Raw genomic sequence first — 55,070 nt, forward strand, 5'->3', positions numbered from 1 at the left:
GGCACCGGCCGGGTCATGATCCGGTTGGCGGAGCTCGGGTACGACTGCGTCGGGGTCGACCGCGACGCGTCCATGCTGGCCGTGGCGCGCAGACAGGCGCCGGAACTGCTCTGGGCCCAGGCCGATCTGGCCACGCTCGACCCGGCCGAGCTGCGGATCGCGGCGGACTTCGACCTCGTGGTCGCCGCCGGCAACATCTTCCCGCTCCTCGCGCCCGGCACCGAGGCGGAGGTTGTCAGGCGCTTGGCGGCGACCCTGCGTCCGGGCGGCCTCCTGGTCGCGGGCTTCGGCCTGGACGCGGCCCACCTGCCGGTGCCGCCCACCATCACCCTGCCCGAGTACGACGCCCACTGCGCCGCGGCCGGCCTGACCCTGGCCGACCGCTTCGCGACGTGGGACGCCGACCCCTACCACGGCGGCGGCTACGCCGTCAGCGTCCACCGGGCCCACTGAGACTCACCCGCCCCCGGTGAGCAACACCGCAAGCCGCGGCAGCGCGGTGGACCGCATTGCCACGAACTCCCGGAAGTCGTCATGACTTGAGGCCTCCATCGACCCTCCCCCCTCTTGCCGCCCCTCACGACGCGACGGGTCACCTGCGGCTGTCTCTCGGCGGGTATGAACGTGGGGGCGTCCGAGAGGGCCGCGGGAGGGAGGGGAGGAGGAGAAGGCTGGTGTCTCCGCACCTCGCCCGTGCTTCTACGTGCTCCGCCAGAATTCCCGCAGAGCGGTGACGAGCGCCTCGGGCGCCTCCTCGGCGATGTGGTGCCCGGAGGCGATCGGGCCGCCGGTCGGGCGGTCCACCGCCCAGTCACGCCACACGCTCAGCACGTCACCGTAGAGGTCGGCCATGTCGTCATCGGTCGCCCACAGCACCTGTAGCCGGCAGGTGACGCGTCGGCCGGCGTGCCGGTCGGCATCGTCGTGCTCCCGGTCGACACCGAGACCGGCCCGGTAGTCCTCGCACATGGCGTGCACGGTGGCAGGGTCATGGATCGCGCGTCGATAGTCCTCGTACGCCTCGGCTCCCATCTGCTCGGGTGTGGCCCGGTACCAGGCGTCGGGGTCGGCGTTGATGAGGCGTTCGGCGGGCTTCTCGGTCTGTCCGAGGAAGAACCAGTGCCACCAGCTCGCGGCGAAGGTCGCGTCGCAGCGGCGTAGCGCCTCTCCGAGAGGGACGGCGTCCAGGACGCTGAGGGCGGACACGGCTTCCGGGTGGTCCAGGGCGAGCCGCGTGGCCACGTACGCGCCCCGGTCGTGTCCGACGACGGCGAACCGCTCGTGCCCGAGGCGGCGCATGACGGCGAGGCAGTCACCGGCCATGGCACGCTTGGAGTACGGGCTGTGGCGCTCGTCGGTCGGGGGCTTGTCGGACTCGCCGTAGCCGCGCAGATCCGGGCAGACCACGGTGTGACCGGCCGCCGCCAGCAGCGGGGCGACGCGGTGCCAGGTCGCGTGCGTACGCGGATGGCCGTGCAGGAGGAGCACCGCGGGGCCGCGGCCGCCGTACCGCACTCGTAGACGAACGCCTTCTCCCTCACACCGCGTCAACTCGAAGCCGTCGAACACGCGATCCTCCTACGCCCTGGCCGTCGCGGCTCACCTGCCCCATAACGCCTCGCCCACGCACGACGCCCATGCGTCAGCACTCGTGCGGACGCATGGTGAGGGGCCCCCTCCTAGGGTTCCAGGCGCACAGCCGGAGCGGCGCCGACCAGAAATGGGGGCGCGCCGGTGCGGGCGTCAGAAGGCCGGGAACGCGGCGCCCGAGACATGGAACGGCTCCCGCCGGCCGCGGAACGCGACCGACGCCGCGGCCACCGCGCCGGGGCGCAGCTCCTCGACGCGGCCCGCCGCGGCGAGCGACGCGAGGGTGGGGCCGCCGAGGTAGACCGAGCCGAGTTCGGCGACCGAGAGGCGCAGGTCGGGGCGGACGCCGCGTACGCGTTCGCAGGTGACCGACTCCACGCCGTCCGTGCTGAGCCGGTAGCGGCCGGCGTTCCAGGGGCAGACGTCGTCCTCCACATCGAGGACGACGTCCAGGGCGGTGGCGTAACGGCGGGCGGTGAGTGCCCGGTCCACGTCCACCAGGCGGACCCAGAGGTTGTCGACCACTGTGGCCTGCGTGGGGCGCGGGTCGACCAGGAGGTGTCCGAGCGGCTCGTCGACGGCAGCGTCATAGGTGAGCCGGCTGTGGGCGTCGAGGTTGATCACGAAGTTCCACAGGGCCGCGTACGAGGTGGTGGTGAGGGCGGCCAGTTCGGTGAGCCGCACCGTGTCGCCCCGGGAGCGGTACAGGGCGTAGCCGGTCGCCGCGCCGTCGGGTTCGGTGTGCACCGCGAAGCGCAGAGCCGTGGCACCGTCGCGGAAGAGTTCGACGTCGTCACGCAGGCGGGCGTTCCAGTACTTCTCGGTGCGGTCGACCCAGCCGACGGTCTGCCGACGGGCCTGGTCGTAGACCTTCTCGAACAGCGGACGGGCCGCGGCGGGGGCGAGGAGGCGGATGCTGCCGGAGCCCAAGTCGGTGTCCGGGCGCAGGCGCATGGCCCGTTTGTCGGCGTCGACGGCCGCCAGGTGGCTGGCGACGCCGTAGCCGTAACGGCCGTAGATGGTGGCTTCGGCGGCGTTGAGCGCGGCGATCGGCTCGCCCTGCGAGGCGTGCAGGTCCGTGAGCTGCCGACGCATCATCGAGGTGAGGATGCCGCGGCGTCGGTGCGTGGGAAGGACGGCCACGAGCGTGATGCCCGCCACCGGGACGAGCGCGCCCGGAACCGTCAGCGTGCGGCCGTAGACGGAGACGCCGCCGACGATGTCCGGACCGTCGTACGCGGCGAGCGTCCGCTCCGGCTCGAAGGTGTGGGCGGCGTTGCGCAGGGCCCCGTCCCGCCAGTCCTGGCCGTACGTCGTCGTGACCATGGTCGCCCAGGCGTCGAACTCATGGGCCTCGATGGTGCGCAACGGATGCCGGGGGCGGGGGGAGCGGGGGGAGGCGTGGGGGCGTTCAGTCGTCGTCATGCGTCTACCGTCGCGGGGTAAACACCCCCGCCGCATCCGGCGGGTTCGGTATTTATGGACAGCGTTTATGCTGCTCGTCATGGTGGCGTTTCGGGTGGACCGTGTGGCCAGTCCGGTCTACATCGGCCGGGATGAGGCCCTTGAGACGCTGGCGGCCACGATGCGCACGGCGATCCGGGACGGACCTGCCGTGGCGCTGGTCGCCGGTGAGGCGGGGATCGGGAAGACACGGCTGCTCACCGAATTCACGCGCTCGCTCAACGAGCGGAACGAGCGGAACGAGCGGAACGAGCGGATCGAGCCGGGCCTGCTGAACGAGCCGGTACGTGTCGTCGAAGGCGCCTGCACGGAGTTCGCGAGCTCCGGGGGAGAAGGCTTCGCGTACGCCCCGTTCGTCGCGGTGCTGCGCCGGCTGGCCAAGGACGGAGCCGCCACGGCGAGCGCCCGTGAGTACCGGGAACTGACGCGCTGGTTCCCCGGGTTGGGCGAGCCGAGCGCGCCGGACGCCGGGGAGCGCCGTCCGCGTACGGACATCGGAAGACCTCACCCGCACACGGACCCCGGAGGACCTCACCCGCACACGGGCCCCGGAGGACCTCACCCGCACACGGGCCCCGGAGGACCTCACCCGCACACGGGCTCCGGAGGACCTCACCCGCACACGGACACCGGAAAGCACCGCCTGTACGAGGAAGTGCTCGCGCTCATCGAGGAGGCCGCCGCTCGGCGCCCGCTCATGGTGATCGTCGAGGATCTGCACTGGGCGGACGCGGCCTCCCGCGAACTGTTCGCCTTCCTCGCCCGTAACCTGACACAGCCGGGCATCCTGCTGGTCACCACCTACCGGCCGGACGCGACGCGGATCAATCACCTGGACCCGCTGCTGACCGAGTTGGTCCGCGGCCCGCGCACCACCACCCTGCGCCTGCCCCGACTCGGCCGTAACGACGTCGGACGGCAGCTCGCGGCGATCCTCGGCGCGGTGCCGGACGGCCCCACCCTCGACCACGTGTACCGGCGCAGCGACGGCAACCCCCTGTTCGTCGAGGCGCTCGCCCACGCGGAGGAGGGGACCCCGGACAGCCTGCGCGAGCTGCTCCTGCAAGCTCCGCGCGCACTGCCCGCCCCGGCCCGCCGCCTGCTCGGCCTGGCCTCCGCCGGAGGCAGCCGGATCGCGCACCGCCTGCTGGAGGAGCTGGCCGACGAGAGCGGCGACGGTCTGGACGCCCTGATCCGGGTCCTGGTCGACCACGGGCTGCTGGTCCCGGACGGCGACGGCTACACGTTCCGGCACGCGCTCATACGCCACGCCGTGTACGAGGACCTGCTGCCCGGTGAGCGCGCCCGGCTGCACGCCCGGTACGCCGAAGCCCTGAGCACCGGCGACGCCTACGCCGAACTGGCCGCGCACGCCGCAGCGGCCGGCGATCACGCGTCCACCCTCGTCGCCGCGTACCGGGCGGCGGGCCAGGCGCGGCGCTCCTACGCGTACCAGGACCAGGTCCAGATGCTGGAACGCGTCATCGACTGGTGGGATCGCACCCCCGACGCGGGCGCGCGGGCGGGCGTGGATCTGGGGGGCGTCCGCACCGAGGCGGCCGAAGCATGCATGTTCAGCGGGGACTACGAGCGCGGCGTCGAGCACGCCACCGCCGGTCTCGCCCTCCTCGACGAGCACCGCGCCCCCGAGCGTGTCGCTCTGCTCCTGGAACACCGGGGCAGGCTGCTGCACCGCTTGAACTCCATCGGCACCCCCGACTTCGAACGAGCCCTGCGTCTGCTGCCCGACGATCCCGACGACACCCAGCGCGGCAGGGTGCTCGGAGTACTGGCCATGGGGTTGCTCCCGGGTTCCGCCACGGGGCAGCGGGCGTTCGACGAGGCGCTGCGCGTCGGGCGGCGCACCGGCGACGCCACCGTCACCGTGCGCGGTCTGCTGGGCCGCGGCGCCCGCCACCGCGATCTCGACGCGCTGGTGGAGGCGAGCGCCCTCGCCGAACGGCTGGAGGGGTACGACCTCCTGTTGACCGTGCCGATGTACGAGGCCACGCTGCACACCCGCGACGGTGAGTACCGGCGCGCGATCGACACGGCACTCGCCGCCGCCCGGCGTGCCCGCAGGTTCGGCCTCGGCCTCAGCAGAGGCGCCGCGCTCACCTCCTACGCCGTACGCGCACTGATCCTGACCGGTGAGTGGGAGCGGGCGACCGCGCTCCTCGACGAGGCGCTGACCCAGAGCCCGCCTCCCGTACAGGACCAGGTCCTACGCTCCATGGCCGGTCAACTGGCCCTGATGCGCGGAGATCTGCGGGCGGCGGAGGCCGCGCTCGTCGAGACCGAGGACGCCCCGCACGACGTCTCCATGTACCACCAGTACCGGTGGCGGCCCCTGCTCGCCCTCGCCCAGGGCGACCCGGAACGCGCCGACCGACTGCTGGGGCGCGCCCTCGCCGACCCGGGCCTCGCCGAACTGCACGGCGTCGACTCCCTCCCCGTGCTGATCACCGGGGCGCTGGTGCAGCGGGCCCGCGGCGACGCGCACGGCCCCGCGGTCACCGCTCGGCGTACCGAACTGGCCGCCATGGGCCGCGTCTTCGGTGTCGGGGACGACGGGGCGTACGACCAGGCACTCCGCATGTGCCTGCACGCACTGCTCGACGACACCGGCTGGGACGAGGTGATCGCCGCGTGGCGGGAGCTGGGCCAGCCCTATGAACTGGCGCAGAGCCTGCTGTACGGCGGGCAGGCCGCGCTCCTGGGCGGAGACCGCGACGGTGGGCGGACCCTGCTGGACGAGGCGGCGAAACTGGCCGCCACGCTCGGCGCGGCCCCCCTCACCCGCGAGATCGCCCTGGCCGCGGGCCCCGCCCCGGGCACGGGCGGCCTCACCCCGCGCCAACACGATGTGCTCGCCCTCATCGCCGAGGGCCTGAGCAACCGCCGCATCGCCGAACGCCTCCACATCTCGCCCAGCACGGCAGGCGTCCACGTCTCCCACATCCTGGCGAAACTCGGCGCGACGACGCGCACGGAGGCGGCGGCCATCGCCCACCGCAACGGCCTCGCACGCTAGGGCGGTTCGCCACGAGCGCACGCGCCGCGTCGATCTGCCGCACATGGGTGTGCGTCAATGCCGGCGCAGAGACCGACCGGCAGTGTCTTCCCTTCGTACGACTTCCAGACGTACGAAGGGAATGTGCCGACCGGCTCGCCGGTAGGAGCCGAGGGTGCCGTCGTCCTCGAAGCCCATGAAGGCGCACAGACGGCGTGCCGTGCGGGGGTGGGCGCGGGCGTAGCGGGCCATGATCTCGCCGCCCTCGTCCGCGTCCAGGAAGTGGGCGGCGACGGCGTATCGGCGGTCGCGGAACTGGATGCGGGCCCGCGGCGTGGCGCGCAGGTTCTGGTACCAGGCGGCCTTGGGTCCGAAGCCGGAGGCCAGGATCCAGGTGCCCTGCTCCGCGTCGTGGGCGATGACCTCCAGGACCACCCGGCGGTCGAGGCCGCTGGTGCGGCCGGTGTGGTGCAGCAACAGCAGGCGTCCCCCGAGAACCGGGCCGAGGCCGACCCGGTAGAGGCCGATGGGCAGCCGTGCCAGAAGCCGCCGCCACCCACGCGGCAGAGGCGGACGCCGGGACCGGCCGTGCTGCGGTGCTGTCGTCACGTCGCCACCTCGGGGGCCTCGGGGACACTGCGGAGACGCTTCGGGTGCGCGCGGAACCGGACGTGCGGCGGTGGCCGGCCCGCCCCCGGGCCCGGCGATTTTCGCACAGTCGATGCCGAGAGGGCAGGCGGCGTCGGGGTGTCCGGGGCCTGCCCCGGCTCCGGAAGGCGAGCAGCGGCGAGGTCAGCTCGACATGGGCTGCGCCTTCGTGTCTGCGGCCGTTTCGGCGCGACCGCCGGAGCCGAGAACTCCCGCCAGCGCGGAAGCGACGACCAGCAGGGCGAGGACGACGGTCATCGTGAGGCGGAGCCCGATGTGGTCGGCGAGGAAGCCGAGGGCGGGCGGGCCGACGAGGAAGGCGACGTATCCCGCGGTGGCGACGGCGCCGACGCGCTCCGCCGCGTCGTGCGGGTGGTCGCCCGCCGCCGACAGGGTGACGGGGAAGCCGAGCGACGTGCCCAGCCCCCACAGCACCGTGGCGGCGCCCGCCATGAGCGGGCTGGGCGAGACGATCACCACCACCAGACCCAGGGAGGCGGTCACGGCGCTGATCCGGACGACCTGGGTCCGGCCGAAGCGCTCCAGGAGGGGACCGCCCGCGAATCGGCCCAGCGTCATTGAGGCGGCGAAGGCCAGGAAGGTCAGCGATCCCGCGGTGGCGCTGACGTGGTAGCCGTCGACCATGAGCAGCGGCAGCCAGTCGTTGGCGGCGCCTTCCCCGAAGGCCATGGCCAGCACGATCACCCCGATGAGGAGGAGCCGCCGGTCCCGCCACACGCGCAGGTGTCCTGGCCCGCCGCTCCGCCGGGGGGAGTCGTCGTCCCCGGCGGTCTTCTTGCCCGTACCGTGCGGGAGCGACAGGACGGCCCGTACGGCGACGGCGGCGATGAGGGCCGCGACGGCCGTCAGATGCCATCCGACCGGAAACGCGACGGCCGTCAGCGCCATGCCCAGCAGCGCCCCGACGACGGTGCCCAGGCTGAAGCAGCCGTGCAGCACCGGCAGGACGGGCCGGCCGATGATGCTCTCGACAGCCGCTCCCTCGATGTTGAACGCGACCTCGGCGATCCCCAAACCGCCGCCGAACAGGGCCAGTCCGCAGAAGACCCCGGCCGCCAGCGACAGACTCGCGCCGGCCGCGACGACCAGCAGCCCCGCGACGACCAGCGCCGCACCCGCGCTGATCGTCACCCGGCCCCCACAACGGCGTACGAGAGGGCCGGAGGCCGTGACGCCGGCCATCGAGCCGGTCGAAAGACCGAACAGCACCAGGCCCATCACGCCGGTGGACACGTCGAGACCGTCCCTGACCGCCGGGGTGCGTGCCACCCACGAGGCCATGCCGGTACCGGCGGCGAGCATGAAGAGGAAGAGAGCGGCACGCCAGCGGCGTATAGCGGCATCCATGACAGCGGGGCCTCAGCAGACGGATCGAGGACGGACACGAAGAGAAGCAAGAGCGATCGGGAGCAGACGGAGAGCGGACAGGGCAGAACGCAGTGGTCGGCCGAGACAAGGAGCGTACGACCGTACGCTCCGAGTGTACGATCGTACCCATGACCGACTACTTCGCGGGAGACCCCCGTACGAACCACGAGCGGATGCTCGCCGGAGACCTCTACATCGCCGACGACCCCGACATCGCGCAGGCCCAGCGGCGGGCCGTGCGCCTCGCCGCCCAGTACCTGGCCGCCTACGCCGAGGACCCCGACGCCGCCCGGCCGGTCGTCGCCGAACTGCTCGGCGGCCTCGGCGCCGGGGCCCACATCCGGCCGCCGCTGTTCGTGGACTACGGCTCGTACATCACGGTCGGCGAGGACACGTTCATCAACTACAACCTCACCGCCCTGGACGTGGCCCCCATCACCATCGGCCGCGACTGCCAGATCGGGCCGAACGTCCAGCTGCTCACCCCCACCCACCCGGTGGAGCCGGAGCCGCGCCGGGACAAGCTGGAGGCCGCAGGGCCGATCACGATCGGCGACAATGTCTGGCTGGGCGGTGGCGCGATCGTGCTGGCCGGGGTGACCATCGGGGACAACAGCGTCATCGGCGCCGGAGCCGTGGTCACCAAGGACGTACCCGCCCATGTGGTCGCGGTGGGCAACCCGGCCCGGGTGATCCGCTCGATCTAGCAGTTCCCTACAGAGAGAAGCAAGGAAGCACCGTGGCGACCGGACGGAACGACCCCGAGCGGCGGGAACGCATCATCACCGCCGCGCTCGACCTCATCGCGGAGGAGGGGGTCGCCGGGACCTCGCACCGCAAGGTCGCCGCCCGCGCCGGTGTGCCGCTCGGCTCGATGACGTACCACTTCGGCGGCATGGAGGAACTGCTGCGCGAGGCGTTCACCCGCTTCTCCAGCGGTATCGTCGCCGTGTTCGAGGAGCACCTCGGCGCCGCCTCCACCGCCGACGAGGCCCGGACGGCGGTGGCCGATCTGGTCCACCATCTGTCCGGCGGCAACCAGCGCGAACTCGTCCTCACCCACGAGCTGTACACGCTCGCCGCCCGCGAGCCCGCCTACCGCGAGCTGACCCGGGAGTGGATGCGCCGCAGCCGCGTCGCCCTGGAGCGTCACTTCGACCCGGCGACGGCCCGCCAGCTCGACGCGATGATCGAGGGCCTGTCCATCCACCGCGCCCTGGAAACCGAACCCCACGACCGGGCACTGACCGTCGAGGCGATCGCCCGCATCACCCGGAGGGACGGCGAGGGTTCCTGACGACCGGTGCCCCTGACGACGACTGCTGTGGTGCTGCGGGCACGCCTCGTCCGCGGGTTGGACCCTCCTGGAACCCTCCTACAGGCGTCGATTCAGGACGGCCGTGAGCCCCGACATCGCCACAGCGGCCAGGGCGAAACAGCCACAGATGAAGCTGACGGTGTGGACCCATGGGGCGGGCCTGCCGAGCAGCGAGGCGGAGAACGGCAACCCCGCGCCGAGCGCAGCCGACCCCGCGGCGAGCAACCACGTGCCGGGGGTGAACGCCGCCCAGGCGTCACCCGAGGCCGCGGACCGCGCGACACGAAGGAGGACCCGCCCGGCGAGCACGATGCAGACGACCGGCGCGACGGCGGCCACCCCCAACAAGAACACCACGGGCAGAACCCAGACACCGGCATCTTCGGACGAGAGGATCATGCCTGCATGACCGACTGAGCAGGGGGAAGGTTGCGCTGCTCGGGGCGGTGGAACGGTCACGTGACCGATGGGCCGTTGTCAGACCCGGCTGCTACGTTCCGCGCATGACCAAGGATGTGCCGTTCACCGGCAGCGAGAAGCAGAGCCTGCACGCCAGTCTCGACCGGCACCGCGACGCCGTGCTCTGGAAGCTCGATGGACTGGACGGCGATGCCTTGCGGCGGCCGATGACTCCGTCGGGGACGAACCTGCTGGGCCTGGTGAAACATCTGGCGGCCGTCGAGTACGGGTGGTTCTGCACGACGTTCGGGCGCGAGGCCGAGCCGTTCTGGTTCGATCCCTCCACCGAAGACATGCACGTGGCCGCGGAGGAGACCACGACCCAGATAGTGGAGTTCTACGGGCGGGCTCGGGCAGCCGCAGACGCGGCGATCGCCGAGCTGGACCTCGACGACCTGGGGACGTCCTGGAACGGCAAAACGGTGTCCTTACGCTGGGTCCTCATCCATATGCTAGAGGACACCGTCCGGCACGCGGGTCATATGGACATCGTGCGTGAACTCCTCGACGGCACCACGGGAGACCATCCGCGGACGTCTTGAGCGCGGTCACTCACCTCGTGGCGCACACCGGTACGCTCGCGGCATGATCAGCCCCAACCATTCGACCGGTACGGGCACTTGCCTGCCGCCGGACCGGAACTCCGCGCCACGTCGGTGGGAGTCCCGTCGTGGGTGAACCGCATCCGCTCCTCGCCTTCTTCCTGGACGCCGCCGACAACCGCTTCCCGCCGACCGACGGCCGCGTGACGGTGTTGCCGCCCCTGCCGGCGGGCCTCGAATGCTCGGTCGCCTTTACGGGGCACGCCGTCGTCGCCACGGCCCTGACCGACGAGGCCGTGCATGCCCAGAGCCCGGACGGATTCGGGGAGTCGCTGTCCGCGGACTTCCTGCGTCACCTCGCCGGGCCCACGGGCTGGATCGACGTCATCGACGCCACGCTCACGGCCCGCGGCGCCGGTGGTCCTCCGCGCTTGGCGCAGCTGACCGATGCCGACGACCATCCACGCGTCCGCCACGCCCGACGGCTGCGGAGCAACGTCCGGGTCCACGGTGACGAACGAGGCCTCATCACTCTGGCCGACGGCCTCGCGGGGCGGCGTGAGGTGAGCATCGAACTCCATCGCACCCAGGACAGCAGCCGAGGGTACGGACGGTCGCTCCTCTCCGACGCCCTCTCGCTGGTCCCGGAAGGCGAACCGGTCTTCGCCGCCGTCTCCCCGGGCAACGCCCGCTCCCTGCGCGCCTTCCTCGCCTGCGGTTTCACCCCCATCGGCAGCGAGGTTCTCCTGAGCCCGGAACGGCGGGGGTGACCAGCCTCGGCCTCGCGGGCTCGCCCGTGCCGGCTCTCCGGCTGGAACCAGTCTGAGACGATGGCGCCATGGACGAGGAAGTCATTCCCATTCTTCGCGTCGAGGACGCCGCGGCGGCTGTCGCGTGGTACGAGCGACTGGGCTTCGCCAAGCAGTGGGAACACCGCTTCGAACCGGGCCTTCCCGCGTTCGTCGAGGTCGCCCGGGGCGGGGTGCGGTTGTTCCTGTCGGAGCACGAGGGCGACGCCCGCCCCGACACTCTGGTCTACCTCCGCGTTCGTGATGTCGAGGCCGTCGCCTCCGAGTTCGGAGCGCAGGTCAATGACGCTCCCTGGGCGCGCGAGATCGAACTGCGCGACCCTGACGGCAACCGGCTTCGGATCGGCACACCGACGCCATGACCTTCCCCGGTGGCTCAGGGGTGGGCGCCCGCCCTGGCCCGGCAAGGCCTGGGCGGTGTCCGCGATCGTCGCGACGGCTGCCGCATGGATGGTGCGGGGACGCGGAAACAGGGACGGTTCGTCTTCGGGACGGCCGACTCCAGGCTGTGACGTCAGTGGGCGCGTGGGCGGCAGCGCCGTAGCTCGGGGGCCGGCCTGCCGGTCACCAGTTCGTCCGCGATGAGCCGTCCGGCCGTGGGCGCCAGGTTGATGGCGGAGTGCATGACCGCGAGATAGAGGGATCGGTCCGAGGTCGCGTACCCGATGACGGGTCCGTGCGCGGGCATGGGGCGTCTGCCGGTGTGATGGCCCAGCAGTCGGCACCGGCCGCTGCCCCGGAACGTCGTCGTCAGATGCTGGAATGCTTCCCGCACTGCCTGCTCGACCGATGTCGGAGCGCCTGCCCGGTGCGGCACGACCATCAAGAGTTCTCCGTCGCGGACCTCCCGGACCTCGAAGTGAGGGCTGTCCACGATGGTCTTGACCAGGCCGGGCGGTGCGGACACCCGCGCGAGGGTGGCGGGTGAGGCGGCAATGGCCAGGCCGGTCGCCAGCGGTTCGCACAGCTCGGGGACGTTGGTGCCGGCGGCGAGCACGACGGTGGCGGCGGCGTGGGGCCCGGTCGACGACAGCACTCCCTCGACGCGCCCGTCGGCCAGCCGCAAGGAGCTGACCTCGGTGTCGTACAGCACGGTGGCTCCATGCGCGGCCGCGGCGTCGACGAGTGCGCGGGTCAGGGCCGTGGGGTCGACCCCCGCGTCGCTCGGAGTGTGGACGGCCTGGGAGGGTGGGCGTCGGAGACCGGGCTCCAGAGCTGCGATCTCACTGCGGCCGACACGGAACCGGCCTGCCCCCGGCCGGGAGTTCTCGGTCGTCGCCCGGGTCCAGGACAGTGAGCCGGTCCGACGGACGGTGAGATGGGGCAGCTCGCTTTCGAGACGCCGGTAGTCCGCGAGGACGTACTCACGGAGGTCCTGGGCCCCGCCGGGCCAGTGACCTCCCGCGCTGCCGATCCAGGCGAAGGCGTCCGCGGTGGTTCCCGTGGCTGGTGCGGGGCCTTGCTCCAGCAGCGTGACCGGGACGCCCCGACGGGCCAGGTGGTAGGCCACGGAGGAGCCGACGATGCCCGCACCGACAACGACAACGGTTGACATGAGGTCCTTCGCGCTGGGTCGACGACCGTTCTGAACGTGGCTGCGGCCGCAGCCACGGAAACACCGTCGTGCCGCGGCCGGGACGGCGCAACGGGTTTTCCGCGACTCGGCGCGCTCTGCGGCCCCGACCGCGTTCGGCGGGCACCCCATGCCGGGCACCCCATGTCGGACACCTCATGCCAGACAGCGGACGCCGGATGCCGGTGTCCGCACGGTCAACAGGCGGTCTATGAGGCCCCGTCAAGTACCTGACGCAGTCGCTGCGCGAACTCGTCCGGCTTGCCCGGGTATCCGAAATCCCCGTCGCAGAACCCGCCGTGGTGGCTCGGGAACACGGATACCCGCTGTCCGAGCAGTTCGGCGGTCGCGACGGAGGTGCGTCCGGTCTGGAGGTTCTCGGACTCCTCGCCCACGGCGATCACGACGCGGGTCGGCGCGGCGGCGATCGCCTCGGCGTCCGGACGGTAGCTGCTGACGGCCCACGACCGGTCGGACAGCAGCGGATCGTCACGTGAGCCGTCGTCCTCCGTGGGCATCCCGAACGCGGCGGGGTCGGCCTCCGGCTGTGCGAAGTACGCGTCGGTGAACTCACCCTGCCACGAGGTCATGGCCACGAACGCCGCCATCCCGGCTCCCCACCCCCGCTTCTCGTAGGCGTCCCGGACGCCGGCCCGCGCCCGCACGGCCGCCGGGCCGTCCGGCGTGAGGGTGATGAGCGGCGGCTCGTGCGCGACCAGAGTGGTCACGTCCGCCGGGTACTTCGCCACGACCGCGAGCGCGGTGATCGCTCCACCACTGCTGGCGAACATCTCGACCGGCCCGACCCCGAGCGCCTCGACGACGGCGTGCACGTCGTCGGCCTGGGTCTGCGGCGTGTGGTCGACCCGTCCGTCCTTACGGGTGCTGCGGCCGAGCCCGCGCGGGTCATAGGTCACCACGGTCCGCTCGGGGAAGCGCGCGGCCAGCGCGGCGAAGCCGGAGGCGTCCATGGGCTGCCCGATCATGAACAACGGCGGGCGGCCATCTGCGGCCGGCAGCGGCCCACGAACGTCATGGACCAGGTCCGCGCCGGCTGTCTCAAGTGTGTGAGTCTTCATACCGGTGCAGACCGGCTCCGTCCCGGAAACTCATCGGTGCGGCGTGAGCCACTTTCCGCAATGGGCTGTTGCTCTCCTGCGTCGCTGTCGCTGACTACTCGTGCGGTGGCAGGTCGATCCGGGAGCGCAGGTACGACAGTCCGGAGGTTCCGCCGGTTCCGGGGCGGTCGCCGATCATCCGCTCGACGAGCAGCAGATGCCGTGTCCGCCAGCGGGTGACCGCCGCCCGCAGGGCCCACAGCGCATCGGCCACCTCCCGGTCTTCCGCCTCGTGCGCGCCACCCGCATCCACCTCCGCACCGGCACCCGCATCGGCCTCCGCAGAGTTCGCCTCGCGCGCCGGACGGCAGTCCAGCGCGGCGATGCGCCGGAACAGTTCCGCGAACTGGCTCGACTGCGCCGCGCTGGCGTTCTCGAGCAGCGGGCGGAAAGAGGCGAAGGCTCCGGGGTCGAGGCGTTCGAGGAGTGCGAGGTGTGCCTCGAGCATGTCCATGAGCGCCGTGACCCGGCGCAGGGAACCGGCCGCAGCCGCCGGCCTGCCGCAACGCGCGAGTCGCGAGACTTCCCGCAGATCCACCAGGGCCTGGCTCACCAGCACCTCGGCCGACTGGTGCACGGTGATGAAGAAGTGCTCGTCCGCCCACTGACCCGGCTGCCTGTCGGGCGTACGCGGCCGCTGGAGGCCGAGGAGATCGGGGAGTCGTAGATAGCAGGCGTAGGGCGTCTCCATGGGCTCGATCATGGACGCCGGCAGCGACCGCTACCGGTGTCGCGCCCCGTAGCGCGCCCGGATCACTCGATCGGCGCTCTTGCTTCCTCGGCCCGTGGGGGAGCCATAGCTGTGCGTCAGCGGCGGTTCCTGACCGAAGCCCTCGTAGGGAGCATGATGAGCGAGTTCAGCGACGGGCGGGAGCGCGTCCTCACGGTGGGGGTGGCCGTCGCCCGTTCGGGGCGGTTGGCGAACCTCGGGGATCCGTTGGACTTCGCCATGACCCTGATGGAAGAGAAACTGGCCGGAGCGGGCTCGGTCGGCCACCGGATCCGGCTGGCGAGCCGGGACACCCGCTCCAGCGCCGAGGGAGCCCGGCAGGCGGTGGACGAACTCGTCCGGGACGAGGACGCCAAGATCATTCTGACGCTGGCCGGCACACGAGTGCTGCCGGCGGTCGCGGACGCGTGCGAGGCGGTCGGGGTCCCCTGCCTGTCCAGCGCCTTCCCCTGGCAGGTCTACTACTACGGCCGCGGAGCGGACGACAACCGCCCCTTCGACTGGACGTACCACTTCTGCTGGGGCCTCGACGACATCGCGCACACCTTCGCCGACCTCTGGGAACGGGTGGACGGCCGCAAGCACACGGTCGGGTGCCTGTGGAACGACGGCCCGCAGGGCACCTGGTCCCGGCACCCGGAGCACGGCTTCGCACCCGCGGCCCGCGCCCGCGGACACGATCTCCTGCAACCGGAGCCGTACCGGGAACCGGCCACCGCGCTCGACGCACACGTCACGGCGTTCCGTGACGCCGAGGCCGACATCGTCACCAGCGCCGCCACCGGCCAGGACCTGGCACTGTTCCGAGCCCAGGCCGCCGAGAGCGGCTGGCGGCCCCGCCTGATCACCTGTTCACGCTGGCTGGCCTACCCGCCGTCGGTCACCAGCACCGGCGGGCAGCCGGCCCAGGCGGGCGTCGGAACGCTCGCCTACTGGACACCAGCCCACCCCTACGTCTCGTCCCTCGACGGCATGACCGCCGCCGAACTGGCCGAAGCGTACGAGCAGCGCACCGGACGCCAGTGGCTGCAGCCGCTCGGGCTGGCCTACGCCCTGTTCGAAGTGGCGGCGCACGCGCTGACCACCGCCGATGACCCGACCGACCGTCGTTCCCTCGCCGTCGCCCTGGGCAGCAGCCGACTGAGGACCATCGTCGGTGTGCTCGACTGGACCGCGGGTCCGGTGGCCAACGTCGCCACTGTTCCGCTGGCCGGCGGACAGTGGCAGGAGGGCACTCGCCATGACTACGAACTCGCCGTGGTGACCAGCGGCCAGGTCGACGGGCTCCCCGTCGGCGGCGACCTCATCTCCGGCTGAGGACAGCGTCCCGTTAGCCTGGTCGGCATGCCCCCACGGAGCCCGGGTCCCGCGACCGGACGACATGTCGGCGTGGTCGCCTCCTTCGATTTCCTGCGTGAGGAGGAGTTCCGGCGATGGTTGCCGCCGAGTGTGCGGTGCACGGTGACCCTCACCGGGGAGGTGCCCTACCGGGACAATCTGGAGCTCGTCTCCCGCCTCGGCAGGCCAGACGTGCTGGCAGAGCCTGTCCGCGAACTCGTGGGACGCGGGGCGGAGACGGTGGGGTATCTGTGCACCGCGTGCAGCTTCGCCGACGGGGTGGCCGGCGAGCGGGCGTTGCGGGATGCGATGACTGACTTCGGCGCGCGGCAGGCGCTGACGACCAGTGGCGCGGTCACCGAGGCCCTGCGCGCCGTGGGCGCCCGCCGACTGGCCGTGGTGCATCCCTACCAGGAACCGGTGGACCGTCTGCTCGCCGCCTACCTGGAGGCCTGCGGATTCGACGTCGTGGCCCTCACACCGCTGGGCCTCGACGCGGTCGAGGACGTCTACGCCGCGGACGAGCAGCGGGTAGCGGACACGGTCGTGCGCGGAGACCACGCCGAGGCGGACGCGCTGTTCATCAGCTGCACCGCCCTGCCCACCTACGACCTCCTTGCCCGCCTCGAAGAACGTCTCGGCAAAGCCGTCGTCAGCGCCAACCAAGCCACCGCCTGGGCGCTGCTGCGTGCCGTGGGGGAGCAGGCCTGCGGCCCACGGCAGCGGCTTCTGTGCCGAGGCGCCGCCGACTGAGGAGGGCGCCGCGGTGTCGCCGTCTACGGCACCAGGACGACCTTGCCGACGACCGTGCCGGATTCGGCGAGCCGTACCGCCTCGCCGACCTCGGTGAGCGGGACGCGCGCGGCGACCTGCGGGGCGAGGGCGCCCGCGGCGAGCAGCGCGAAGACCTCGGTCAGGTCGGCGCGCAGCCGGGTGCGGAAGGAGCCGCGCCTGCGGTGTCCTGCCCAGATGTTGTAGAAGTGGGCGCCCTTGCCGTTGGGCAGCGCGTTCCACAGCATCAGACGGGCGAACAGCTTGAGGACCGGAGCCTTGGACGAGCCCTGGACGTCACGGGTCGAGGCGGTCCCGTAGGAGACGAGGGTGCCTTTGGCGGCGAGCAGGTCGTACGAGGTGACGATGCTGTCGCCGCCCACGTGGTCGAAGACCGCGTCGTAACCCTGCGGGGCGTGGGTGCGCAACTGCTCGGCCAGGCCGGCGGCCCGGTAGTCGACGGGGGCGGCGCCCAGCGCCCGGACGGCGTCGTGGTGCTTGGCCGACGCGGTGCCGACGACCCGGGCGCCGGCGATGCGGGCGAGTTGTACGAGGGTGGAGCCGACGCCGCCGTTCGCGCCGTGCACGAGGACGGTGTGGCCGGGCCGGACCTTCGCGAGACGGTGGAGCATCTGCCAGGCCGTGATGCCGTTGACCACGAAGGTCTCCGCGTCGGCGGAGTCGACCGCGTCGGGCACCTCGGTCAGGTCGCCGGCCTCGACGGCGACGTGGCTGGCCCAGGCGCCGGTCTTGGTCAGAGCGGCGAAGCGACGCCCCAGCAGGTCGCCCGGCACGCCCGCGCCGACGTCGACGGCCCACCCGACGAGGTCGTAACCGGGGACGAAGGGGAAAGGCGGCTGGTCGAAGTACTTGCCGCGGCGCATCTGCTGCTCGGCGAAGGAGACACCGGCGGCCTCCATCGCGAGCACCACCTGCCCGGGTCCGGCCGGGCGGTGGGGCCGGGTGCGCACCTGGATGCCCTCCGGCTCGACGACGCCGGGCAGGACCGCCTCGGTGACAGTGGGGGTGTTGACCTGGGATTCGTGCATGGCGTTGCTCCTCGTCAGGTGTGGGTCGGGGTGTTCGGGTGGGGTCCGGGTCTGTCACAGGGCGGCGTCGGGAATCCACGAGCCGTGGATCATCGCGGGCACGCGCCGGGGGAGGTGGATGGTGGCGACCGGCGGCACGGTGAGATCGGAGGCGTCGAGGACGAGCATCTTCGAGGCGTCGGCGTTGAGGTCGCTCACGATGGTCAGGAGGTAGCCCTCGTCCTCCCCGGTGGCGCCGTCCGCCTGGACGAACACCGCCTCGCTGGGCAGTTGGCCGGTGCCGAAGGGCAGCAGCCGGCGGGCGCCGGTGGCGCGGTCGTACTTCACCAGGGCGTGATGGCCGACGCCGAGGTCGTCGGGGAACGACAGGGCGTACTGGAAGCGGTGCTCACTGCCGACGAAGTGGTCGTTGATGGTGGGGAACTCCACCGTCAGGTCGTCGGTCTGCTGCTCCCTGACACCCCCCGCGGCCAGGTCGACGGTCCAGCGGCGGCTGCGCGAACCGGAGTTGGGCTCGGCGCCGCGGTCCGGGGCCCCCACCCACCAGTTCCAGGAGCGCTGCCATCCCTCGCGGCCCACCGTGGGGCCCTCGACGACGATGTGCCCGGCGGCGTCCTCGTAGGCGTTGGCGACGTGCATGCCGTACCCCTGGCCGACCTCGAACCAGCGGATCTGCCGGGCACCGCCCGTCCCCCGCGGCATGACACCGATCCGCGAGGCCTGCGCGTCGCTCCAGCCGTACGGGATTCCGGAGTGCTCGCCGGGGTCGAAGGTGACGGAGCCCTCCAGGAAGACCACGTAGTGCTCGGTGACGGCGAAGTCGTGCTTCAGCGCGGCGCTCGCGCCCGGCACCTCCTGGCTGTCGAGCACCTGGCCGCCGGGGGAGGCCACGTGGTGGATCAGGTACGGCGGGAAGGGTGAGGAGGCGAAGAAGTGCAGCTCGCCGCTGACCGGGTCCTCCTTGGGGTGGGCGGTCATGGCGGAGGTGAGCCTGCCCCCGAAGTCGTACGCGCCCACCGTCTCCAGCTCGGCCGTCAGCTCGAAGGGCAGCGCCGCCTCCGACAGGGCCAGGAGCCGGCCACCGTACTCGATGACGTGCGTACCGGCCGTGCTGGCCGTCAGATCGGGGCCCTCGTCGGTCAGGTACGGAGCGCCGTCCAGGGCGGGGGTGTGGACCCAGCGGTTGCGGTACCACTCCGCGCGCCCCTGGTTCAGCCGGATGCCGTGCACCATGCCGCTGCCTTTGAACCAGTGGGTGGGGGTGATGCCCGGCTTGGGGTTGTGGCTGTTACGGATCAGGCGGCCCGTCAGCTCGGGCGGCAGGGCGCCGTCGACGGCCAGGTCCGTCGCGGTGATCTCGTCGGCGACGGGGGCGTAGTGGCCGGTCAGGTAGGGCTTGCGCGTCATCATGGCCTCGATTCCGAGAGGGGCGGGTGGGCACGGGCGGGTCGGGAGTGTGCGTGGCAGAGGTCCGTGCGGTTCTATGTGTGGTCAACCACTCACTCTTTGGGGCTGAAAAAGGGCGACCGCTGGTTCCGTGGACTGCGGTCGCCCGTTCAGAAGGTGTCAGTAGTGCGTGATCCCGGCGGACAGGGTGCGGGTCCAGGGTGCGGAGACCGCCTCGGCGTCGATGGAGACGAGCAGGTGGCAGAGCATGCCGGTGGCGAAGAACTGCTGCACCTGCTCCTCGTCGCCCCCCGAAGCGCTGCGGACGTACTCGACCGTGCGGGCGTACCCCGCGCGGACCGCCTCCCTGATCGTCGGCTCGGAGACCGCGGCGGCCTGGGCGTGCAGCTGGACCAGCATGAGGTCGTTGTCGCTGATCAGGCGGGCGTAGGCGTCGCCCATCGAGGCGAGCACCGCCTCGGGGGCGCTGCTCTTGGCCTTGGCCGCACCGCCTTCGAGGGCGGCGCGGACCCGGACGAAGCAGTGTTCCACGACCGCGCTGAACAGGACTTCCTTGTTCGGGAAGAGGCGGTAGACGTAGGCCTGCGAGATGCCGGCGGCCTTGGCGACCTCCGTCGTGGTGGTGCCGAAGTACCCACGCGCCGCGAAGGCTCCGATGGCGGTGCGCAATACCGTCTCGCGCCGCTCCTCGGCCGTGGACAGCTGCCGGTGTTCCGTCTTCATGTGAGTACTCAATCACTCACTCTTTTGTGCGTCAAGCGGTGACCGAGCGGTCCATGAGGGGGGCCCGGCGGCGAAGCTCATGGGTGGGCGACCAGCGGGGAGCGGAGCAGCGAGGCGCTCGGCTCCCCGGGGTCGGCCGGACCGCGGGCTCAGTGCTCGCAGAGGGAGAATGCGCGCTCGTAGATCTGCTCGTTGTGTTCGTCGACGAAGAACGTGCGCTCCTGCATGAGCTGCTCGCGGAAGTCCTTGGCCTGTGCAAGCGTCATGGTCGACGTGGGGGACCATGGCTGCTGCGGTGGCACGTCGGAGGTCGAGACGATCGTCTCCGACGGGTCGACCAGGAAGAACGCGAGGATCTTCCGATGTCCCGGGCGGGTGGGGTCCGCGAGGCGGAACGAGCCGACGCGGTGTTGCAGGACGTTCGGGAACGCCAGACAGCGGCCCGCCGGGGTGGATGCCGAGCCCAGCACCTGGTTCAGCGCGTCTTCGTCCTCCAGGCCGTAGACCTCGCGCAGACCGTCGTCGTCGTTCTGTTCGTAGTCCGGGTCATCCAGTGCCGCCCGGAAACCCAGCTCGCTCTCGGTGATGTTCTCGCTGTCCCAGTAGTAGATGCCGGTCGAGACGATGCGTTCGTTCAGCATCCCCTCGACATGCCAGGAACCGCCGGCGTACTCGGGCTTGTCCGGGGTGAGGTGGATGGTGGCGAGCTTGACGATGACCTGGAGACGGCGGCCGCGCAGGTCCACCCGGGCGGATTCCCCGGGCGGCTCGGGCGGGGTGAAGGCCGGCGCGTCGGGGACGGCCGGGCGGCGGGTCTCCCACCACTTCTCCAGGGCCTCATGCCACACACGGCGGGCTTCCGCGTAGGCCTCCTCGTCACTGAAGGCCGCCTTGTCCGGATACACCGGCTCCGCGTCATACCACCCGTAAGGATCGGCCACGATCCGCGGGGGCCGCGGATGGCGCAGATCGGTGAGCACATTCTCCAGCAGCGGAAGCATGCGCGTGAAGACGTCCGGCAGGACGGAGGCCAGTTCGCGATGGTTCTCGGGGTGGACGTTGTTGACGTGGGAACGGAAGGCGGCGACGCCGTCGTCACTGACGTCCACGTCCGTGGGCAACCACTGGAACCTCTCCGAGAATTCGTACTTCGCATAGCGGTTCGTCGGGTTCCGCCAAGCGCGCTCGGGCCCGCCACTCACCTCTCGCACGAGGCAGAACAGTGAGGGGTGCACCAGGTCCAGTACCTGACCGTCGGATCCGGGGTGCCAGTCCAGTTCCGCCGCGGGGACCTCCTCCAGGACCCGGACCGCCGCACGCAGGCGGGCTCTGAGGTCGTCGTCGACCAGGGTGTCCGACTGCCACACCCCGTCGACGGCGGACACCTCGATGCCGGTACGTCCGTCGCGGAGCGCGGCGTAATGCGTGAGTTCGGCGAGTACGTAACGCACTTGCGCTTCGGTGAGCCCCTGGGCGATCGCTTCTCGGGTCCACCGGGCGACGATGTCGTCCTCATGCATCTTGTCGAACCATCCGGGCTTCGCCCGTATGTGCGCGCTGCACTGCGTCATCTGCAGTTCCCGCAGCGTTCGGGGTGTCGCGAACGCCGCGGAACGAGAAGTGTGAAAAGGCAGCGGGAAAGCAGTCAAGCCGGTCAATTCGCCTGGTCCCCCCAGTCGGTGTGCGGTGGCCGGAAGACTACTTCAGCGGACCGACGATCCGACGCGTGGGACGACGTCCCGAGGCAGACGCATGGGCCCGGGATCCGATCCCGGGCCCCTCCACCTCAGCCCGTGCTCCTGCTGCGGCAGCCCGGCTCGATCCGCTGGCCCACCTCATCAACTCCCGCAGCGTCCAGATCCGGTGCACGGGCCTCGACCGCGTGCTCGCCGACGCCTGCGACCGCCGGCCGGGCGCCATCAGCCGGGCCAGTGCGCCCGCCACTTCCCCCGGCCTCGACCAACGCCCCGCCCCCTGCCCGCGCCGCAGGTGAGAGGCGGCGGATAGCGTTGCGGGCATGGTGGTGACGGGGAAGCGGCGCGTGCTGTACCGGCAGGGCACGGGGTTCTGGCGGATGACGGCGAAGTGGGTTCTTGTCTTCGGGGTCCTGTACCTGTTGGACGGTGCGCTGCTGCGCTCGTGGGGCGATGCTCTCGCCTGGCCGCTGATCGGGGTCCTGTTGTGGGGGCCGTTCGGCGTCGGGATGGTCTGGTATCCGAAGAAGGACCAGCGGGTCACGTTGACGACGCGTGAGCTGCGTGTGCGGCGCAAGCGGCTGCCGATGGAGCAGGTGAACCTGCTGCACGTGGCGCGGCTGTGGTTGGAGGGACGGTCGACCGCGGACGATCAGCCGGTGCTGGAGTGGATCAGGTTCGACCGGGTGGTGTGGGTGCCGCTGCACGACGGGCGCGCGGTCGGCGTCGAGTTCCGCGACCCGGCGGCCTTCGCCAAGATCTTCGGCGCCTTCGCGGTCGAGGCGTGCGGCGGGCCGGAGATCGTCCGCGCGAGGGTCGCGAGGGCGACCTACCCTGAGCCGTGCCCGGTGCGGCCCCGCCCCACCGGCGACAGCGGCACCTGGCTGGACGACCTGGACGTCTTCGGCTGAGATCCGGGAAGCCGCTGGGTGGGCAGCGTAGACCCGGGAAATCCCGTTGAACGGGTGCCGGGGGCACGTGGCAGGCTTGCGCGGTGATCGTTGAACTGGCCCCTCAGTTTCTGCACTGGGACGAGGTGGACCCCGCGCGTCATCCCTTCGACGAGGTGTCGGCAGCGCAGGTGGTGCACGCGCTCGGACCGGCCAGGTGTGTTCCGAGCCGCCCGGACATCCCGTTCGCCGACTCGGCGATGAGCGCCTGGAGCCACGGCGAGGCCCGGTTGTGGGCCGACGCCATGTCGCAGGCCCTCGTCGAGCGCTACGGGCGTTGGACACTGGGCTGGCGTTGGGCGCACGACGAAGGGGACTTCGACGGAGGTCCGGTGGGGAACTGGTGCTGCCCGCGCGACTCGATCACCACCCCGGAGGAGACGCTCCCCCGTGTCGTCGCCGCCCTGCGCGAGTGGCGCGGATGGCTGGAGAGCCTGGCCGGGTGGTTCGACGCGTACCCGCTGGAGTTGGCCGATGTGGGGGACCAGCGGATCCTGTGGGAACGCGCGGCCCGAAACCTGATCCTGCACGTGACCGACCGTACGGGCTGCGGCAGCGGCTGGTACGGGCACTGCCGCCAGGTGCTCACCTGGTTCCTCAGCCGATGGGGCATCGCACCCGGCACCGCGCGCGACCTGGTCGACCAGGCCATCGGGGGGCGGTTCCTGAGCTGGACCGGCCCGGACATCGTCCTGGTCGATGACGTCGCGGAGCGGCTCTCGCTGTCACTGCGGCCCGATGACGGCACAGCTTCCGCCGAACCCCTGGCGGACCATCTGGAGCGATGGCTCGCGGTGCGCGCGGCCGTGCCGTGGCAGGAGGCCCCAGGCAGCGGCGCGGACACACCCCTGCCCCCCTCCCGCGACGGCGCCGCGGAGGACATACGCGCCTTCGACGGCGCCGTGGACCCCGCCCGCGCCGAGGGCCTGCTCGCCGCTCTGGAACGGATGCGGTCCGACGCGGCGCGCGGCGCCCCGCTCGACTTCGAACTGCTCCGCGGCTGGCAGCGGCACGTCCTGGACACGCCGAGGCCGCCGCTGTTCCGTGCTTCGCCCGCCTTCGCGAAAGGCGGCCGCGAGCGCTACGGAATCGGCCCGGACACCCGCGCCCGCCTCGACGCCTGCCTGGCCGAGAGCGCGAAGGACGGTGAGCGGCCCCTTCCCCTGACCGCCCGGGCCGCCCGCGCCTACCTCGACATCTGCTTCTTCCACCCGTTCGACGACGGCAACGCCCGGTCGGCCTTCCTCGCCCTGCTCTTCGTCCTCGCCCGCGAGGGCGTCACACTCAGCGGAGTCACCCTCCTCCGCCGTGTCACCTTCGAAGCGGGAAACGCCCAGGACCCGCTGATCCTCGCCCGGTACATCGAGAGCCACCTCACCGAGACCCGGCGCACCGCCGCCTCGCCCGACGCGGTCAGTGAGTCCCGGAGAGCAGGGAGTTGAGTTCGGGGAAGGCGATGCCTTCGCCGAGGGAGTCGTAGCCGCCGGCGCCGAAGAGGTCCTGTGCGGCGCGGCGGGCGGCGGCGTAGGCGGCCTGCGCCACGCCCGAGCCGAGACTGACGCGAGCCACGCCGAGGGCACCGAGCTCGGTGACGCTCGGGGCGCCGGGGCCGGCCATGACGTTCAGCGGTACGGAGATGTCCGCGACCAGCGCGGTGATGGTGGCGGCGTCGGTGACACCGGGTACGAAGATGCCGTCCGCGCCCGCGTCGACGTACAGACGCGCTCGGGTCAGGGTCTCCTTCAGCCGGGTGTCCGGGTCGCCGAGACCGAAGAGGAAGGTGTCGATACGGGCGTTGAGGAACAGGTCCGCGCCCGCCCGGTCGGCACTCCGCCGGGCCGCGGCCAGCCGCGCAGCGAGCTCGGCCGGGGGACGGGCGCCGTCCTCGATGTTGACGCCGACGGCGCCCGCCGCGAGCACCCCGGTGACGGTCTCGGCGACGTCGGCGGCGTCCTCGCCGTATCCGCCCTCGATGTCAGCGGTGACCGGCACCGCGACGGCGGCGGCGATCCGGGCGATCAGCCTGAGTGCTCGGTCGCGGCTGAGGGCGTCACCGTCCGGAGACCCCAGCGACCAGGCGACACCGGCACTGGTGGTCGCGATCGCGGGAGCGCCCGCGGCCTCGATGACGCGGGCGCTCGCGACATCCCAGGCGTTGGCGAGCCCGAGAGGCGCGGCCGGGGTGTGCAGGGAGCGGAAGAGGCGGGCGTTGTCCGACTGCGTGGTGGTCATGGACGCAGTCAAACACCAGCCGACGCCCGGCTTCTGGCAGGAACCCGACACGGACGTCGACCCCGCGACGGGTGGCGACCGGCCGTCCGCCGGTGCTCCCCTGCTGGTCAGGCGACCCGAAGCGAGTGGCAAGGGCATCGCGCGCCGGGAAGCGATGCGGAAATCCGTACAACCGTTCCCCTGTGTCGTAGGTCTTGAAGGCGTATTTTCGATCACACCTATAGGGGGGAAACGGACGTGCGACGCCACATCCGTCACGCCATCGCGTTCGCCGCGGCGGCCACCACGCTCAGCGGAGGCATCGTGGCCTCCACCGGCACCCAGGCCGAGGCCGCCACCGCGGGCCCCGCGCCCACCCGGTACTCCGACGACTTCAACGGCGACGGATACCACGACCTGGCCGTCGGTTCCCCGAACGCCGACGTGGACGTCACCGGCGCGGACGGGGCCACCACGAAGGCGTGGGGCGCGGGCTATGTCACCGTCTCGTACGGCGGCAAGTACGGCGCCCAGAAGACCGGCCTGAAGGCCGTCACGCAGAACAGCCCCGGAGTGCCGGGCGACCCGACGCAGAGCGGGCGGTTCGGGCAGGTCCTCACCAACGGCGACTTCAACGCCGACGGCTACGCGGACCTCGCCGTGGGCGCACGGGGCCAGGTCAGTCTGCTCTGGGGCAGCCGCACCGGCCTCAAGGGCGGCACCCTGATGGACGACCCCATGAACTGGTCCGACATCGGCACGGTGCTGAAGGCCGGTGACTTCACCGGCGACGGGAAGACCGACCTGGTCGTCGGCTACTCCACGTCGCTCCGCCTCTTCAAGGGTCCCTTCAAGGCGGACGGCACGCCCGTCTCGACGCAGAAGGTGGACACCGGTCGCAACTACCCCGTCTTCACGGACGCACAGGACCGTATCGCCGTGGGCCGCGTCAACAAGGGGTCCATCGACGACCTCGTCGTCCTCGGCGAGGAGCGCAAGCGGGGCCGTGTACTCCTCGGCGGGGCCTCCGGGCTGCGCCAGACCCCGGCCACCATCCGGGGTGGCAACAGCGTCGCCATCGCGGACTTCGACAAGGACGGCTACGGCGACATCGCCGTGGGTGACGCGCAGTCCACGCTCGACACCGAATACGCCGCAGGCGTGGTCCGGGTCAACTACGGCTCGTCCAACGGAGCCGACGAGGACCGCAGCACGCGGGTGTTCACGGAGGACACCGCCGGCATCCCGGGCGGCGTGCAGCAGGGCGACCGCTTCGGCGCCTCCGTCGCTGCCGCCGACCTCAACCGCGACGGCTACGCCGAGCTGGTCGTGGGCGCCACCGGTGAGCGCAAGTCCACCTGCGAGCACTGCTACATCACCGGCGGCGGCTTCTACGTGCTGAAGAGCTCGTCCAGGGGCGTCACCGGCACCGGAGCCACGTTCTACGCCCACAACGCGTCCGGCCTGCCCCGCCCCACGGGCACGTACCGTATCCCCTCGCACCTCAAGACCACGGACCTGAACAACGACAAGCAGCCCGAGATCACCATCCCGGTCCGGTCCAGCGTGCCGGAGGTCTGGTCGGTCGGCACGAAGAGCGGCAAGGTCGCCGGTGCCTCGCCCACCCGTGTGGTGAAGCCGCCGGTCGACTCCCAGGTCAGCGCAGGCACCGAGTTCGGCGTCCTCGCCCACTGACGGTGTGCGCCGTCTCGCCCCCGGGGCCGCGCACCGCTGCGGCGGGACGCCGGCTCCCGGGGGCACAACCACCCCCGTGAGTACGGTGGTTGTTCCCCTAGGACGCGACGGCCGCCTCGGCGGCTCGTGCTGCCGGTGTGACCACACCGCCCTGCGGCGGGGTAGTTTCGCGATCATGGCTGACTGGAAGATGCGATCGGCATCGGTGGCGGACGTCGAGGCGGTGGCCGAGTTGCGGGCCTTGGTGCTGCGGGCGGATCTGGAGCGCCTCGGGCGGTATGACGAGCAGCGAGTGCGGCAGCGTCTGCGGGACGGGTTCGCGCCGGCCCACACCTGGGCGATCGAGGTGGACGGCGCGTTCGCCGGCTGTGTGTCGCTGCGACCGGCCGAGGACGGCCACTGGCTGGAGCACTTCTACCTGGCTCCGCACCTCCAGGGCGCCGGCATGGGCACGGCCGTGCTGCGCGAGCTGCTGGAGCGGTGCGACCGCGATGGCACCGTGGTCCGGCTGAATGTCCTGCGGGGCAGCCCGGCCCGGCGACTGTACGAGCGGCATGGATTCACACGCGAGACCGAGGGCCCGGTGGACGTGTTCATGGTCCGCGAGCCGGCGGCAGCCGTGCGCGACAGCTGATCGCCCGGCGCGACGTGAACTGGCCCCGGGGTAGATCAAACCGTCGGCGGGCACGTGTCCCTGGCCGTTCGCGGCATGCGAGGAGTGCAGAAAATCACCCCTCGGCCCAGTGGTCGGGGGCGAGGGGTGACTGGCCCGTGGACCGGGGCGGCACACCGGTCCGGGGGTGGGCTCAGTCCTGGTGGAGTTCGTTGCGGCCCGGGCCGCCCGAGAGTTTGTCGGCGCCTGTGCCGCCCCACAGGGCGTCGTCACCGCTGTTGCCCCACAGCGTGTCGTCGCCGGCCTCGCCGTACAGCTTGTCGTTGCCCTTGCCGCCGTAAAGGATGTCGGCGCCGCCCTTGCCGTGCAGGACGTCGTCGCCGTCCTCGCCGTGCAGGGTGTTGTTCTCGCCGGTGCCGGTCAGGGAGTCGTTGCCGGGGCCGCCGAAGCAGTCCTGGCTGCAGCGGGTGAGGGTGTCGTTCCCCGCGTCGCCCCACGGGCCGAAGCCGAGAGGACCGCCGCCGCCGTCGAGGCGGTCGTCGCCCTCGCCGCCGTGCAGCAGCGCGGACGCGGACGCCTTGATGACGTCGTCGCCCTTGCCGCCGTAGATCCCCGCCCAGGCCTGGCTGTCGGGCGCGAGCGTCGCGGTGTCGTCCTTGTCGCCGAGGTCGATGTCGTAGCTGTCGGAGTCGTCCGAGTTCTCCGGGATCTTGACCGCGCACCGTACGGACGTGCGGTCGCCCTCCTCCGGGTACACGCACTCGTCGTACGCCGCCGCGTCGGCGGAGATGGCGATGTCGTACCGGTCGTGGAAGGTGAGGACGTAGTACGAGTCGTGCTCGCCGCGGGTGTCGATCTCCTCGTCGACCGTCACCTTGTTCCGCTGGCCGGGTGCCGCCTTGTACCAGAGTTCGCCGTCCGCCACGACGACGGAGGCCGTGGCCCGGGCGGCGGACGGGGCGGCCTGGGCGGCCGACGCCGCTGAGCCGGCCGTACCGAGAGCCAGGGCGAGTGTGGCGGTGGCTGCGATGGTCCGGTTGATGCGCATACGGAAGTGACCCTTCAGGGTGTACGTGTGCGGTGGTGCTCTTGGTCACCCAGTGAGACAGGGTGCCCGAGAACGGAGTTGCCCGGCGGCTCATGAACAGCGGCGGACAGCGTGGTGACCGGCACGTGGACAGGTCGACGCCGCTGCGGGTTCGACATCGGGGCCCTGTGCACATCGGCGACAGCCTGTCGGGGTGGTGAACAGCGTCGGGGCGCGCCACGCGTCCCGGCGAGTGGTACGTCTATGGAAGAAAGCCGTCGATGTCGTCACCCGGCGGTCGGCCGCGGCGAGGGAGAAGGAGAACCCAGCATGGCGATTCAGCGGATGGACAACGTCGGCATCGTCGTCGAGGACCTGGACGCGGCCATCGCGTTCTTCGAGGCACTCGGCATGGAGCTGGAGGGCAGGACAGAGGTCAAGGGCCGCTTCGCCGACCAGTGCACCGGGCTCGACGGCGTCCACTGCGACATCGCGATGGTCCGGACGCCGGACGGCAACAGCCGGCTCGAACTGGCGAAGTACCGCAGCCCCGCGGCGGCCGGCCCCCAGCCGCGCAACCAGCCGCACAACGTTCTCGGCACGCACCGTGTCATGTTCGCCGTCGACGACATCGAGGACACCGTTGCCCGCCTGCGCCCGCACGGCGCCGAACTCGTCGGCGAGATCGCCCGGTTCGAGGACAGCTACCTGCTCTGCTACGTCCGCGGCCCCGAGGGCGTCATCGTCGGACTGGCCGAGCAGCTGCGCCGAGACTGAGCCCGCTTCACTGGCCCGGCTCGGCAACGTCGATCCGGGCCACGAACTCCTTCAGCGACTTCCGTAGGTCATCGGATATCCCTGTCACACCGACCATGGAAGCCCCGACGCACAGCCGTGGGCTGATGTTCGCGTACGTCGAGAAAGTCGCTCCGTCCAGACGTGCGCCGGCGAAAATGGTGAAGGACACGTCGGCCGTGCTCAAGTCCGCGCCACGCAAGTCGGCTCCGGAGAAGTCGGCCAGCGACACGTCCGCGCCGTGGAACTTCGCCCCCTGTGCTCGGGCCTCATGGAATTCCGCTTCCGCGCATTTCGCGTAGGAGAGGTCCGCGCCCGTCAGCTCGGCCTGCCGCAGGTCCGCTCGGTAGAGGAGCGCCTTCTCCAGGCGGATCCCCGCCAGCTCGGCGCGCCGCAGATCGAGCGGGACCAGAGGACGCCAGTCCGGGGCCTGTGTGAAGGCGACCAGGGAGTTCTCGTGCTGGTGGATGCCTTTGTCGGGCCTGCGGCCGATGACGTCGGCTGCCGCTTGGAGGTCGTCGGGCACGTGATCCTGGTGGGGGAGGAGCCCCTCACCCGTCGTCGCCCTGACGTGTGTCCTCATGAAGCCGGTCAGCACCTCGATCGCCGTCTCCCTGTCCTTCTCCGATTCGTACATGATCCGCTCCAGGGCGTAGATGCCCCCGAGCCTGGTCACGATGCTGTCGGGTGAGGCCAGCAGTTTCACCGCCTCCATATAGCGGTCGGTGGATTTCCCGTCGCGCGCCAGCTCGACTTCTTCCCGGTCCCTCCTCCTGGTGTGGAGGTAGGTGAGCACGGCGACCGCGCCACCGACTGCCGCGACGAGCGCGGCGCGGAAGCCCGTGATCACCACGCCGTCCGCGGCCTCCAACGTGCCGGGGGAGCGCAGGAATTCTCCGTCGAACCACCACGGTCCCTCGACCAGCACCCAGAGGAACGCAGTGGTGGAGGCGAGCAGGGAGAACCAGCGAAGGATCTTCAGCATGCGTCGTTCATACCAGCCCGTGGGCCGGGCCACGCCTTCCGGACAACCGGAGCGCCCAAGGCGTGCGGACCGGCGCTACCGCCGAGGCCGGCGACGCGGTGCGTCAGAGCACGGCGAGCCGGTCCACCAGCAGCTCCGTCCGCCGCTCGGTGTCCTGCGGCGGCAGCCGTCCCGCCCGGGCCAGGGTCGCCATCCCGTGCAGGGCCGCCCAGAACACCTCGGTGAACAGCCCCGGGTGGACGCCGTCCCCGGCCACCTCTTCGAGGCTTTCCAGCAAGGCGGAGAAGGCGTCCTTCAGTGGCTCCGGGGTGTCCTGAAGGCGAACGCCAGGCCGCCGTCGAGCCGGAACATCGCGTCGTGCACCGCCGGGTCGCGTGCGGCGAAGTCGAGGTAGGCGCGGGCGAGGGCGGTGACCCGGGCGACGGTTGACGACGAAGGCGACGGCGAACTCCACCCCCACCATCACGCCGACGACCACGGTGGTGAAGACCTGAACAAGACCTGGACCCCCGACAACCGGCCCGCCGACTGGAGGCGGCAGATGAACCGCTGGGGCCGCTGCCACTACGCCCGCGTCGCCGTCATCATCGCCGCCTGCGCCCTGCTGGCCGCGGCCCTCGCCTGAGCCCGCGGGCCCACGCGGGTCCACAGGTCATCGAGAAGCCCCGGCCGCCGTCGAGAAGCGCCTACCGCAGTCGACGCGCGCGGAGCACGACGTCGTCGGTGTGATGGGCGCCGGCGCCGCCATCCGGCGCCACGCGCGGCCGCTGCTCGTCCACCTCCACCTTCCAGTTCTCGTCCATGAGGGCGGAGACCATGGAGGGCCAGACGTAGTCGGCCGGGTCGAATCCGCTCTCGTGCTCCTGATGGGTGTCCATGCCCGCGTGGTGTACGAGCAGCAGCAGCCCGCCGGGCGCCACGGCCGCCAGCAGCGCGCGCTCGGCCGCGGCGTCAGGTGTGCGCGGCAAGGCCGGGTACTGGGCGGAGACCAGGTCGTAGGAAGCGGGGCGCAGGCCCGCCTCCGTCAGCCCGGCGTGGACCCAGTCGACGGTGACGCCGGCCTCCCGCGCGTGCCCGGCCGCCCGTTCCAGCGCCACCCCCGAGACTTCGAGCCCCGTCACGTCCCAACCGCGGGTCGCGAGCCAGATGGCGTCCGCGCCCTCGCCGCAGCCGACGTCGAGCGCTCGTGCGGGGGCGAGGTCGCCGACCTCGGCGACGAGTGCGCCATTGGGCGCGCCGCTCCACAACTGCTCCCGGTCGGCGTATCGGCTGTCCCATTCATCGCGTACCGCCGGATCTCCGAGGTACTCCCCGGCGGGCGAGGCGGTGGTGGGGGCGGGCGGCTGTCCTGCGTTCTCATCGGTCACGAACCCACCGTCCTCCAGCGCACCGCGGCCGTGCCACATTTGTTGCCGCTCCGGCAACACGGCGTCTGGCCGGGGGGAGGGCGTGACGCGCGCCTCCCCCGGGGCTCGGCCCTCTCCACCTGCCCTTCGACGCAATCGGATGATCTGGGTACGCGCCGCGTGGCGAAAGCCTTATTTGCTCCAATTGCGGACCTATGGTGCCTTCATGCCCGCGAGGCTCGGCCCCGCGGAGATTGCATGCGGCGTCTTGAAGGGAAAACGCAGATGATGGTTCGCTATGCCGTGAGCGGCTGTGCGGCGGTAGCCCTTGCTTCGGTGGCGACGACCAGCTTTGCCCAGGCCGATGCCGGCAGCGTGCAGACGCCGTCCGTCATGGCGCCGAGGGCTTCGCTCACCCCCGATTCGGTCAAGCAAGGGGGCAAAGCCACGGTGAGACTCGACGGCGCTCCCAGAGGGTGCCGTTCCGTGCAGGCCAGGTCCGACGCCTTCGTCAGGACGGTGACGCTGACCAAGAGGGGCAACCCCTCGGCGCACTTGGGCCGTGCCCTGGTGAAGGGGACGGCCGTCCCCGGTCGGCACCAGGTCACGGTGAGCGGGACGGGATGCGGCCGATGGGTGGCCGGTGCCACTCTCACGGTCGTCAGCCCCGCCAAGACGGTCAAGGGCAAGGTCATCGCGAGGACCGGGCTCAAGGTGCGCCAGCAGCCGAACTCGGACTCGGCGGTCACCGGGTTCTTCCGCAGCGGAGAGGTCATCGACCTGACCTGCCGCAAGATGGGGCAGCCCGTCGGCGGCAACCGCACCTGGTACCAGGTCTCGATGCCCAAGGGCTATGTCGCCGCCCGCTACGTCAAGCCCGCCGGCCCGGTTCCTCAGTGCCGGTGACCTGCCGGGCCGGAGCCTGACTCGCTCCGCAGGAAGGCGGCGGAGCCGAACGCGACCTGCGTCTGGCTCCGCCGCCTTCCTGTCTCCGGGTGCGTACTCGGTTCGTGTCCCGTCGATCTGACGGGCCGTGCGAAGAAAACCGGGTGCGGCCGGTCGCCGCGTTGGTGTGGGATCGGGACATGACGATCGTGGTGAATGAGCCCGGCGTGGACGGGCTGATGGGGGTCGTGGACGCGCTCCGCGCATGGCAGGACGACCGTACGCCGCTGCAACTCCACCCGGGAGACCTCGGCTGGGCCTGGGCGCTGGGCGCGGAGAGGCTGGCCGCCGACGTCCGCACCTGGAACGCGGACGGGCGGATCATCGCCGTCGGCTACCTGGACGGTCCCGATGTGCTTCGCCTGACGACCGCGCCGGACCTGCGACAGGACGAGACTCTGGCCCGTCAGTTGCAGGCGGACCTCGACGATCCGGAGCGCGGGGTCCTGCCGGCCGGGCCGGCCGGAGTCGAAATCCCGAACGGCGCTCTGCTCCGCGAGGTCCTTCTGGAGGCGGGCTGGAATCCGGACGAGCCGTGGACGCCGCTGCGCCGCGACCTCTCCGAGCCGGTGCGCGACTGCGGCCTGCGGATCGAGGTGGCCGGTCCGCGGACGGCGGGGACGCGGGCCGCGGTGCACCGCTCGGCGTTCGGCAGCCCGAAGTTCACCGAGGAGGTCTGGCACGTCCTGGCGGCCGGGCCGGTCTACTCCGACGCCCGCTGCCTGATCGGCTACGACGACCAGGACAACGCGGTGGCCGCGGCGACGGTCTGGTCGGCCGGGCCCGGCAAGCCAGGCCTGCTGGAGCCGATGGGCGTCCACGCCGACCATCGTGGTCGCGGCCACGGGACGGCGATCAGCGTCGCCGCTGCGGCGGCGCTGCGCGAGATGGGTGCGTCGAGCGCACTCGTCAGCACCCCGAGCTCGAACACCGCCGCCGTCGCCACCTACAGGGCGGCTGGTTACGAGCCGTCGCCCGAACGGCTGGACGTCGGCCGAGCCGCCTGAGAACGATCCAGCGGCGGCGCCGGCCACCGCGACACGGCCGGGAGGACATCGGTTCCGGCCGAGTTGCCCGGCACCCGCAGCGGCTCCGGCCGCCGGGTGCGGTCCGCCTACCGGCGGGCGAGGTGATCGGATCAAGAAACCGTGCCGGCGGCCGGCTGGCGTGAATGCGGTGGCTCATATCGCCGGCGCAGTAGGAGGGTTGACACAAATCTTGGGCCGATCCTAGAGTCGCAAACATTCTGTGCATGCTAAACGAGGTGCCTTTTTGTTATTGCGGGCAGATCGATGCACGACCATGCCCGCGACAGGCCGAATATAGGCAGCGCATTTTCGTGGCGATAGGGGTCGGCAGATGAAGCGAGTACTCCTCACGACCGCTCCGAAGGAGGCTCTGGTCGAACCCGACGGAATCGGCGGGAACTGGTACGACCGGACCGACACTTATATGGCTTGGACCTGCGCGGTGGATCTGGAGGACCGGCTCTCCGTCACCTGCCCGCCCACCGGCCTCCGCTTCATCAAGCACAATGTGCCGGACGTGGAAATCCTCGAATACCCGACCTGGGCCGAATATCTCAGCGCTCTGGAGTCCGAGACCTGGGACATGGTCGGCATCAGCTTCTACACCTGGTCGACGCCCGTCGCGATCGAGATGGCCAAGGTTGCGCGCGAGGCGGGTGTGCCCGAGATATGGGCCGGAAACTACGGCGTCCTCTCCCCGGGAATCGACCCCTACTTCACCAAGAAGGTGAAGGGCGCGGGCGAGGCGCCGATCCACCAGTACGTCTACGGCACACCGTTGCCGCGCGTACGGCACCCCGCCATGCTCGGCGAGAGCGGCTTTCGCGGACTGAAGTCCCCGGTGGGCTATCTGTATTCGAAACGCGGGTGCAACATCGGCTGCACCTTCTGCTCGACGCCGATCTTCAACCCCAAAGAAGAAGCCATCTTCATGGAGGACACGTACGCGGCGCTCGACGAGTACCGGGACTCCGACGTCGCCCACGTCATCATCTACGACGAGAGCTTCTTCCTCACCAACAAGCTCGCCGAACAGGTCGTGGACGCACTGGCGGAGCGCGAACTCCCATGGATCTGCCTGACCCGGGCCGACCTCATCCGGGGAAGGATTCCCGAGCTGACCGACCGGTACATGGACGGCGCCATCGTCGGCATCGAGTCGTACCGGGACAAGAACATGGCGGACGTGAAGAAGCGCGACGACGTCTACAACGTCCGGCAGACCGTCCGCGAGCTGATCGACAACGGCCGCCGCGCGCTCGGCACCTTCATGGTCGGTTTCGCGGAGGACAGCATCGAGGACATGCAGTACGACATCGAGCAGCTCTGCGAGGAAGAGTTGTTCGCCTGCCAGCTGACGCTGCTCACCCCGTTCCACGGCACTCGTCTCTACCGGCAGATGGAACACCTGGTCGACGAGCCGGACCTCAGCAAGCACGACCTGTACAACCTGGTGTGGAAGCACCCGAAGATGAACCGCACCGAGGCGCGTGACCTGCTCGCCTGGGCGCAGCGCAAAGTCAACGACCCGGAGCGCATCGCCCGCAAGCTCAAGCAGGAGATGAAGGAGAAGGTGCGGAAGGAGTTCGCGCGCCGCAGCGGCACGACATCGCTGAGCCCCTCGGGATCGGCGTCATGAGGCGCCTCAACATCCTCTGCGTGCAGCTCGGATTCCATGAGGCCTATCCCGACGCGTCGACCCTGGCGACCACGTACAACGACGGCATCTATTACGTCGCGTCGTTCGTCCAGCAGGAATACCCGGACGCACGGGTCGAGATGTGCCAGATGTTCTGGGGGGAGAAGCCGGAGGACTTCCCCCTGGCCGACTACGACTACATCCTGATCTCGGCGCTGGCCACTCACTTCTGGTCCAACATCGAGACGATCGAATTGATCCAGCGCGCCAAACGGCCCGGCTGCGTGGTCATCATGGGCGGCCCGCATGCCGCGTTCGCCCCCTACGAAGTATTGCGTTACGCCGACTACGCGGTGATCGCCGAAGGAGAGATCCCCGCCGTCCAGCTGATCAAAGCGCTGGAGGAGGGCGAGCCGCTCACCCAGGTCGACAACCTGGCCTACATCGGGGCCGACGGCGAACTGGTCCTCAACACGGTCGCCCGGTACGGGAACATCGCCACCGCGATCAACCCCAAGTTCCTGGCGCGCGCGCCGAAGCTGCACTGGGCGACGGTCTCCATGTCACGCGGCTGCCCGTTCGCCTGCTCCTTCTGCTATGCGATCCGTCTGCTCGGCAGGCGATTCCGCACCAAGACGGCGGCGGACGTCCGCGATGAACTCGACGCCATCTACGAGCAGACCGGATGCAACCGCTTCTACGTCACCGACCTGAACTTCACGACCCGCAAGGACTACTGCCGGGAGATCGCCGAGACCTTCCGGGACCGCGGCTACAAATTCATCGCCATGAGCCGGGTCAACCACGCCGACGACATCGACCTGGTTCTCGACCTCAAGCGGTCGGGATTCGACGAATACTGCCTCGGCGTGGAATCGGAGGACCCGAGTGTCCTCCAGGCCTTCAACAAGCGCGTCGACCCTTCCGAGCAGACGCGGCGCCTGCTGCGGTTCGCCGAGAACGACATCGCCATCCATTCCGCGATCATCTTCGGACTCGACGTCCAGGACCGGCAGGCGATCGAGGCCACCGCCCGCTGGTGCGCCGAGGCCCGCATCATGCACCCGGTGTTCGTGTGCCTCGCGGAGTACCCCTTCCAGAATCTGCTGTACGGGGCGCGTCAGGACGTCGAGGACCACCGGATCATCATGGAAGTGCCGACGTACCAGCATTACTCGTTCGTCGGCATCTTCCCCCGCGAGATGCGCCCGAGTGCCTTGCAGCGCGGCATTCTCGACAGCTACGACATCTTCTTCAAGCGGGCCTTCGAGATCGAGACGCGGCCCCAACGCCGGGCCCGCCTCAAGGCGTACGCGCGCAGTGTCGACCGGGGCCGGGCCGGCATGCAGCAGCACATCACGTTCCTCGAAGAGCTGGAGAAGCCGTACTACACCTCCGGCGGAACCCTGCGGGAGCACGTGCTGAAGGCGGACTTCGACGCCCGCCACGGAGAACTCCGCGCATGGCTGAGCCGCTCGGCCAAGTCCACCGACGTGGAATTCGTGAAGAAGTACGCCCGATGACGGCTCCGACCCCGGCGGACACCGTCATCGGCGCGCTGCTCGACAGCGCCGCCCGCACCCCGGACCGGTCGGCGTTCCACGTGATCGAGCGGTCCGAGGAGGAGCACGCGCTCAGCTACGCCGACGTGTGCCGGCTCGTCGGCCGGACCGTGGCGGGCCTCGACGCGCACGGGATCGGGGAGGGTGAGCGCGTCCTCGTCGTCCTGCCCACCTCGCGGGACTTCCTCGCGGTCTACCTGGGCTGCCTCTACGCGGGCGTCGTCCCCGTCATCGCGGCGGAACCGGTCGGCGACAACCCCCGGCACACGGCGGGCCTGCGAGGCCTCGCCGAGCAGGCACGGGTCAGCGCGGTCATCACGGCCCCGGAAGCAGCGGACTCCCTCGCGTCGCTCCTGCCCGCCCCGGTCGCCACCCCCGACGCGCTGCGCGGCGCACCCCGCACGCTCGACGCCCCGCGGGCCACCCCGTCGTCGCTCGCCCATCTCCAGGCGACCTCCGGCTCTACCGGAGCACCCAAGCTGGCCATGGTCCGGCACGGCAACATCACCGCCAACGTCCGGGCGATCGCCGAGGCGATACGCGCCAGACCCACCGACTCCCTGGTGAGCTGGCTCCCGCTCTTCCACGACATGGGCCTCATCGGGATCTCGTACGCCCTGCACGCCCAGATCCCGATGGTGCTGTCGGACCCCGTCAACTTCCTGCGGAACCCGTTGTCATGGCTGCGGTGGATCAGCCGCCACCGGGGCACGCTCTCGCCCGCCCCCAGTTCCGCGTTCCACATCTGCGCGCGGGTGGCCAAGCGCCGGACCCCCGCCGACCTCGACCTGTCCTCCTGGCGTGTGGCCCTGTGCGGCGCGGAACCGGTGCACGAGACCACCCTGCGCGAATTCCAGTCGGCGTTCGCCCCCTACGGCCTGTCGGAGACGACGCTGAGGCCCGTGTACGGCCTCGCGGAGGCGACACTGGCGGCCACGATCCCCGACGTCGGCCGCCCCTACGCGGTCGACCGGGTCGACGCCGAGGCCGTCGCCGCCAAGGGGCATGCCGAGCCCCGCCCGGACGGCGACCTCCGCAGCCTGGGCATGATGTGCGTGGGTCCCGCCATACCGGGCCACCGGCTGAGGGTGGTGGACGAGGACGGAACGCCCCTGCCCGACCGCGCCATCGGTGAGATAGAGGTGGCGGGCCCCAGCGTCATCGACGGTTACCTTCCGGAGCGGGACGCCACGGACTCCGGTGCGGGGGAGCAGGATGCCACGGGCGCCGCCGTGGACGAACGGATCAAGCGCCCCGACGGCCATCTCCGCACGGGCGACCTGGGTTACCTGCTCGACGGTGAGCTGTATGTCACCGGCCGCCGCAAGGAGATCGTGATCATCTCCGGGCGCAACTACATCCCCGACCAGATCGAGCGGTTCGTCGAAGCCGTCGCCCAGAGCCCGCGCACCCCCGCGGTCGTGGCGCTCGGCGTACCCGACCCCATGCTGCTCACCGAGCAGCTCCATCTCCTTCTCGACGAGCGGATCGGCGAGGGCCGCGACCGGCGGGCCATCACCGACCAGGTGCGCGACGCCCTGACCGAGGCGTTCGGCATCAGCGGCGTCACCTTCCACTGGATCCGGCGGGCACAGCTCCCCAGGACCACCAGCGGCAAGATCCAGCGCCATCTCTGCCGGGAGATCATCGAGCAACGCCCGCCGTTCCGCCGTACCGACGAGCCGACACGCGTGACATCTGGAGGGGCACCTGATGCAGGCTGAGAAGCAGGAGCACAAGCGGGACCAGGAACTTTTCGACAAGATCGTCAAGCACATCGGGGAGTTCGTCGAAGCCGACGTGTCCCACCTGACGCCGCAGTCGAACATCGGCAACTCCATCGAGGGCATGAGTTCACTCAAGATGGTCGAACTGCTGCTCTTCCTGGAGGACTGCTTCGGTGTCGACTTCGACGAGTCCGTGATGGACGACCTGCAGACCATGGGGGACCTGGAGCAGTACATCCGGCGGACACTGGACGCGTCCGAGCAGCGGGCCTGACGATCCGGACCGACGTGGCGCGACACGGCGTGGTGGTCACCGGGATGGGTGTGGTCTGCCCTCTCGGCGCGACGGCCGACGAGCTGTGGCAGGGCCTGACCACCGGACGTTCCGGCATCGCGCCGGTGACACGCTTCGACCCCGGCCGGTTCCACAGCCGCCTCGCCGGTGAGATCGACGACTCCGTGATCACGTTCGCCCCGGGCCCGCTCCAGTTCGAGACCCCCCGCATGAGCGCCTTCGTGCGGTACGCGCTGTTCGCCGCCGAACGGGCGCTGGAGGACAGCGGTCTGAAGCCTGCGGCGGGGCGTCAGGCAGGGGCGGAGGCAGCGAACCGCCCGTGCCCGCCGGGGGGCGGTGTGTACCTCGGGGTGTCCATGGGTGGACTGCCCAGCATCGAGGCGGGCGTGCTGAGACAGGAGCAGCAGGGTGTGCGCAGGACCAGCCCGTTCCTGATCCCCTCGCTCATCCCCAACATGGCGGCGAGCGTGATCGCGCTGCGTCAGGGCATCGAGGGTGAGCAGGTCACGGTCGCCGGCGCCTGCGCGAGCGGCGTCCAGGCGATGGGGCAGGCGGTGCGCGCGATCCGGTCGGGCGCCCGTACCTGGGCGATCGCCGGCGGCTCCGAGGCGGTCATCACCCCGATCACCTACTCCGGCTTCCAGGCCATGAGGGTGCTGAGCCGGCATCAGGACCCGGAGACCACCCCGCGTCCCTTCGACCGCTCGCGGGACGGGATCGTCGTCGGTGAGGGGGCCGCCGTCTTCGTCCTGGAGGAGCGGGCGCACGCCGAGGCGCGCGGTGCGGTGATCCACGGCGAGCTGACCGGCTTCGACGCCAACAGCGGGGGCGACAATCTCACGGGTCTCTCGGCCCGCCACGTCACGCGGTGCATGGCCGGGGCCGTCGCCGACGCGGGTCTCGTGCCGGACGCGGTTGACTGCGTCTTCGCCCAGGCCTCGGGCATGGTGCATGGTGACGCCGCCGAACTGGAGGCACTGCGCGCGCTCACGGCGGACACCGGCCACCGGCCGGTCGTCACGTCGGTGAAGGGGCACATGGGGTACTCGTTCGCCGCGAACGGTCCGCTGAATCTCGCCGGCGCCCTCATGTCACTCCGCCACCAGGCCGTTCCTCCGACACTGCACCTGGACGAGACCGACCCGGAGTTCGACAAGGCCGACATCGCCCGCGAGGTCCGCGGGACGACATTGCGCCACTGTCTGATCAACGCGTTCGGGTTCGGCGGGATCAATGCGAGCCTCGTCGTGTCCCTCGTATAGTCGTGCCGCCGCCCATGGAGGAGTACCGTGTCGACGCACTTCGAGAAGCTCACCCGTTGCTGCATGCAGTGCAAGATCTCCCGGTTCCTCGACAAGACCATCGAGATCGAGGAGGCCGGGCGCGCACGGGTGGCCATCCCGTTCCACGCCGACCTCACCCAGAACGCGGACTTCCTGCACGCCGCCATGATGTTCGAGGTGGGGGACACGGCCGGGTTCGTGGCGGCCAACTCGATGGAGGAGACCTTCAGCGTCCTGACGGTCGATTACCACATCAACCTGATCAGGCCGGTGCAGAAGGAAGGCATCCACGCCATCGGCACGGTGGTGACCGCGGGGAAGACCCTCTATGTGGCCCGCAGCGACATCTACAGTGACAGCGGCAAACTGGTGGCGGCCGGACAGGGCACGTACACGGTGTCGAAGATCCCTCTCACCGACCTCGACGGCTACGCGGACTGACCCGGCCGGCTGCACCGGCCGGACCTGGCGCGCGTGCCCTGCCACACCGGCCCCGGGCTCCGGGCAGGCGGCGGTCAGCCCAAGAGGTTGTCCAGGTGGTAGTCCAGCACCTTGAGCGCGTCCTCGGGAGAACGCTGGCCCAGGGCGGCGTCGACCCCCAGACTCGTGGCGAGATTCCAGCAGATGTCGGCGTCGATGAGGCCGTTGCCCCGCGCCGGCGTGCCCCGCTCCTGCCGGGCCGCGGCGATGAGCCCCGCGGTGAAGTCCAGAAGCTCGCCGCTCCCCGGAGCCAGCACGTCGGCCATGGCCGGATCCGCGATCGCCCTGCCGAGGACCGCCACCGACAGCTGGAGCAGCCGCAGGCTCTCCGGGTCCCGGGCGAGCACGGCACGCAGGCACTCGCGGAGCATCGTCTCCGCGCTCGCCGGGTCGGCCGCCTTGATGGATGCCTCGATACGGGCGTTCAGTGCCCGCACGGCGCGGTCGATCGCGTCGCGGACCAGGTCCTCCCGGGTGGCGTAGTAATGCTGCACCTGCCCCATGGACACCCCGGCCTCCACCGCGACCTTGCGGAGCGTCACGCCCTCCAGGCCGTCGCGGAGCGTCAGCGTCCAGACGGCTTCGGCCAGGCGGAGTCGGCGCTCCTCATGGTCAACGATCTTCGGCATGCGTCCTCCATGGCGATCAACGAGCCAATGCGTTCGCATTGCGTCGCCATGGACATTCTATTACAATGCAAACGCATTGCTAAAACGGCTGAAGGGGCATCATGAAGTTCGTCGTTCTGCTGATCGCCGGGGTGGCTTTAGTGGTCTTCAGCGGTCAAGGGTTGATCCGGCTGCTCGTCGATCACGACAACCGTGGTGTGCTCGGCGGACTGCCGTTCGCGGGCGCCCTGTGCGCGTACGTCGCCGCGCTCGCCGTCGGGACCCTCCTCGCCGGCTGGGCGAAGGGCCGCGCCAAGGCGCTCGGACACGTCAAGTAGCTCCGCCTGCCGGGGGTGGGCCCCGGTGTCGGGCGGGTGGGCGAGTGGGTGGACGGGGTGGGCCGGAGCCTCGACTCAACAGCACGGACCGGTCGCGCAACCACCGTACGCGATGCGGAAGTTGGCCGATATGCGCGTGCGGCAGAACGGGTCCCGACGGTCCGTCACCCTATGCTGATGTCCTCTGAACGGGTCTCGTCACGTCGCGTTCCTGTGCCGAGGAATTCCTGAGCGCGGAGGAGCCTCATGAGTACCGCCCACGTGCCGGCGCAGCCCCCGCCGCCGACCCCACCGCCACAGGTCGCCGCCCCGCACGCGAGCGAGGCCACCCGCCTGCTCTGTGCGGGCACGTATCTGGACGCGTCGTACAGGGATTGCGTCATCGACGAGCTCTACCTCATGGAACACCGGGTCGCGGCGCCTTCCCTCGGGTACGACGCCGCGCGGGTCCTGGCCCACGCCCTGCGGGCCCGACGGGTGGAACTGGCCTGGGCCTGGGGCGTGCTCGGCCTGCTGGCGCTCGGCATCGTGGCGGCGGGTTGGTGGCTGGTGGTCCTGGTGCTCCCCGGGCTGCTGCTGACCCTCGGACGCCGGGTCCGGGGCGCGGCCGACGACCCGCCGACACGTCGTCGCCTGCCCGCCTTCGCGCTCCGCTGGTTCGGGCGCTTCCTCCTGGCCTACCTCGTGTTGGTGACTCTGGTCATCGGCCTGGGGGCGACCGGCGAAGGCGACACGTTCGGGCTCGTGTTGCAGGGTCTCCGTGACGGGCTGCCCTCCTCTCTGCGGTTCCTGCTGCCGGAGGCCGGGCCGGGCGGGGTCACCGCCCTGGACGCCTGGCTCGCGCTGGCCACGCTGCTCGCGATGGCGGGGTGCGTCGCCGGGCAGCAGGCGCACTTCACGCGCGTGCTGCGGGGCGAGTTGTCCCCACGGCACTTCCCGGACGCGGCCAACGACCCCGCCGAACGGGTCGGCGGGCGCCCGTTCCAGCTGCTCAAGCACCGCATCCGGATCGAGCAGCACGCTCCCCTGGTCATGTACCACGAGGCGCACCCGTTCTGTGGCGCCGGTACCGCGCACGACACCTGGGTCCTCGCGGTCGAGCTGCGGCCGCATCCGGTGCGGGAGAGGCGGCCGATCGGGAACGGCACGGTCCTCGCCGCGGTGCGCCCGTTCCTCGAGCAGTTGCGGGAAGTGGCCGAACCGGCCGAGCAGGACGGCCGGGTCGTACGGGACCGGCTGCGCCATCTGCAGATCGACGAGTGCGTGTTCCTCCCGGCGGAGGGCCTGCTGCACCGCGGGGACGCGCCGTACGACCAGTACTCGTTTAACATGCACCGGACGCGTTCGCTGGAGGAGGGCGGCGAGAAGCGCCGGCACTTCCTGCGGATCAGGGTGGGCGGCTGGGAGGAGGAGCTGGTCGTCACCGTCTTCGTCCGAGTCCACACGCAGGGCCGGATGCTGATGCTGGAGGTGGCCCCGCATGTTCTGTTCCCCGTGCGTGCGGACTTCAAGGACGCCGACCACGAGGCCTACCGGTTCGCCGACCAGAACGCCTTCGGCAAGACGGTCCAGATCCTCACCCGTATGGCCAGTGCCCCGGGGCAGGCCCTGGCCGCGCTGAGTCGGCGCGCCGTCCGGGGCTGGCGCCGGATGACCGGCGAGTTCACCGGCGGACAGCCCGAAGGCCCGGCGGTGTCGATCCGCGAACTCGCCGCGGAGCCGGGCGGGTCGCTCTTCCAGTCCATGGACGTCGACCGCTACCTCCGGAGCGTGCAGGACCGCATCGCGTACGGCGTGAAGACGGCGCTCGCGGACGCCGGTTACCAGACGGACGAGTTCGCCCAGAAGGTCGTCAACATCAGCAACGGCGGTGTCAACATCGAGTCGGTGCAGGACAGTACGTTCGCCATCGGCAACCACGCCCGCGCCGCCACGCGCATGCGGACCACCACGACAGGCGGCGGACAGGCCCCGCCGCAGAGGGGACTTGCCCGAGATGGCCGGTGAAACGCCGCAGCCCCACGTCAGCATCGGCGATGTGTCCCAAAGCACGTTCGCCATCGGCAGCCACGCGAACGCCAGGAGCTACCACGGGACCACTCCGTCGTACGACGAGGGGACCGAACGGCTGCTCGCCGCCTTCCGTGAGCTGAGGGCCGACCTCGCAAGGACCCGGACGACGGAACTGACCGCGGAGCTCGATGAGGCCCTGGCCGACGCGGAGAATGAGGTGACCCGTACGGGAAGCGCGGACGAGAGCCGTCTGCGGCGCCTGCGTGAACTCCTCACGGACGCGGCCTCGTTGACCACGGTGCTGGCCTCGGCGGGGACCCTCGCCGGTCTTCTCGGCATGTGACGAAGGGGTGCGATGAGCGAGCGACGACGCTACTGGAACGAGGACGCCCAGCGCTGGGAGGACGTCTCCGACCGCGGCAGGCCTCCCACGGTCACCCCACCGCCCCCGCTCCCACCGCCGTCCGGGAGCGTCCCGCGGCGCGCGGGCCCGAAACCGCAGAGGACGAGGCGGCCGCGCTGACGCCTCCAGTACCTAGTGCTACCGTGTAGTGGTACTCGGTACTACGTAGTACCACCTGGGTCGAGGGGGCTTCGCGTTGGACGACCTGACGGAGATGCTGAAAGGCACGCTCGAAGGGTGCGTGCTCGAGATCATCGCCGGCGAGGAGACCTACGGGTACGCCATCACCCGTCAGCTGAACGACCTCGGCTTCACCGACGTCGTCGAGGGGACGGTGTACACCATCTTGCTGCGCCTGGAGAGGAACAAGCTCGTCCAGGTGACGAAGCGGCCCTCCGGAGTCGGACCGCCGCGCAAGTTCTACGCGCTCAACGACGCGGGATGCGAAGAGCTCGCGAAGTTCTGGACGAAGTGGCAGTACGTCTCATCGCGCATCGACAGGCTCAGGGAGGGCGGGAGATGAACTTCTGGGAGACCGTCACAGGCGGCGACCTGACCCGGGATTGGAAGGCGTTCGAGGCCCGGGCCGAGGCCCTGCCGGACGACTGCCGGGTGGCGTGGGGCCAGATCAAGGTGCACCTCCTGCCCCATGGGGACTTCACCGGCCGCAACCTGACACCGATCCTCGACGCCGCCCTGGGGCTGCTGGAGGAGGCGGCGGCGGAGGGGCAGAGCGCCCACGAGGTGCTCGGCGACGACATCCCCGGCTTCTGCGTGGCGCTGGTCGGCGGTGGAGGGGCCCGAACCCATCGCGACCGGTGGCGCGAGCAGTTGAACAGGAACGTCGCGAGGAAATTGAGCCGGCTGGGAGGCTGACGTGGGCATCCAGGACGTCATCGAGGGCAAGAAGCAGTGGCGGGCGCACCTGGCGCGGGTCAAGGCGCTTCCGCCGGACTACCGGATCGTCTACAAGGAGATGCAGAAGTATCTGTTCAGGGTCGGACCGGTCGGCCTGCTCGACGGTCCTCTGCTCCCCGGGATCGTCGACTTCTTCGAGGAAGGCGTCGCCGCGGGCAAGGGGGTCCTGGAGCTCATCGGCAGTGATGTCGCCGCGTTCTGCGACGGCCTGGTCAAGGACTCGCCCACCTATGCGGACGCCTATCAGGAGTCCCTCGGCGGGAAGTCCCGTACGACCGGAAAGTAGTGCCCCCGCCTCGTGCCGCCGCCGAATCCGCAGGAATCGGCGCACCGGGACGCGGACTCCCGGGCGCCGAGGCGATCACTCGGCTGATCCGGGATCTCTGCGCTGATTGGCATGGAAGCGTGCCTTCTTCTGGCGATTCCCGCACGTGTTCATGTCGCACCATTTGCGGGTGCGGCTTCGGCTGGTGTCGAAGAAGGCGGCTCGGCAGGTCGGTGACGCGCACAAGGCGAGTTTTCCGTCCCGTTCGCCCGAGAGGACGCTGACCGCGTCGGCGGCGATCACGCTGAGCGCGTCTTCCACGCGGGAAGCCGAGCCGAGCCGCCACCGCCGCTTGCCGTCGGGCGTCAGGACGGCCGCGGCCCGGCCCTGGGTGCTGCGGTCGTTGATGACGCGGACGGCGGATACGGGGAGGGCGTCGTGGACGGCGGCCGCCGTCGCGGCGGCGTGGATCGACTCCCGCAATGCCCGTGCGAGATCGAGCTGGGCAGGGGTGCAGGAGTCCACGGCGAGGCCGTTCACCGCAAGCCAGTCGACGAGTCGCTGCGGGGTGGGGATGCGCTCCACGGGGGTGCCATGACGCTCCGACAGAGTCCCCGTGAAGCTGGTCGCCAGCACATTGCCGAGACGGAAGTCAGGGAACTCGATACGCATGGAACCACCATAGCTGGTTGCGGCTTGACTCAGAAGACTGCTAGAACCGTCATAGCCGGTTCGCTTCGGGTCGCAGCCGGTTCCGCGATGGCCAGGAGGTCCCATGCCCCGCCCGACCAGCGACGTACAAGCCTTCGAAGCCCACGCGACGGATGCCGAACTCGACGATCTGCGCGCGCGACTGGCCGCGGCGCGACTGCCGGAGGCCGAGACGGTCCGGGGCGCCGCGCCCGGGCCTCGCCGATGGGCGCAGGGTGTTCCGCTCGACGACCTCGTGGACGTCGTGCACTACTGGCGCACCGCGTACGACTGGCGGGCGTTCGAGGCGCGCCTCGACCGGATCGGCCAGTTCCGCACGACGATCGACGGTCTGGGAATCCACTTCCTGCACCGCCGGTCCGCGCGCGCGGACGCCACCCCGCTGATCCTGACGCACGGGTGGCCGGGCAGCATCGCCGAGTTCGTCGACGTGGTGGACGAGCTGGCAGATCCGGACGACGCGGACGCGCCGGCGTTCCACGTCGTGGTCCCGTCGCTGCCGGGCTTCGGCTACAGCGACAAGCCGGACGCCACCGGGTGGGGGACCGAGAAGATCGCGGCCGCCTGGGTCGAACTGATGGGACGGCTCGGCTACGACAAGTTCGCCGCCCACGGGGGTGACTGGGGAGGCAACATCACCACGGTTCTCGGCGGCAGGTTCCCGGCGCACGTGCTTGGCATCCACTCCACGTTCGCGGAGGGGCTGCCCGGGGCGCCGACGGACGGTCTGACGGCGGTCGAACGCAGGTGGACCGAGGAAACCCGCGACTTCTGGCGCCACCGCGCGGCGTACGCGAAGCAGCAGGCGACCCGGCCGCAGACCATCGGCTACGCGCTCGTCGACTCACCGGTCGGGCTTCTCGCCTGGATCCTCGACAAGTTCGCCGAGTGGTCGGACACCGAGGACAGCCCGTTCGAGACGATGTCCCGGGACCGCGTCCTCGACGACGTCACCCTGTACTGGCTGACGCGGACCGGCGCGTCGGCGGCCCGCATCTACTACGAGAGCCACGACTCGCTCGACCCCGGACTCCGGGTCGACGTCCCGTCGGCGATCACCATGTATCCCCGCGACGTCGAGAAGTACCCGCGCGCCTGGGCACAGGAGCGGTACCGCCGGATCGTCCGGTGGAGGGAACCGGAGTCCGGGGGACATTTCCCGTCGCTGGAGATGCCCGAGTACTTCGTCAGGGATCTGCGGGAGGGCCTTGCGGCGGTGCTGGCGGCTCCCGCTCCGCGAGCGGAGTGACCGTCTGCTCCGTGCGCAGCCCCTCGGCCCGCGTCGAGCGCCACAACGCGGGCATGCTCGGCAGGGTCACCGCCATGACGGCCGCGGCGTCGACGCCCGCCAGGGGCAGGAAGACGAGCCGGTCGGTCGCCGACTCACCGGCCATGCGCAGCATCAGCCACCCGAGCGTGAGCCGGCCGGTGACGGCGACGGCCACGCCCAGGACGACGGGAACCGCTGTCTGCCACAGCGCCGACCAGGCCGGCGTCGAGCGGCGCGTGCCGTAGGCCGGCGGGGTGCGGACACACGGGGCGGCGCGTGCGGGCGCCAACTGCTGGTGCGAGTGACGTACCGACCCCATGTGCCGCACCGCCATCGATCATCGCGGCGGTGATCCTCACTCCGGCGGCATGCCGGACCGCCCGCGACGATCGTCGGCCCGGACCGGTCCTAGCCGCAGGGGATCACGTAGCGGACGGGGTTCCAGTCGCCGTGGGGGTCCGAGCTGAACGCCCGCGGCGTCTTGTAGATCATGGTGCCGTTGGGGTTGTACATCCGGGCCCGGCGGCTCTCCACGTTGCGGGTCTGGTCGTTGATCCAGGAACCGCCCCTGCCCCAAGTGGACACGTAGTACTTCGTGTTGCACTGGCGCATCTTGATGATGGATCCGCTGTAGTTGTCGCGCTGGTAGGCGCAGAAGTTCCCCGACACCCCCGGAACGTCCAGGCACGGGTCGGCGGCGGCGCGTGTCCCGTCGCCCGAGGCGAAGTCGCGCGGGCGGGCCTCGCCCGGCAGGGCGACGAGGATTTCGCCCTTGCCCTTGAGGTCGATCTTGTTGAGCGCGACCTGGGTCCCGCCCATCTTCTTCAGGTAGCGGTCCACGTCCGCCTGCAGCGCCGTGGTCTGCGCACTGGTCAGGTGCGCGGACTCGGCCTGCTGGACGAAGCGCGAGGCCGCCGACGCCCCCGATCCCGCCTCGGCCGTGCTCACGCCCGTGGCGAGCATGAGCAAACCGCCTGCCGCCGCGATGGCGACGCGCCCCTTCGTGACTGCCATGTCTTTCCCCCTGCTTCTTCGCGGTTCCCCGCTTGAAGCGCCGCCCTTCGCGGCGCCGAGAGGAGGTTCCCATCGGGGGGAAAGTCGCTGCGTCCACCCTGGAGTTGAGCCTGGGTAAACCTTGGCGGTAAGCGCTGCGAGTGACGGCGGTTTCGGCCAACAGCGGTCCGGGCGCGTCGCGCCGCCTCCCTCCTCGCTCGTCAGGCCGCGGTCGGCAGGGTCAGCAGCTTGCCCATCGCGGCGAGTACGGACGGCTCCACCCGGTAGTACACCCAGGTGCCACGCCGCTCGGAGGTGAGCAGCCCGGCCTCCTTCAGCTTCTTCAGGTGGTGGGAGACGGTCGGCTGGGAGACGCCGACGTCGGAGATGTCGCACACGCACGCCTCCCCGCCCTCGTGCGAGGCCACCGCCGAGAAGAGACGGAGCCTGACCGGGTCGCCGAGCGCCTTGAACATCCGCGCGGCGGTCTCGGCCTCCTGGGCGGTCATCGGCCGCTCGGTCAGCGGCGGGCAGCACGGCGCCACGCCCTGGCCGTCGGCGGGTTCGAGGAGCGGCAGCGCCTTCACATTCGACATACGTCTATGTTGACACACGTCGAACCAGTGAGGGGAGGGCGCTTCGCCGGCGCCCGAGGCGGGCGGCCGGACGCCCGGCCATCCGCTTCGCGCGCGGCCCATGACGCGCAGCGAGTGTGACAACGGGCTGTGCCGCTACTCAAGGCCGGCGTACGCGAGCCCCGGGGCCCCGGAGGCGAGGCCCTCGCGGCGCCGGGGACTCCCGACGGCATCCGGGCGCGTGGAGGGCGACCACCCGTACTTCGATAGTTGTCTATGTTGACGCTCATCAATACAGGTGCCATGCTGGGTCGTGCAAGCCATCGACAGATGCCGAAACAAGTGAGGAGTCGCCGTGAACGCGCCCGCCACCACCGAGCTGCCCGTCGTCGTGATCGGAGCCGGACCCACCGGCCTGGCCGCCGCCGCCCACCTGCTCGACCAGGGCATCGAACCCCTGGTCCTGGAAGCCGGACCCACCGCCGGCGCCGCGGTGCGCGCGTGGTCGCACGTGCGGCTGTTCTCCCCGTGGGGCGAGGTCGTCGACCCCGCCGCCGAGAAGCTCCTGGCCCCCACCGGCTGGGTGCGGCCCGACCCGGCCGCGTACCCCTCCGGCGGTGACTGGGTCGACCGCTACCTGGGGCCGCTCGCCGACGTCCTCGGCGACCGCGTCCGCCTCCACGCCACCGTCACCGGCGTCTCCCGGGCGGGCAGGGACCGGATCGTGGACGCCGACCGCGAACAGCAGCCGTTCGTCGTGCACGTCACCCACGCCGACGGGCGCGAGGAGCGCCACTTCGCCCGCGCGGTCATCGACGCCTCCGGCACCTGGGCCACGCCCTCCCCGGCAGGCGGCAGCGGTCTGCCCGCCCTCGGCGAGCAGACCGCCGCGGACCGGATCAGCTACCGCGTCCCTGACCTGAAGGACCCGGCCGTCCGCGCCCGGTACGCGGGCAGGCGCACCGCCGTGATCGGCTCCGGCGCCTCGGCCTTCACCGCCCTCGCCCACCTGGCCGGCCTCGCCACGTCCGGCGACGGCGCGGGGACGAAGGGGGTGTGGATCCTTCGCCGGGGCATCTCCGGCTCCACCTTCGGCGGCGGCGAGGCCGACCAGCTCCCGGCGCGCGGCGCCCTGGGCCTGGCGGCGAAGGCCGCCGTCGACGAGGGCCACGCGGACGCGGTCACCGGCTTCCGCACCGAAGCGGTCGAGCGCGACGCCGACGGCCGGCTGATCCTGGTCGGCGAGGACGGGCGACGCCTGGACGCGGTCGACGAGGTGATCGTCCTGACCGGCTTCCGCCCCGACCTGTCCTTCCTCGACGAACTGCGCCTCGGCCTCGACGAGCGCCTCCAGGCGCCCGTCGAACTGGCACCGCTGATCGACCCCAACCAGCACTCCTGCGGCACCGTCTACCCTCACGGCCACCGCGAACTCTCCCACCCCGAGCAGGGCCTCTACCTCGTCGGCATGAAGTCCTACGGCCGCGCCCCGACCTTCCTCGCCATGACCGGCTACGAACAGGTCCGCTCCGTCGCCGCCGCCATCGCCGGTGACCTCGACGCGGCCGACCGCGTCGAACTCACCCTCCCCGAGACCGGAGTCTGCGGCGGCGCCGGTCTCTTCGACGCCCCCGACACCGCGCAGACCGACGGCTGCTGCGCGCCGACGCCGCAACTCGTCCAGCTGAGCGCCCCCGCCACGGTCGGTGCGACTGCCGAACAGGCCCCGGCGGGCGGCTGCTGCGGCTCGTGACCGGCCTGGGCACCCCCATGCGCGGCGTCGCGACCGGAACGGGGGACCGGTCGCGGCCCCGCGCCGCCCTGCCCGCGCTCTGCGCCACGCACATCGTGAGCCGGGGCATCGCCTACTGCGCCTTCCCCGTCCGCAACCCGCGGATCACCACCGCGACCGGCCGGCCCGCCGGGGCCACCACCGCGGCGTTCTCCCTCGGCCTCGCCGTCTCCGCCCGCGCCGGGATCCGCGTCCGGCGCACCCTCGACCGGCGCGGCCCGCGCGCGGTCATGACCACGGGTCCGTCATCGGGGCGGTCAGTCCGCTCGTCACCGTGGCGGTCGTGGCCGGCACGGTCCGGGGCAACCTCACCCTCCTCCAGGCCACCGCCATCACCGACCGCTGGGGCGCCACCCACTATGGCCGCCTCTCCGGACTCCTCGCGACACCGACCACGACCGCCACGGCCCTCGCGCCGTTCGCCGGCGTCGCCCTGGCCGTCCCCCTCGGCGGCTACGGCCCCCTCTTCGTCCTCCTCGCCGCCCTCTCGATGGCCGCCGTACTCGTCGTCCCCTGGACGGTTCCGGCTGACGGACCCGGCCGACGCGTCCGTGCTCACGGCAGCCGGTGATGTCGGGAGGGTCACCCTTTTCCGCTCCGCCCGTCCCCGCGGCCCGCACGACGTAACGTCGAGTGCATGATCGTATGGCTCAACGGCACCCACGGCGCGGGCAAGACGACGACCGGCGCGCTCGTGCGGCAGCTGATCCCGGACTCACGGGTGTTCGACGCCGAGAAGGTCGGCGAGACGCTCATGGACATCACGCCGGGGCTGCCCTGGACGGGCAACTTCCAGGACTGGCCGCCGTGGCGGCCGCTCGTGGTCGAGACCGCCCGGCACGTCCTCGACTACACCGGCGGCACGCTGGTGATTCCCATGACCGTCCTGGTCGAGCAGTACTGGCGCGAGATCAGCTCGGGCCTCGCCCAGCACGCCATTCCGGTCCGGCACTTCGTCCTCCACGCCGACCAGGACACCCTCCGCGGGCGCATCGCGGGTGACACCGTCCTCGGCCCCGACTCCCCGTTCCGGCTCCAGTACCTCGAACCCTACGCCGAGGCGGCCGCCACGTGGCTGCACGCCGAGGCCGAGGTCGTCGACACCACCCACCTCACACCCGGCCAGACCGCCCAGCGGATCGCGGAGGCCGTGCAGAACCGAGCGAACGGCCCTTCGGGGGGCCCGCCGGACCAGGGCGTCGGCAGCACATGAGCCGAGAGGGGACGTGGCATGGCGCGAGGGGTTCCAGGGGCCGAAGTGTGATGAACGGTTCATGATCGGGCACGTGAAGGACATGCCCGACGTATCTGCCCCCGTGATCAAACTGGTGCGGCGGACCACCGAACCCGTTGCGGCGCAGACGCTGCGTTCCACGGCCGCCGCCGTCATCTCCTTCGGCGTCGCCCTGATGGTCCTGCCCCCGCGACCCGCTCCCCTGACGGCTCCGCTGACCGCGCTCCTGGTCGTCCAGGTCACTCTGTACGCGACCCTCACCACCGGTATCCGGCGCGTGAACGCCGTCGTCGTCGGCGTCCTCATCGCCATCGGCTTCACCACCCTGGTCGGTCTGACCTGGTGGAGTCTCGGTCTGACGATCTTCACTTCGCTGATCATCGGCCGCTTCGTACGGGTGAACGAATTCGTGCCCGAGGTGGCGATCAGCGCGATGCTGGTCCTCGGCGTCTCCCAGGCTACGTCGGCGGCCTGGCACCGCGTCCTGGAAACACTGATCGGAGCCGGGGTGGGCCTGCTGTTCAACCTGCTGTTCGCCCCTCCGGTGTGGACGCAGTCGGCGGGGGCGTCCATCGACGGGCTCGCGCGCGCGATGGGCCGTATGTTCCGCACGATGGGAGCGGAGATCGCCGAGGGTCCCATCCCCTTCCCGCGCGCGGCCGCCCGACTTCACGAGGCGCGGCGCCTCGACCACGACATCGTGGAGGTCGACGCCTCGTTGCGCCAGGCGGAGGAGAGCCTCCGGATGAACCCGCGCGTACGGGAAGGGCTGCTGTCCCGGGTGGTCCTCCGGACGGGCCTCGACACCCTGGAGATCTGCGCGGTGGTGCTGCGGGTGCTGACCCGGAGCCTGACCGACCTGGCCAAGTTCCGCAGGCGGGAAGCGCTCTTCCCGCCGGACGTGTCGGCCGGCCTCCATGAGCTGTTCGAGCAGATGGCCGAAGCCATCGAGAATTTCGCCCGGCTGATCACCAGCCAGGTGACTGCCAACGCCGAGCAGGCCGAGGAGCGGCTGACCGCCACCCTGGCCGCGAGCCGGATCACCCGCGACCGGGTCGCCGAGATGCTTCTGCGCGATGTGCAGGAGTACCCCCGGCAGTGGCAGCTGCACGGTGCGCTGCTCGCCGAGATCGACCGCATCCTCGACGAGCTGGACCTCGACAAGCGCACCGAGCGCCTCATGCAGGAACTGGACCGCCACTCGGCGGAGCTCAGCGAGCGCCACCCCCGGCTCGCCGCGCTGCGCCGCCGGCTGCGCGGGCAGAGCGGCACCGAGCGGCGGCCGGTCGTGGAGGCGTGAAAGCGCCCTACCGTGTGACGATCGGGAAGCGGGTGTCGGGCCGGTCGGTGAGCGAACCGAAGGTGAGCAGGGTCCGTACGTCGCCCTCCACCGTGGCGTCGCCGCGGGCGATCGCGTCGGCGAAGGTGGTGGCCCTGCTCATCACGGCGTCGAGGACGGTTCGCGGCAGCCGCAGCGTCACGTCCGGGTCCTCCCCGCGCGGCGCGCCGCCGCGCATCGGGGTGAGCGCGCCGTTGGACAGGAGAACGGTCCAGGTCTCGGCCGTGCCGGGGCTCCCCGGCGCCGGCTCCGGTGCGGTGATCTCCCAGCGCAGGAGTATCCGGCCGGCCGCCGCCGCTCGCGGGCCGTTGATCCGGACGGCCATGGACCGGAAGATCTGCTCGACCGTCAGGGCCGCGATGATGTCGGGTGCTCCGCGGGAGGGGGTGCCGCGTACGCCTTCACGCAGCTCCATGGCGCCCATGAGGTAGAAGTTGCGCCACGGGCCGCACTCCGCCCCGTGGCCCAGCTGCTCGAAGGCCGAGGCCTGCAAAGCGCGGGCCGCCGCGTGCTCGGGCCGGGCGAGCAGCACATGGCTGAGGACCTCCGCGGTCCAGCGCAGGTCACCGGCTTCGAACGAGGCGCGGGCCTTGTCGACCACCGCGTCCGCCCCGCCCATGAACGCGACGTACCGCTCCGCCCCCTCGCGCGGCGGGTGCTGCCACAGGTGCGCGGGGTTGCCGTCGAACCAGCCCATGTACCGCTGGTAGACCGCCTTGGCGTTGTGGCTGAGCGAGCCGTAGTAGCCGCGGACGTGCCAGGCACGCTCCAGCGCGGGCGGATAGCGCAGCTCCTCCGCGATCTCCGCGCCCGTACGGCCCGCGTTGATCAGCCGTACGCACTGGTCATGGAGGTAGGCGTAGGCGTCGCGCTGCTCCTCCAGGAACCGCACGGCCCGGTCCTGCCCCCAGGTGGGCCAGTGGTGGGAGGCGAACACCACGTCGGTGTCGTCGGCGAACAGGGCGAGCGTCTCGGTGAGATAGCGGGCCCAGGCGCTGGGGTCACGGACGAGGGCTCCCCGCAGGGTCAGCACGTTGTGCAGGGTGTGGCAGGCGTTCTCCGCCACGCACAGGACGCGCAGGTCCGGCAGGTGGAAGTTCATCTCGGCCGGGGCTTCGGTGCCGGGGGTGAGCTGGAAGACCAGACGCACGCCGTCGACGGTCTCCGTCTGGCCGGTGGCGGTGACGTCGAGGGTGGGCGCGATCAGCGAGATGCCGCCGAGCGAGGTGGTCTGCCCGAGACCGCAGCCGATCTGCCCGGCGGGCCCCTTGGGCAGAGCGGCGCCGTACATGTATCCGGACCTGCGCCCCATGGCCGGGCCCGTCATCACGTTCTCGCCGGCGGCGTGCTCCAGGAATCCGGCGGGAGCGATGACCGGCACCCGGCCGGAGGCGGCTTCGGCCGGGCCGATGATGCCGCGTACCCCGCCGAAGTGGTCCACATGGCAGTGCGTGTAGACGACGCCCGTCACGGGGCGCTCACCGCGGTGGGTCCGGTACAGGGAGAGGGCGGCGGCGGCCACCTCCGTGCTGATGAGGGGGTCGACGACGATCACGCCGTGCCGGCCCTCGATGAAGGTGATGTTGGACAGGTCCAGGCCCCGCACCTGGTAGACACCCGGCACCACCTCGAACAGACCCTGCCGGGCCACCAGCCTGCTCTGCCTCCACAGCGACGGGTGCGCCGTGGGCGGGCAGTCCTCCTCGAGGAAGGCGTAGGCGTCGGCGTCCCAGACCAGACGTCCGGTGGCGTCGTGGACGGCGCCCGGCTCCAGCCGGGCGATGAACCCCCGGGCGGCGTCCGCGAAGTCCTCCGCGTCGTCGGGGCCGTCGGCGGGGGAGTCGTGGTCCTGCGAGGTGTGGGTCATGGTGCCGTCTCGTCTCGGTGCGGGGCCGGATGCGGCCTCATCAGGCAAGCGTCACCAGCGACTTGGCGATGCCGTTGCGCTGGATCTCGGAGGTTCCGGTCAGGACACGGAACATGCGCATCTTGCGGAAGAGGTACTCGATCTCGTTGCCCTGGGTGAGCCCGTCCTTGCCGTGGATCTGGACGGCCTGGTCGAGGATGCGGAACGCCGATTCCGCGACGAACAGCTTGCACATGAACGCTTCCGCGCGGACGTCCGATCCGCCGTCCAGGGCGGCGAGAGCGGCGTAGGTCATCGAGCGGGCCGCGTAGAGCTCCGTCGCCATGTCGGCCAGCTTGTGCTGGATGGACTGCATCTCCATCAGGAGCCGGCCGCCCGCGGCCTTGCGCGTCAGGGCCCGGTCGCGGGTCAGATGGAGGGCGCGGCGGGCGGCGCCGATGGCGGTGGGGCAGTGGAGCAGCCGGTTGTTCGTCACCCGGCCCAGCGCGATCTTCAGGCCCTGGCCCTGTTCCCCCAGGAGGTTGGCGG

The 55,070-nt window shown here is 71.0% G+C and carries 56 protein-coding genes and 3 pseudogenes (1 of these 59 running past the window's edge); 35 read left to right on the forward strand and 24 right to left on the reverse strand.

Features of this window, described 5'->3' with window-relative positions; genetic code table 11:
- A partial coding sequence (locus DCW30_RS34660) for a class I SAM-dependent methyltransferase (protein ID WP_164992607.1) occupies window positions 1–453 on the forward strand: 453 nt, incomplete at its 5' end.
- 246 nt (window positions 454–699) lie between these two features.
- On the opposite strand, the gene DCW30_RS34670 is transcribed toward DCW30_RS34660, so the two are convergent.
- Window positions 700–1,569 (reverse strand): alpha/beta fold hydrolase, encoded by an 870-nt coding sequence (locus tag DCW30_RS34670; protein WP_076687846.1) that lies wholly within the window; start codon window positions 1,567–1,569, stop codon window positions 700–702.
- Window positions 1,570–1,743: 174 nt separating this feature from the next.
- Window positions 1,744–3,015, reverse strand: coding sequence for a GNAT family N-acetyltransferase (locus DCW30_RS34675; RefSeq protein WP_076687848.1), 1,272 nt, complete (start codon window positions 3,013–3,015; stop codon window positions 1,744–1,746).
- Between the two features lie 79 nt (window positions 3,016–3,094).
- Here DCW30_RS34675 and DCW30_RS34680 point away from each other — a divergent pair, with 79 nt between their 5' ends.
- The gene (locus DCW30_RS34680) at window positions 3,095–6,088 is read left to right on the forward strand and encodes a helix-turn-helix transcriptional regulator (RefSeq protein ID WP_162933605.1); all 2,994 of its coding nucleotides are present in this window, start codon (window positions 3,095–3,097) and stop codon (window positions 6,086–6,088) included.
- Window positions 6,089–6,142: 54 nt separating this feature from the next.
- On the opposite strand, the gene DCW30_RS34685 is transcribed toward DCW30_RS34680, so the two are convergent.
- Both DCW30_RS34685 and DCW30_RS34690 read right to left on the reverse strand, forming a co-directional pair.
- On the reverse strand, window positions 6,143–6,676 hold the full coding sequence (locus DCW30_RS34685; protein WP_076687852.1) for a nitroreductase family deazaflavin-dependent oxidoreductase: 534 nt from the start codon (window positions 6,674–6,676) through the stop codon (window positions 6,143–6,145).
- A 183-nt stretch (window positions 6,677–6,859) separates the two neighbouring features.
- Entirely contained in the window at window positions 6,860–8,083 is a 1,224-nt protein-coding gene (locus DCW30_RS34690) for an MFS transporter (protein WP_076687854.1), read from the reverse strand.
- 149 nt (window positions 8,084–8,232) lie between these two features.
- Between DCW30_RS34690 and DCW30_RS34695 the strand changes: the two genes are divergently transcribed.
- The gene (locus DCW30_RS34695; RefSeq protein WP_076689762.1) at window positions 8,233–8,811 is read left to right on the forward strand and encodes a sugar O-acetyltransferase; all 579 of its coding nucleotides are present in this window, start codon (window positions 8,233–8,235) and stop codon (window positions 8,809–8,811) included.
- 32 nt (window positions 8,812–8,843) lie between these two features.
- Window positions 8,844–9,401, forward strand: a complete 558-nt coding sequence (locus DCW30_RS34700; RefSeq protein WP_076687856.1) for a TetR/AcrR family transcriptional regulator — start codon at window positions 8,844–8,846, stop codon at window positions 9,399–9,401.
- A 78-nt stretch (window positions 9,402–9,479) separates the two neighbouring features.
- Here DCW30_RS34700 and DCW30_RS34705 read toward each other — a convergent pair whose 3' ends face one another.
- Window positions 9,480–9,821 (reverse strand): hypothetical protein, encoded by a 342-nt coding sequence (locus DCW30_RS34705; protein WP_076687858.1) that lies wholly within the window; start codon window positions 9,819–9,821, stop codon window positions 9,480–9,482.
- A gap of 104 nt (window positions 9,822–9,925) precedes the next feature.
- Here DCW30_RS34705 and DCW30_RS34710 point away from each other — a divergent pair, with 104 nt between their 5' ends.
- The 3 genes from DCW30_RS34710 (at window position 9,926) to DCW30_RS34720 (ending at window position 11,594) form a co-directional block, all read left to right on the forward strand.
- On the forward strand, window positions 9,926–10,423 hold the full coding sequence (locus DCW30_RS34710; protein ID WP_076687860.1) for a DinB family protein: 498 nt from the start codon (window positions 9,926–9,928) through the stop codon (window positions 10,421–10,423).
- Between the two features lie 128 nt (window positions 10,424–10,551).
- Window positions 10,552–11,193 carry a hypothetical protein gene (locus DCW30_RS34715; protein ID WP_076687862.1) on the forward strand — a complete coding sequence of 214 codons (642 nt, stop codon included), beginning with the start codon at window positions 10,552–10,554 and terminating at the stop codon, window positions 11,191–11,193.
- Window positions 11,194–11,261: 68 nt separating this feature from the next.
- Entirely contained in the window at window positions 11,262–11,594 is a 333-nt protein-coding gene (locus tag DCW30_RS34720; RefSeq protein ID WP_076687864.1) for a glyoxalase superfamily protein, read from the forward strand.
- 152 nt (window positions 11,595–11,746) lie between these two features.
- Here the strand turns inward: DCW30_RS34720 and DCW30_RS34725 are convergent, their stop codons facing one another.
- The 3 genes from DCW30_RS34725 to DCW30_RS37775 form a co-directional block, all read right to left on the reverse strand.
- Complete coding sequence (locus DCW30_RS34725) at window positions 11,747–12,787, reverse strand: NAD(P)/FAD-dependent oxidoreductase (RefSeq protein WP_076687866.1); 1,041 nt, start codon at window positions 12,785–12,787, stop codon at window positions 11,747–11,749.
- Between the two features lie 227 nt (window positions 12,788–13,014).
- Window positions 13,015–13,884, reverse strand: coding sequence for an alpha/beta fold hydrolase (locus DCW30_RS34730; RefSeq protein WP_076687868.1), 870 nt, complete (start codon window positions 13,882–13,884; stop codon window positions 13,015–13,017).
- A 94-nt stretch (window positions 13,885–13,978) separates the two neighbouring features.
- On the reverse strand, window positions 13,979–14,614 hold the full coding sequence (locus DCW30_RS37775; protein ID WP_162933606.1) for a tryptophan 2,3-dioxygenase family protein: 636 nt from the start codon (window positions 14,612–14,614) through the stop codon (window positions 13,979–13,981).
- 111 nt (window positions 14,615–14,725) lie between these two features.
- On the opposite strand from DCW30_RS37775, the gene DCW30_RS34740 reads away from it, so the two are divergent.
- Together DCW30_RS34740 and DCW30_RS34745 are read left to right on the forward strand one after the other, a co-directional pair.
- Window positions 14,726–15,970: an ABC transporter substrate-binding protein gene (locus DCW30_RS34740; RefSeq protein WP_241743568.1), complete on the forward strand. Its 1,245-nt coding sequence runs from the start codon at window positions 14,726–14,728 to the stop codon at window positions 15,968–15,970.
- Window positions 15,971–15,997: 27 nt separating this feature from the next.
- Complete coding sequence (locus tag DCW30_RS34745) at window positions 15,998–16,744, forward strand: maleate cis-trans isomerase family protein (protein WP_076687874.1); 747 nt, start codon at window positions 15,998–16,000, stop codon at window positions 16,742–16,744.
- Between the two features lie 23 nt (window positions 16,745–16,767).
- Here the strand turns inward: DCW30_RS34745 and DCW30_RS34750 are convergent, their stop codons facing one another.
- From DCW30_RS34750 to DCW30_RS34765, 4 genes are all read right to left on the reverse strand, one after another.
- The gene (locus tag DCW30_RS34750; RefSeq protein WP_076687877.1) at window positions 16,768–17,811 is read right to left on the reverse strand and encodes a medium chain dehydrogenase/reductase family protein; all 1,044 of its coding nucleotides are present in this window, start codon (window positions 17,809–17,811) and stop codon (window positions 16,768–16,770) included.
- A gap of 54 nt (window positions 17,812–17,865) precedes the next feature.
- Entirely contained in the window at window positions 17,866–19,221 is a 1,356-nt protein-coding gene (locus DCW30_RS34755) for a carotenoid oxygenase family protein (RefSeq protein WP_076687879.1), read from the reverse strand.
- A gap of 156 nt (window positions 19,222–19,377) precedes the next feature.
- Window positions 19,378–19,941: a TetR/AcrR family transcriptional regulator gene (locus DCW30_RS34760; protein ID WP_076687881.1), complete on the reverse strand. Its 564-nt coding sequence runs from the start codon at window positions 19,939–19,941 to the stop codon at window positions 19,378–19,380.
- Window positions 19,942–20,090: 149 nt separating this feature from the next.
- On the reverse strand, window positions 20,091–21,599 hold the full coding sequence (locus DCW30_RS34765; protein WP_076687883.1) for a DUF4246 domain-containing protein: 1,509 nt from the start codon (window positions 21,597–21,599) through the stop codon (window positions 20,091–20,093).
- 68 nt (window positions 21,600–21,667) lie between these two features.
- Between DCW30_RS34765 and DCW30_RS34770 the strand changes: the two genes are divergently transcribed.
- From DCW30_RS34770 to DCW30_RS34780, 3 genes are all read left to right on the forward strand, one after another.
- Window positions 21,668–21,934: a hypothetical protein gene (locus DCW30_RS34770; RefSeq protein ID WP_123985640.1), complete on the forward strand. Its 267-nt coding sequence runs from the start codon at window positions 21,668–21,670 to the stop codon at window positions 21,932–21,934.
- A gap of 24 nt (window positions 21,935–21,958) precedes the next feature.
- Entirely contained in the window at window positions 21,959–22,546 is a 588-nt protein-coding gene (locus DCW30_RS34775) for a hypothetical protein (protein WP_076687885.1), read from the forward strand.
- An 83-nt stretch (window positions 22,547–22,629) separates the two neighbouring features.
- Entirely contained in the window at window positions 22,630–24,027 is a 1,398-nt protein-coding gene (locus DCW30_RS34780; RefSeq protein ID WP_076687887.1) for a Fic family protein, read from the forward strand.
- Here the strand turns inward: DCW30_RS34780 and DCW30_RS34785 are convergent.
- Window positions 23,999–24,817 (reverse strand): isocitrate lyase/PEP mutase family protein, encoded by an 819-nt coding sequence (locus DCW30_RS34785; RefSeq protein ID WP_076687889.1) that lies wholly within the window; start codon window positions 24,815–24,817, stop codon window positions 23,999–24,001. The genes DCW30_RS34780 and DCW30_RS34785 overlap by 29 nt on opposite strands.
- Window positions 24,818–25,054: 237 nt before the next feature.
- Between DCW30_RS34785 and DCW30_RS34790 the strand changes: the two genes are divergently transcribed.
- Both DCW30_RS34790 and DCW30_RS34795 read left to right on the forward strand, forming a co-directional pair.
- A complete protein-coding gene (locus DCW30_RS34790; protein ID WP_076687892.1) occupies window positions 25,055–26,491 on the forward strand; it encodes an FG-GAP and VCBS repeat-containing protein in 1,437 nt (478 codons plus the stop codon).
- Window positions 26,492–26,666: 175 nt separating this feature from the next.
- Window positions 26,667–27,125: a GNAT family N-acetyltransferase gene (locus DCW30_RS34795; RefSeq protein ID WP_076687895.1), complete on the forward strand. Its 459-nt coding sequence runs from the start codon at window positions 26,667–26,669 to the stop codon at window positions 27,123–27,125.
- A gap of 172 nt (window positions 27,126–27,297) precedes the next feature.
- Here DCW30_RS34795 and DCW30_RS34800 read toward each other — a convergent pair whose 3' ends face one another.
- The gene (locus tag DCW30_RS34800; RefSeq protein WP_076687897.1) at window positions 27,298–28,152 is read right to left on the reverse strand and encodes a calcium-binding protein; all 855 of its coding nucleotides are present in this window, start codon (window positions 28,150–28,152) and stop codon (window positions 27,298–27,300) included.
- A gap of 309 nt (window positions 28,153–28,461) precedes the next feature.
- Between DCW30_RS34800 and DCW30_RS34805 the strand changes: the two genes are divergently transcribed.
- Window positions 28,462–28,908, forward strand: coding sequence for a VOC family protein (locus tag DCW30_RS34805; protein WP_076687899.1), 447 nt, complete (start codon window positions 28,462–28,464; stop codon window positions 28,906–28,908).
- A 7-nt stretch (window positions 28,909–28,915) separates the two neighbouring features.
- Here the strand turns inward: DCW30_RS34805 and DCW30_RS34810 are convergent, their stop codons facing one another.
- Together DCW30_RS34810 and DCW30_RS34815 are read right to left on the reverse strand one after the other, a co-directional pair.
- The gene (locus DCW30_RS34810; RefSeq protein ID WP_076687901.1) at window positions 28,916–29,911 is read right to left on the reverse strand and encodes a pentapeptide repeat-containing protein; all 996 of its coding nucleotides are present in this window, start codon (window positions 29,909–29,911) and stop codon (window positions 28,916–28,918) included.
- A 103-nt stretch (window positions 29,912–30,014) separates the two neighbouring features.
- Window positions 30,015–30,328, reverse strand: a pseudogene (locus DCW30_RS34815) (TetR-like C-terminal domain-containing protein); the annotation flags it as partial.
- Window positions 30,329–30,404: 76 nt separating this feature from the next.
- Here DCW30_RS34815 and DCW30_RS34820 point away from each other — a divergent pair.
- Window positions 30,405–30,536: pseudogene (locus tag DCW30_RS34820) on the forward strand (DUF1772 domain-containing protein); the annotation flags it as partial.
- Window positions 30,537–30,597: 61 nt separating this feature from the next.
- Here DCW30_RS34820 and DCW30_RS34825 read toward each other — a convergent pair.
- Window positions 30,598–31,317: a class I SAM-dependent methyltransferase gene (locus DCW30_RS34825; RefSeq protein ID WP_418347326.1), complete on the reverse strand. Its 720-nt coding sequence runs from the start codon at window positions 31,315–31,317 to the stop codon at window positions 30,598–30,600.
- Window positions 31,318–31,743: 426 nt separating this feature from the next.
- Between DCW30_RS34825 and DCW30_RS36940 the strand changes: the two genes are divergently transcribed.
- From DCW30_RS36940 to DCW30_RS34865, 8 genes are all read left to right on the forward strand, one after another.
- The gene (locus DCW30_RS36940) at window positions 31,744–32,163 is read left to right on the forward strand and encodes an SH3 domain-containing protein (RefSeq protein WP_076687906.1); all 420 of its coding nucleotides are present in this window, start codon (window positions 31,744–31,746) and stop codon (window positions 32,161–32,163) included.
- Between the two features lie 179 nt (window positions 32,164–32,342).
- Window positions 32,343–33,209: a GNAT family N-acetyltransferase gene (locus tag DCW30_RS34835; protein ID WP_076689771.1), complete on the forward strand. Its 867-nt coding sequence runs from the start codon at window positions 32,343–32,345 to the stop codon at window positions 33,207–33,209.
- Window positions 33,210–33,561: 352 nt separating this feature from the next.
- On the forward strand, window positions 33,562–34,869 hold the full coding sequence (locus DCW30_RS34840; protein WP_062768116.1) for a B12-binding domain-containing radical SAM protein: 1,308 nt from the start codon (window positions 33,562–33,564) through the stop codon (window positions 34,867–34,869).
- A complete protein-coding gene (locus DCW30_RS34845) occupies window positions 34,866–36,392 on the forward strand; it encodes a B12-binding domain-containing radical SAM protein (protein WP_076687907.1) in 1,527 nt (508 codons plus the stop codon). The genes DCW30_RS34840 and DCW30_RS34845 overlap by 4 nt, the downstream gene beginning before the upstream one ends.
- Window positions 36,389–38,155: a fatty acyl-AMP ligase gene (locus DCW30_RS34850; protein ID WP_076687909.1), complete on the forward strand. Its 1,767-nt coding sequence runs from the start codon at window positions 36,389–36,391 to the stop codon at window positions 38,153–38,155. The genes DCW30_RS34845 and DCW30_RS34850 overlap by 4 nt, the downstream gene beginning before the upstream one ends.
- Window positions 38,145–38,432 carry an acyl carrier protein gene (locus DCW30_RS34855; RefSeq protein WP_076687912.1) on the forward strand — a complete coding sequence of 96 codons (288 nt, stop codon included), beginning with the start codon at window positions 38,145–38,147 and terminating at the stop codon, window positions 38,430–38,432. The genes DCW30_RS34850 and DCW30_RS34855 overlap by 11 nt, the downstream gene beginning before the upstream one ends.
- A 14-nt stretch (window positions 38,433–38,446) precedes the next feature.
- Window positions 38,447–39,715, forward strand: coding sequence for a beta-ketoacyl-[acyl-carrier-protein] synthase family protein (locus DCW30_RS34860; protein WP_062768104.1), 1,269 nt, complete (start codon window positions 38,447–38,449; stop codon window positions 39,713–39,715).
- A gap of 27 nt (window positions 39,716–39,742) precedes the next feature.
- Complete coding sequence (locus DCW30_RS34865; protein ID WP_076687914.1) at window positions 39,743–40,177, forward strand: PaaI family thioesterase; 435 nt, start codon at window positions 39,743–39,745, stop codon at window positions 40,175–40,177.
- A 74-nt stretch (window positions 40,178–40,251) separates the two neighbouring features.
- Here the strand turns inward: DCW30_RS34865 and DCW30_RS34870 are convergent, their stop codons facing one another.
- On the reverse strand, window positions 40,252–40,845 hold the full coding sequence (locus DCW30_RS34870) for a TetR/AcrR family transcriptional regulator (protein WP_076687917.1): 594 nt from the start codon (window positions 40,843–40,845) through the stop codon (window positions 40,252–40,254).
- Between the two features lie 101 nt (window positions 40,846–40,946).
- Here DCW30_RS34870 and DCW30_RS34875 point away from each other — a divergent pair, with 101 nt between their 5' ends.
- The 6 genes from DCW30_RS34875 (at window position 40,947) to DCW30_RS34900 (ending at window position 44,782) form a co-directional block, all read left to right on the forward strand.
- On the forward strand, window positions 40,947–41,162 hold the full coding sequence (locus DCW30_RS34875) for a hypothetical protein (protein WP_076687919.1): 216 nt from the start codon (window positions 40,947–40,949) through the stop codon (window positions 41,160–41,162).
- A gap of 246 nt (window positions 41,163–41,408) precedes the next feature.
- Window positions 41,409–43,169 (forward strand): hypothetical protein, encoded by a 1,761-nt coding sequence (locus tag DCW30_RS34880; RefSeq protein ID WP_076687921.1) that lies wholly within the window; start codon window positions 41,409–41,411, stop codon window positions 43,167–43,169.
- Window positions 43,159–43,518, forward strand: coding sequence for a hypothetical protein (locus DCW30_RS34885; RefSeq protein ID WP_076687922.1), 360 nt, complete (start codon window positions 43,159–43,161; stop codon window positions 43,516–43,518). Before DCW30_RS34880 ends, DCW30_RS34885 begins: the two co-directional genes overlap by 11 nt.
- Before the next feature lie 256 nt (window positions 43,519–43,774).
- The gene (locus DCW30_RS34890) at window positions 43,775–44,101 is read left to right on the forward strand and encodes a PadR family transcriptional regulator (protein ID WP_076687924.1); all 327 of its coding nucleotides are present in this window, start codon (window positions 43,775–43,777) and stop codon (window positions 44,099–44,101) included.
- Window positions 44,098–44,454, forward strand: a complete 357-nt coding sequence (locus tag DCW30_RS34895) for a DUF1048 domain-containing protein (RefSeq protein WP_076687926.1) — start codon at window positions 44,098–44,100, stop codon at window positions 44,452–44,454. Before DCW30_RS34890 ends, DCW30_RS34895 begins: the two co-directional genes overlap by 4 nt.
- 1 nt (window position 44,455) lies before the next feature.
- On the forward strand, window positions 44,456–44,782 hold the full coding sequence (locus tag DCW30_RS34900) for a DUF1048 domain-containing protein (protein ID WP_076687928.1): 327 nt from the start codon (window positions 44,456–44,458) through the stop codon (window positions 44,780–44,782).
- 75 nt (window positions 44,783–44,857) lie between these two features.
- On the opposite strand, the gene DCW30_RS34905 is transcribed toward DCW30_RS34900, so the two are convergent.
- On the reverse strand, window positions 44,858–45,433 hold the full coding sequence (locus DCW30_RS34905; RefSeq protein WP_076687930.1) for a CGNR zinc finger domain-containing protein: 576 nt from the start codon (window positions 45,431–45,433) through the stop codon (window positions 44,858–44,860).
- 103 nt (window positions 45,434–45,536) lie between these two features.
- Here DCW30_RS34905 and DCW30_RS34910 point away from each other — a divergent pair, with 103 nt between their 5' ends.
- Window positions 45,537–46,721 (forward strand): epoxide hydrolase family protein, encoded by a 1,185-nt coding sequence (locus DCW30_RS34910; RefSeq protein WP_076687932.1) that lies wholly within the window; start codon window positions 45,537–45,539, stop codon window positions 46,719–46,721.
- Here DCW30_RS34910 and DCW30_RS34915 read toward each other — a convergent pair.
- From DCW30_RS34915 to DCW30_RS34925, 3 genes are all read right to left on the reverse strand, one after another.
- Window positions 46,660–47,061, reverse strand: coding sequence for a hypothetical protein (locus DCW30_RS34915; RefSeq protein WP_123985641.1), 402 nt, complete (start codon window positions 47,059–47,061; stop codon window positions 46,660–46,662). The genes DCW30_RS34910 and DCW30_RS34915 overlap by 62 nt on opposite strands.
- Before the next feature lie 89 nt (window positions 47,062–47,150).
- Window positions 47,151–47,756 (reverse strand): peptidase inhibitor family I36 protein, encoded by a 606-nt coding sequence (locus tag DCW30_RS34920; RefSeq protein ID WP_076687936.1) that lies wholly within the window; start codon window positions 47,754–47,756, stop codon window positions 47,151–47,153.
- 200 nt (window positions 47,757–47,956) lie between these two features.
- Window positions 47,957–48,331 (reverse strand): ArsR/SmtB family transcription factor, encoded by a 375-nt coding sequence (locus tag DCW30_RS34925; protein WP_076687939.1) that lies wholly within the window; start codon window positions 48,329–48,331, stop codon window positions 47,957–47,959.
- Between the two features lie 334 nt (window positions 48,332–48,665).
- Here DCW30_RS34925 and DCW30_RS34930 point away from each other — a divergent pair, with 334 nt between their 5' ends.
- The 4 genes and pseudogenes from DCW30_RS34930 to DCW30_RS34945 all read left to right on the forward strand — a co-directional run bounded on the left by DCW30_RS34930 (window position 48,666) and on the right by DCW30_RS34945 (window position 52,636).
- A complete protein-coding gene (locus tag DCW30_RS34930) occupies window positions 48,666–50,063 on the forward strand; it encodes an FAD-dependent oxidoreductase (protein ID WP_076687941.1) in 1,398 nt (465 codons plus the stop codon).
- 289 nt (window positions 50,064–50,352) lie between these two features.
- Window positions 50,353–50,673, forward strand: a pseudogene (locus DCW30_RS38330) (MFS transporter); the annotation flags it as partial.
- A gap of 66 nt (window positions 50,674–50,739) precedes the next feature.
- Window positions 50,740–51,315, forward strand: coding sequence for a P-loop nucleotide/nucleoside kinase family protein (locus tag DCW30_RS34940; RefSeq protein ID WP_076687943.1), 576 nt, complete (start codon window positions 50,740–50,742; stop codon window positions 51,313–51,315).
- Between the two features lie 82 nt (window positions 51,316–51,397).
- Window positions 51,398–52,636: an FUSC family protein gene (locus tag DCW30_RS34945; RefSeq protein ID WP_076689772.1), complete on the forward strand. Its 1,239-nt coding sequence runs from the start codon at window positions 51,398–51,400 to the stop codon at window positions 52,634–52,636.
- A gap of 7 nt (window positions 52,637–52,643) precedes the next feature.
- Here DCW30_RS34945 and DCW30_RS34950 read toward each other — a convergent pair whose 3' ends face one another.
- Both DCW30_RS34950 and DCW30_RS38000 read right to left on the reverse strand, forming a co-directional pair.
- Window positions 52,644–54,542 carry an alkyl/aryl-sulfatase gene (locus DCW30_RS34950; RefSeq protein WP_076687945.1) on the reverse strand — a complete coding sequence of 633 codons (1,899 nt, stop codon included), beginning with the start codon at window positions 54,540–54,542 and terminating at the stop codon, window positions 52,644–52,646.
- 40 nt (window positions 54,543–54,582) lie between these two features.
- Window positions 54,583–55,070, reverse strand: the 3' end of a protein-coding gene (locus DCW30_RS38000) for an acyl-CoA dehydrogenase family protein (protein ID WP_076687948.1). It continues 691 nt past the right edge of the window; the window shows 488 of its 1,179 coding nt (coding positions 692–1,179); its start codon lies off the right edge, out of view; the stop codon is at window positions 54,583–54,585.

It is taken from the genome of Streptomyces alfalfae, assembly GCF_004127445.1.
GTDB lineage: Bacteria > Actinomycetota > Actinomycetes > Streptomycetales > Streptomycetaceae > Streptomyces > Streptomyces alfalfae.

Excerpts from the sequence above, each read along its gene's own strand:
- DCW30_RS34675 (WP_076687848.1), bottom strand. The coding sequence starts at position 3,015 with ATGACGACGACTGAACGCCCCCACGCCTCCCCCCGCTCCCCCCGCCCC.
- DCW30_RS34680 (WP_162933605.1), top strand. The coding sequence starts at position 3,095 with ATGGTGGCGTTTCGGGTGGACCGTGTGGCCAGTCCGGTCTACATCGGC.
- DCW30_RS34690 (WP_076687854.1), bottom strand. The coding sequence starts at position 8,083 with ATGGATGCCGCTATACGCCGCTGGCGTGCCGCTCTCTTCCTCTTCATG.
- DCW30_RS34695 (WP_076689762.1), top strand. The coding sequence starts at position 8,233 with ATGACCGACTACTTCGCGGGAGACCCCCGTACGAACCACGAGCGGATG.
- DCW30_RS34705 (WP_076687858.1), bottom strand. The coding sequence starts at position 9,821 with ATGATCCTCTCGTCCGAAGATGCCGGTGTCTGGGTTCTGCCCGTGGTG.
- DCW30_RS34710 (WP_076687860.1), top strand. The coding sequence starts at position 9,926 with ATGACCAAGGATGTGCCGTTCACCGGCAGCGAGAAGCAGAGCCTGCAC.
- DCW30_RS34720 (WP_076687864.1), top strand. The coding sequence starts at position 11,262 with ATGGACGAGGAAGTCATTCCCATTCTTCGCGTCGAGGACGCCGCGGCG.
- DCW30_RS34725 (WP_076687866.1), bottom strand. The coding sequence starts at position 12,787 with ATGTCAACCGTTGTCGTTGTCGGTGCGGGCATCGTCGGCTCCTCCGTG.
- DCW30_RS34730 (WP_076687868.1), bottom strand. The coding sequence starts at position 13,884 with ATGAAGACTCACACACTTGAGACAGCCGGCGCGGACCTGGTCCATGAC.
- DCW30_RS37775 (WP_162933606.1), bottom strand. The coding sequence starts at position 14,614 with ATGGAGACGCCCTACGCCTGCTATCTACGACTCCCCGATCTCCTCGGC.
- DCW30_RS34745 (WP_076687874.1), top strand. The coding sequence starts at position 15,998 with ATGCCCCCACGGAGCCCGGGTCCCGCGACCGGACGACATGTCGGCGTG.
- DCW30_RS34750 (WP_076687877.1), bottom strand. The coding sequence starts at position 17,811 with ATGCACGAATCCCAGGTCAACACCCCCACTGTCACCGAGGCGGTCCTG.
- DCW30_RS34755 (WP_076687879.1), bottom strand. The coding sequence starts at position 19,221 with ATGATGACGCGCAAGCCCTACCTGACCGGCCACTACGCCCCCGTCGCC.
- DCW30_RS34760 (WP_076687881.1), bottom strand. The coding sequence starts at position 19,941 with ATGAAGACGGAACACCGGCAGCTGTCCACGGCCGAGGAGCGGCGCGAG.
- DCW30_RS34775 (WP_076687885.1), top strand. The coding sequence starts at position 21,959 with ATGGTGGTGACGGGGAAGCGGCGCGTGCTGTACCGGCAGGGCACGGGG.
- DCW30_RS34785 (WP_076687889.1), bottom strand. The coding sequence starts at position 24,817 with ATGACCACCACGCAGTCGGACAACGCCCGCCTCTTCCGCTCCCTGCAC.
- DCW30_RS34795 (WP_076687895.1), top strand. The coding sequence starts at position 26,667 with ATGGCTGACTGGAAGATGCGATCGGCATCGGTGGCGGACGTCGAGGCG.
- DCW30_RS34800 (WP_076687897.1), bottom strand. The coding sequence starts at position 28,152 with ATGCGCATCAACCGGACCATCGCAGCCACCGCCACACTCGCCCTGGCT.
- DCW30_RS34805 (WP_076687899.1), top strand. The coding sequence starts at position 28,462 with ATGGCGATTCAGCGGATGGACAACGTCGGCATCGTCGTCGAGGACCTG.
- DCW30_RS34810 (WP_076687901.1), bottom strand. The coding sequence starts at position 29,911 with ATGCTGAAGATCCTTCGCTGGTTCTCCCTGCTCGCCTCCACCACTGCG.
- DCW30_RS34825 (WP_418347326.1), bottom strand. The coding sequence starts at position 31,317 with ATGTGGCACGGCCGCGGTGCGCTGGAGGACGGTGGGTTCGTGACCGAT.
- DCW30_RS34835 (WP_076689771.1), top strand. The coding sequence starts at position 32,343 with ATGACGATCGTGGTGAATGAGCCCGGCGTGGACGGGCTGATGGGGGTC.
- DCW30_RS34840 (WP_062768116.1), top strand. The coding sequence starts at position 33,562 with ATGAAGCGAGTACTCCTCACGACCGCTCCGAAGGAGGCTCTGGTCGAA.
- DCW30_RS34845 (WP_076687907.1), top strand. The coding sequence starts at position 34,866 with ATGAGGCGCCTCAACATCCTCTGCGTGCAGCTCGGATTCCATGAGGCC.
- DCW30_RS34850 (WP_076687909.1), top strand. The coding sequence starts at position 36,389 with ATGACGGCTCCGACCCCGGCGGACACCGTCATCGGCGCGCTGCTCGAC.
- DCW30_RS34855 (WP_076687912.1), top strand. The coding sequence starts at position 38,145 with ATGCAGGCTGAGAAGCAGGAGCACAAGCGGGACCAGGAACTTTTCGAC.
- DCW30_RS34870 (WP_076687917.1), bottom strand. The coding sequence starts at position 40,845 with ATGCCGAAGATCGTTGACCATGAGGAGCGCCGACTCCGCCTGGCCGAA.
- DCW30_RS34875 (WP_076687919.1), top strand. The coding sequence starts at position 40,947 with ATGAAGTTCGTCGTTCTGCTGATCGCCGGGGTGGCTTTAGTGGTCTTC.
- DCW30_RS34880 (WP_076687921.1), top strand. The coding sequence starts at position 41,409 with ATGAGTACCGCCCACGTGCCGGCGCAGCCCCCGCCGCCGACCCCACCG.
- DCW30_RS34885 (WP_076687922.1), top strand. The coding sequence starts at position 43,159 with ATGGCCGGTGAAACGCCGCAGCCCCACGTCAGCATCGGCGATGTGTCC.
- DCW30_RS34895 (WP_076687926.1), top strand. The coding sequence starts at position 44,098 with ATGAACTTCTGGGAGACCGTCACAGGCGGCGACCTGACCCGGGATTGG.
- DCW30_RS34905 (WP_076687930.1), bottom strand. The coding sequence starts at position 45,433 with ATGCGTATCGAGTTCCCTGACTTCCGTCTCGGCAATGTGCTGGCGACC.
- DCW30_RS34910 (WP_076687932.1), top strand. The coding sequence starts at position 45,537 with ATGCCCCGCCCGACCAGCGACGTACAAGCCTTCGAAGCCCACGCGACG.
- DCW30_RS34915 (WP_123985641.1), bottom strand. The coding sequence starts at position 47,061 with ATGGGGTCGGTACGTCACTCGCACCAGCAGTTGGCGCCCGCACGCGCC.
- DCW30_RS34920 (WP_076687936.1), bottom strand. The coding sequence starts at position 47,756 with ATGGCAGTCACGAAGGGGCGCGTCGCCATCGCGGCGGCAGGCGGTTTG.
- DCW30_RS34925 (WP_076687939.1), bottom strand. The coding sequence starts at position 48,331 with ATGTCGAATGTGAAGGCGCTGCCGCTCCTCGAACCCGCCGACGGCCAG.
- DCW30_RS34940 (WP_076687943.1), top strand. The coding sequence starts at position 50,740 with ATGATCGTATGGCTCAACGGCACCCACGGCGCGGGCAAGACGACGACC.
- DCW30_RS34945 (WP_076689772.1), top strand. The coding sequence starts at position 51,398 with ATGCCCGACGTATCTGCCCCCGTGATCAAACTGGTGCGGCGGACCACC.
- DCW30_RS34950 (WP_076687945.1), bottom strand. The coding sequence starts at position 54,542 with ATGACCCACACCTCGCAGGACCACGACTCCCCCGCCGACGGCCCCGAC.